This window comes from Allobosea sp. NPDC003192 (assembly GCF_050275675.1).
GTDB lineage: Bacteria > Pseudomonadota > Alphaproteobacteria > Rhizobiales > Beijerinckiaceae > Allobosea.
Window position 1 is genome coordinate 1 of sequence record NZ_JBNNPK010000031.1, and the last position, 54332, is coordinate 54332.

56 protein-coding genes, 3 tRNA genes and 1 pseudogene (1 of these 60 running past the window's edge) are annotated in these 54332 nt (G+C 66.7%); 25 read left to right on the top strand and 35 right to left on the bottom strand.

Going from position 1 to position 54332, the window contains the following annotated elements; genetic code table 11:
* Positions 1–82: 82 nt before the first annotated feature.
* From ACQKLX_RS27975 to ACQKLX_RS27990, 4 genes are all read right to left on the bottom strand, one after another.
* The gene (locus ACQKLX_RS27975) at positions 83–769 is read right to left on the bottom strand and encodes an alpha/beta hydrolase (RefSeq protein WP_427364827.1); all 687 of its coding nucleotides are present in this window, start codon (positions 767–769) and stop codon (positions 83–85) included.
* A gap of 591 nt (positions 770–1360) precedes the next feature.
* Positions 1361–2293, bottom strand: a complete 933-nt coding sequence (gene argC, locus ACQKLX_RS27980; RefSeq protein ID WP_427364828.1) for an N-acetyl-gamma-glutamyl-phosphate reductase — start codon at positions 2291–2293, stop codon at positions 1361–1363.
* Positions 2294–2771: 478 nt separating this feature from the next.
* Positions 2772–3728: an agmatinase gene (gene speB, locus ACQKLX_RS27985; protein WP_427364829.1), complete on the bottom strand. Its 957-nt coding sequence runs from the start codon at positions 3726–3728 to the stop codon at positions 2772–2774.
* A 19-nt stretch (positions 3729–3747) separates the two neighbouring features.
* Complete coding sequence (locus tag ACQKLX_RS27990; RefSeq protein WP_427364830.1) at positions 3748–4026, bottom strand: hypothetical protein; 279 nt, start codon at positions 4024–4026, stop codon at positions 3748–3750.
* A 281-nt stretch (positions 4027–4307) separates the two neighbouring features.
* Here ACQKLX_RS27990 and ACQKLX_RS27995 point away from each other — a divergent pair, with 281 nt between their 5' ends.
* Positions 4308–4616 (top strand): hypothetical protein, encoded by a 309-nt coding sequence (locus tag ACQKLX_RS27995; protein WP_427364831.1) that lies wholly within the window; start codon positions 4308–4310, stop codon positions 4614–4616.
* 11 nt (positions 4617–4627) lie between these two features.
* Here the strand turns inward: ACQKLX_RS27995 and ACQKLX_RS28000 are convergent, their stop codons facing one another.
* The 11 genes from ACQKLX_RS28000 to ACQKLX_RS28050 all read right to left on the bottom strand — a co-directional run bounded on the left by ACQKLX_RS28000 (position 4628) and on the right by ACQKLX_RS28050 (position 11287).
* The gene (locus tag ACQKLX_RS28000) at positions 4628–5383 is read right to left on the bottom strand and encodes an SDR family oxidoreductase (protein WP_427364832.1); all 756 of its coding nucleotides are present in this window, start codon (positions 5381–5383) and stop codon (positions 4628–4630) included.
* Positions 5384–5434: 51 nt separating this feature from the next.
* Complete coding sequence (locus ACQKLX_RS28005; protein WP_427364833.1) at positions 5435–6418, bottom strand: TRAP transporter substrate-binding protein; 984 nt, start codon at positions 6416–6418, stop codon at positions 5435–5437.
* A complete protein-coding gene (locus ACQKLX_RS28010) occupies positions 6409–8271 on the bottom strand; it encodes a TRAP transporter large permease (RefSeq protein ID WP_427364834.1) in 1863 nt (620 codons plus the stop codon). The genes ACQKLX_RS28005 and ACQKLX_RS28010 overlap by 10 nt, the downstream gene beginning before the upstream one ends.
* 19 nt (positions 8272–8290) lie before the next feature.
* Positions 8291–8605 (bottom strand): NIPSNAP family protein, encoded by a 315-nt coding sequence (locus ACQKLX_RS28015; RefSeq protein WP_092157056.1) that lies wholly within the window; start codon positions 8603–8605, stop codon positions 8291–8293.
* Positions 8606–8848: 243 nt separating this feature from the next.
* Positions 8849–9352: a GNAT family N-acetyltransferase gene (locus tag ACQKLX_RS28020; protein ID WP_427364835.1), complete on the bottom strand. Its 504-nt coding sequence runs from the start codon at positions 9350–9352 to the stop codon at positions 8849–8851.
* Positions 9353–9443: 91 nt separating this feature from the next.
* Positions 9444–9677 carry a hypothetical protein gene (locus ACQKLX_RS28025; RefSeq protein ID WP_427364836.1) on the bottom strand — a complete coding sequence of 78 codons (234 nt, stop codon included), beginning with the start codon at positions 9675–9677 and terminating at the stop codon, positions 9444–9446.
* Positions 9678–9760: 83 nt separating this feature from the next.
* Entirely contained in the window at positions 9761–9967 is a 207-nt protein-coding gene (locus ACQKLX_RS28030; protein WP_427364837.1) for a hypothetical protein, read from the bottom strand.
* Between the two features lie 191 nt (positions 9968–10158).
* Complete coding sequence (locus tag ACQKLX_RS28035; RefSeq protein WP_427364838.1) at positions 10159–10383, bottom strand: hypothetical protein; 225 nt, start codon at positions 10381–10383, stop codon at positions 10159–10161.
* 10 nt (positions 10384–10393) lie between these two features.
* Positions 10394–10645: a hypothetical protein gene (locus tag ACQKLX_RS28040; RefSeq protein ID WP_110492338.1), complete on the bottom strand. Its 252-nt coding sequence runs from the start codon at positions 10643–10645 to the stop codon at positions 10394–10396.
* A gap of 337 nt (positions 10646–10982) precedes the next feature.
* A tRNA-Gly gene (locus tag ACQKLX_RS28045) sits at positions 10983–11056 on the bottom strand.
* Positions 11057–11149: 93 nt separating this feature from the next.
* Positions 11150–11287, bottom strand: coding sequence for a hypothetical protein (locus ACQKLX_RS28050; protein WP_427364839.1), 138 nt, complete (start codon positions 11285–11287; stop codon positions 11150–11152).
* A 158-nt stretch (positions 11288–11445) separates the two neighbouring features.
* On the opposite strand from ACQKLX_RS28050, the gene ACQKLX_RS28055 reads away from it, so the two are divergent.
* Positions 11446–11568: a hypothetical protein gene (locus ACQKLX_RS28055; RefSeq protein ID WP_427364840.1), complete on the top strand. Its 123-nt coding sequence runs from the start codon at positions 11446–11448 to the stop codon at positions 11566–11568.
* A 99-nt stretch (positions 11569–11667) separates the two neighbouring features.
* On the opposite strand, the gene ACQKLX_RS28060 is transcribed toward ACQKLX_RS28055, so the two are convergent.
* From ACQKLX_RS28060 to ACQKLX_RS28075, 4 genes are all read right to left on the bottom strand, one after another.
* Positions 11668–12903: an MFS transporter gene (locus tag ACQKLX_RS28060; protein ID WP_427364841.1), complete on the bottom strand. Its 1236-nt coding sequence runs from the start codon at positions 12901–12903 to the stop codon at positions 11668–11670.
* A 159-nt stretch (positions 12904–13062) separates the two neighbouring features.
* Positions 13063–13147 (bottom strand) — tRNA-Tyr (locus ACQKLX_RS28065).
* Positions 13148–13299: 152 nt separating this feature from the next.
* Positions 13300–13878 (bottom strand): hypothetical protein, encoded by a 579-nt coding sequence (locus ACQKLX_RS28070; RefSeq protein WP_427364842.1) that lies wholly within the window; start codon positions 13876–13878, stop codon positions 13300–13302.
* Between the two features lie 47 nt (positions 13879–13925).
* Positions 13926–14489: an AAA family ATPase gene (locus ACQKLX_RS28075; protein ID WP_427364843.1), complete on the bottom strand. Its 564-nt coding sequence runs from the start codon at positions 14487–14489 to the stop codon at positions 13926–13928.
* A gap of 108 nt (positions 14490–14597) precedes the next feature.
* Between ACQKLX_RS28075 and rlmB the strand changes: the two genes are divergently transcribed.
* Positions 14598–15389: a 23S rRNA (guanosine(2251)-2'-O)-methyltransferase RlmB gene (rlmB, locus tag ACQKLX_RS28080; protein WP_427364844.1), complete on the top strand. Its 792-nt coding sequence runs from the start codon at positions 14598–14600 to the stop codon at positions 15387–15389.
* Positions 15390–15392: 3 nt separating this feature from the next.
* Here the strand turns inward: rlmB and ACQKLX_RS28085 are convergent, their stop codons facing one another.
* Positions 15393–15806 (bottom strand): hypothetical protein, encoded by a 414-nt coding sequence (locus tag ACQKLX_RS28085; RefSeq protein ID WP_427364845.1) that lies wholly within the window; start codon positions 15804–15806, stop codon positions 15393–15395.
* Between the two features lie 386 nt (positions 15807–16192).
* Here ACQKLX_RS28085 and ACQKLX_RS28090 point away from each other — a divergent pair, with 386 nt between their 5' ends.
* Positions 16193–17821 carry an MFS transporter gene (locus ACQKLX_RS28090; RefSeq protein WP_427364879.1) on the top strand — a complete coding sequence of 543 codons (1629 nt, stop codon included), beginning with the start codon at positions 16193–16195 and terminating at the stop codon, positions 17819–17821.
* 419 nt (positions 17822–18240) lie between these two features.
* The gene (locus tag ACQKLX_RS28095) at positions 18241–19410 is read left to right on the top strand and encodes a GGDEF domain-containing protein (protein ID WP_427364846.1); all 1170 of its coding nucleotides are present in this window, start codon (positions 18241–18243) and stop codon (positions 19408–19410) included.
* Between the two features lie 44 nt (positions 19411–19454).
* Here the strand turns inward: ACQKLX_RS28095 and ACQKLX_RS28100 are convergent, their stop codons facing one another.
* The 4 genes from ACQKLX_RS28100 to hchA form a co-directional block, all read right to left on the bottom strand.
* The gene (locus tag ACQKLX_RS28100; protein ID WP_427364847.1) at positions 19455–20162 is read right to left on the bottom strand and encodes a L,D-transpeptidase; all 708 of its coding nucleotides are present in this window, start codon (positions 20160–20162) and stop codon (positions 19455–19457) included.
* A 110-nt stretch (positions 20163–20272) separates the two neighbouring features.
* Positions 20273–21046: an SDR family oxidoreductase gene (locus ACQKLX_RS28105; RefSeq protein ID WP_427364848.1), complete on the bottom strand. Its 774-nt coding sequence runs from the start codon at positions 21044–21046 to the stop codon at positions 20273–20275.
* 23 nt (positions 21047–21069) lie between these two features.
* Positions 21070–21780 carry a PA1136 family autoinducer-binding transcriptional regulator gene (locus ACQKLX_RS28110; protein WP_427364849.1) on the bottom strand — a complete coding sequence of 237 codons (711 nt, stop codon included), beginning with the start codon at positions 21778–21780 and terminating at the stop codon, positions 21070–21072.
* Between the two features lie 5 nt (positions 21781–21785).
* A complete protein-coding gene (hchA, locus tag ACQKLX_RS28115) occupies positions 21786–22664 on the bottom strand; it encodes a glyoxalase III HchA (RefSeq protein WP_427364850.1) in 879 nt (292 codons plus the stop codon).
* A gap of 192 nt (positions 22665–22856) precedes the next feature.
* On the opposite strand from hchA, the gene ACQKLX_RS28120 reads away from it, so the two are divergent.
* The 4 genes from ACQKLX_RS28120 to ACQKLX_RS28135 all read left to right on the top strand — a co-directional run bounded on the left by ACQKLX_RS28120 (position 22857) and on the right by ACQKLX_RS28135 (position 25571).
* A tRNA-Thr gene (locus ACQKLX_RS28120) sits at positions 22857–22931 on the top strand.
* A gap of 72 nt (positions 22932–23003) precedes the next feature.
* Positions 23004–23429: a hypothetical protein gene (locus tag ACQKLX_RS28125; RefSeq protein WP_427364851.1), complete on the top strand. Its 426-nt coding sequence runs from the start codon at positions 23004–23006 to the stop codon at positions 23427–23429.
* Between the two features lie 243 nt (positions 23430–23672).
* Positions 23673–24659: an MBL fold metallo-hydrolase gene (locus tag ACQKLX_RS28130; RefSeq protein WP_427364852.1), complete on the top strand. Its 987-nt coding sequence runs from the start codon at positions 23673–23675 to the stop codon at positions 24657–24659.
* Between the two features lie 138 nt (positions 24660–24797).
* Positions 24798–25571 (top strand): NAD kinase, encoded by a 774-nt coding sequence (locus ACQKLX_RS28135; protein ID WP_427364853.1) that lies wholly within the window; start codon positions 24798–24800, stop codon positions 25569–25571.
* A 122-nt stretch (positions 25572–25693) separates the two neighbouring features.
* Here ACQKLX_RS28135 and ACQKLX_RS28140 read toward each other — a convergent pair whose 3' ends face one another.
* The 3 genes from ACQKLX_RS28140 to ACQKLX_RS28150 all read right to left on the bottom strand — a co-directional run bounded on the left by ACQKLX_RS28140 (position 25694) and on the right by ACQKLX_RS28150 (position 27338).
* Entirely contained in the window at positions 25694–26224 is a 531-nt protein-coding gene (locus tag ACQKLX_RS28140; protein WP_427364854.1) for a single-stranded DNA-binding protein, read from the bottom strand.
* 60 nt (positions 26225–26284) lie between these two features.
* Positions 26285–26491: a hypothetical protein gene (locus ACQKLX_RS28145; protein ID WP_427364856.1), complete on the bottom strand. Its 207-nt coding sequence runs from the start codon at positions 26489–26491 to the stop codon at positions 26285–26287.
* 70 nt (positions 26492–26561) lie between these two features.
* Entirely contained in the window at positions 26562–27338 is a 777-nt protein-coding gene (locus ACQKLX_RS28150) for an IclR family transcriptional regulator (protein ID WP_427364857.1), read from the bottom strand.
* Between the two features lie 193 nt (positions 27339–27531).
* On the opposite strand from ACQKLX_RS28150, the gene ACQKLX_RS28155 reads away from it, so the two are divergent.
* Genes ACQKLX_RS28155 through ACQKLX_RS28185 form a run of 7 tightly spaced genes read left to right on the top strand, consistent with a single transcriptional unit; the run spans position 27532 to position 34600 of the window.
* Complete coding sequence (locus ACQKLX_RS28155) at positions 27532–28512, top strand: Bug family tripartite tricarboxylate transporter substrate binding protein (RefSeq protein WP_427364858.1); 981 nt, start codon at positions 27532–27534, stop codon at positions 28510–28512.
* 48 nt (positions 28513–28560) lie between these two features.
* The gene (locus ACQKLX_RS28160) at positions 28561–29067 is read left to right on the top strand and encodes a tripartite tricarboxylate transporter TctB family protein (protein ID WP_427364859.1); all 507 of its coding nucleotides are present in this window, start codon (positions 28561–28563) and stop codon (positions 29065–29067) included.
* A 1-nt stretch (position 29068) separates the two neighbouring features.
* Complete coding sequence (locus ACQKLX_RS28165) at positions 29069–30592, top strand: tripartite tricarboxylate transporter permease (protein ID WP_427364860.1); 1524 nt, start codon at positions 29069–29071, stop codon at positions 30590–30592.
* A gap of 15 nt (positions 30593–30607) precedes the next feature.
* Positions 30608–31789: a CaiB/BaiF CoA transferase family protein gene (locus ACQKLX_RS28170; protein ID WP_427364861.1), complete on the top strand. Its 1182-nt coding sequence runs from the start codon at positions 30608–30610 to the stop codon at positions 31787–31789.
* Complete coding sequence (locus ACQKLX_RS28175; RefSeq protein ID WP_427364862.1) at positions 31786–32649, top strand: citryl-CoA lyase; 864 nt, start codon at positions 31786–31788, stop codon at positions 32647–32649. Before ACQKLX_RS28170 ends, ACQKLX_RS28175 begins: the two co-directional genes overlap by 4 nt.
* A 27-nt stretch (positions 32650–32676) precedes the next feature.
* Entirely contained in the window at positions 32677–33669 is a 993-nt protein-coding gene (locus ACQKLX_RS28180; protein WP_427364863.1) for a Bug family tripartite tricarboxylate transporter substrate binding protein, read from the top strand.
* Positions 33670–33706: 37 nt separating this feature from the next.
* Positions 33707–34600, top strand: coding sequence for an SMP-30/gluconolactonase/LRE family protein (locus ACQKLX_RS28185; RefSeq protein ID WP_427364864.1), 894 nt, complete (start codon positions 33707–33709; stop codon positions 34598–34600).
* 17 nt (positions 34601–34617) lie between these two features.
* Here the strand turns inward: ACQKLX_RS28185 and ACQKLX_RS28190 are convergent, their stop codons facing one another.
* Entirely contained in the window at positions 34618–35325 is a 708-nt protein-coding gene (locus ACQKLX_RS28190) for a L,D-transpeptidase (protein ID WP_427364865.1), read from the bottom strand.
* Positions 35326–35696: 371 nt separating this feature from the next.
* On the opposite strand from ACQKLX_RS28190, the gene ACQKLX_RS28195 reads away from it, so the two are divergent.
* From ACQKLX_RS28195 to ACQKLX_RS28215, 5 genes are all read left to right on the top strand, one after another.
* Positions 35697–37070: a glutamine synthetase family protein gene (locus ACQKLX_RS28195; protein WP_427364880.1), complete on the top strand. Its 1374-nt coding sequence runs from the start codon at positions 35697–35699 to the stop codon at positions 37068–37070.
* A gap of 16 nt (positions 37071–37086) precedes the next feature.
* Positions 37087–38478 carry an aldehyde dehydrogenase family protein gene (locus ACQKLX_RS28200; protein ID WP_427364866.1) on the top strand — a complete coding sequence of 464 codons (1392 nt, stop codon included), beginning with the start codon at positions 37087–37089 and terminating at the stop codon, positions 38476–38478.
* A 12-nt stretch (positions 38479–38490) separates the two neighbouring features.
* Positions 38491–39639, top strand: a complete 1149-nt coding sequence (locus tag ACQKLX_RS28205; RefSeq protein ID WP_427364867.1) for an iron-containing alcohol dehydrogenase — start codon at positions 38491–38493, stop codon at positions 39637–39639.
* 330 nt (positions 39640–39969) lie between these two features.
* On the top strand, positions 39970–41460 hold the full coding sequence (locus ACQKLX_RS28210; protein ID WP_427364868.1) for a C40 family peptidase: 1491 nt from the start codon (positions 39970–39972) through the stop codon (positions 41458–41460).
* Between the two features lie 64 nt (positions 41461–41524).
* Positions 41525–42733: a peptidoglycan-binding protein gene (locus tag ACQKLX_RS28215; protein WP_427364869.1), complete on the top strand. Its 1209-nt coding sequence runs from the start codon at positions 41525–41527 to the stop codon at positions 42731–42733.
* A 20-nt stretch (positions 42734–42753) separates the two neighbouring features.
* On the opposite strand, the gene ACQKLX_RS28220 is transcribed toward ACQKLX_RS28215, so the two are convergent.
* The 5 genes from ACQKLX_RS28220 to ACQKLX_RS28240 form a co-directional block, all read right to left on the bottom strand.
* Complete coding sequence (locus ACQKLX_RS28220) at positions 42754–44025, bottom strand: 3-phosphoshikimate 1-carboxyvinyltransferase (RefSeq protein ID WP_427364870.1); 1272 nt, start codon at positions 44023–44025, stop codon at positions 42754–42756.
* Positions 44026–44173: 148 nt separating this feature from the next.
* A complete protein-coding gene (locus ACQKLX_RS28225; protein WP_427364871.1) occupies positions 44174–44473 on the bottom strand; it encodes a putative quinol monooxygenase in 300 nt (99 codons plus the stop codon).
* An 87-nt stretch (positions 44474–44560) separates the two neighbouring features.
* The gene (locus ACQKLX_RS28230; protein WP_427364872.1) at positions 44561–45418 is read right to left on the bottom strand and encodes an ABC transporter permease; all 858 of its coding nucleotides are present in this window, start codon (positions 45416–45418) and stop codon (positions 44561–44563) included.
* Positions 45415–46407, bottom strand: a complete 993-nt coding sequence (locus ACQKLX_RS28235; RefSeq protein WP_427364873.1) for an ABC transporter substrate-binding protein — start codon at positions 46405–46407, stop codon at positions 45415–45417. The genes ACQKLX_RS28230 and ACQKLX_RS28235 overlap by 4 nt, the downstream gene beginning before the upstream one ends.
* Positions 46408–46601: 194 nt before the next feature.
* On the bottom strand, positions 46602–47486 hold the full coding sequence (locus tag ACQKLX_RS28240) for a LysR family transcriptional regulator (RefSeq protein ID WP_427364874.1): 885 nt from the start codon (positions 47484–47486) through the stop codon (positions 46602–46604).
* A 113-nt stretch (positions 47487–47599) separates the two neighbouring features.
* Here ACQKLX_RS28240 and ACQKLX_RS28245 point away from each other — a divergent pair.
* The 4 genes and pseudogenes from ACQKLX_RS28245 to uvrA all read left to right on the top strand — a co-directional run.
* Positions 47600–47740, top strand: a pseudogene (locus tag ACQKLX_RS28245) (hypothetical protein); the annotation flags it as partial.
* A 69-nt stretch (positions 47741–47809) separates the two neighbouring features.
* On the top strand, positions 47810–48391 hold the full coding sequence (locus ACQKLX_RS28250; RefSeq protein ID WP_427364881.1) for a GNAT family N-acetyltransferase: 582 nt from the start codon (positions 47810–47812) through the stop codon (positions 48389–48391).
* On the top strand, positions 48367–49566 hold the full coding sequence (locus tag ACQKLX_RS28255; protein ID WP_427364875.1) for an MFS transporter: 1200 nt from the start codon (positions 48367–48369) through the stop codon (positions 49564–49566). Before ACQKLX_RS28250 ends, ACQKLX_RS28255 begins: the two co-directional genes overlap by 25 nt.
* Before the next feature lie 191 nt (positions 49567–49757).
* Positions 49758–52673, top strand: a complete 2916-nt coding sequence (gene uvrA, locus ACQKLX_RS28260) for an excinuclease ABC subunit UvrA (RefSeq protein WP_427364882.1) — start codon at positions 49758–49760, stop codon at positions 52671–52673.
* Positions 52674–52679: 6 nt separating this feature from the next.
* Here uvrA and ACQKLX_RS28265 read toward each other — a convergent pair whose 3' ends face one another.
* Together ACQKLX_RS28265 and ACQKLX_RS28270 are read right to left on the bottom strand one after the other, a co-directional pair.
* The gene (locus ACQKLX_RS28265) at positions 52680–53141 is read right to left on the bottom strand and encodes a nucleoside 2-deoxyribosyltransferase (protein ID WP_427364876.1); all 462 of its coding nucleotides are present in this window, start codon (positions 53139–53141) and stop codon (positions 52680–52682) included.
* Positions 53134–54332, bottom strand: partial view of an SIR2 family protein gene (locus tag ACQKLX_RS28270; protein ID WP_427364877.1) — the 3' portion only. Its footprint extends 403 nt past the window's final position; 1199 of the gene's 1602 nt are visible here — the last part of the coding sequence; the start codon falls outside the window, past its right edge — the gene reads right to left on this strand; its stop codon occupies positions 53134–53136. Before ACQKLX_RS28270 ends, ACQKLX_RS28265 begins: the two co-directional genes overlap by 8 nt.

The window sequence follows — 54332 nt, forward strand, 5'->3', positions numbered from 1 at the left end:
CGGCGCCGGGCTGATCTCGGGCGGCCGGCTGAAGCGCCTGCTGGAGCGCGACCTTCTTTTTCAATCCCGGCAGGCCGCGCGCCTACTGCTTCTGCAGCCAGTCGATAACTTCGGCCACCGCGACGCGTGGTGTCGTCTGATGGTCGGCCTCGACGACGAGGCGCGTGCCGGAATAGGCGGCGCGATCGTTCATCGCGGGGCGATCGCCCGTGCCGATCACCCAGAGCGTCGGAACGCGGACCCCGCTCGCCTGCGCGGCCTGGGCTGCCGGGCCAGAGGGATCGAAGAAGTTGAGATAGGCTTCGGCCGTCGTGGTGATGGGAAAGGTCCGGCCCTGGTTGAAGTCGAGGAACTTCGCCTTCTGCGCCCCCTGCCCCGCGGCGACCATCGCCTTGGCCTGCCCCAAGCTCTCTCCGGTCTGGCTCGCGATGAAATCCGGGCGATGCCCTGGCGCCAGTGCCACCACCGCATCGACCCCACCGACGCGCGCGGCATAGCCCATGGAGATGTTCGCTCCGAGACTATGCCCGGCGAGCACGATCCGGGATGCCCCGCCGGCCTTCAGGCGCGAAACCGCCGCCTGCACTTCTCCCAAAGTCTGCTCATAGGTCCGGTAGCCGGATGTCCAGGACATGCGCGGCAGCACGACGGTCGCACCGCGCGCCTTCAGTGCCTGCGCCAATGGCTGAAGCGGACCCTGCCCACCGGCCTTGCCGTGAATGAGCACGACGCCGGCCCCGCGCAATTCGAACGCTCCGGCCGACGTCATTGCTCCGAGAACGACTGCGACCGAGAGCAATGGAACAAGCGTGCGGCGCCGACGTCCTCGCAATGCACGGCAGCTTTCCAGCATGATCATCCTTCCCCTTCCTGGAGCGAACCATCGCGGCGACAGGCAGTGGTCCGCACTCTGACCGAGACCGCGGGAACACGAGAAAAACGCTGCCGGGGGCTGTTCGACCTCACCCCCGGCAGCGCTAGCTGCCGTGCCCTGGCACGGCAGCCTCAGTCCCTGAGACGCCCGTTCGGGCTCGGAAACCTGATCACTTGCGCGGAGGTCGGTTTCGGCATGATGGCCGGGGCATCAGACACCCCTTCGCCGCGAACGGTGATATCGCGCCCGTCCTGAGCCGGTCGCTCGATATTCACCCCGGCGCGCTCGCGCTCAAACCTGCGCCGGCTGCGCGCAAGACGCGCGCCCAACGTGTCAAATCCCGGCATCGAATCGCCCCCGCTCTCCAGCCGCCACGATCAGCTATGAGCGCAAGCGAATGCGGCGGCATCCCCCATTTGGGGGGTACCGCCGCAATTTCTCCAAGGGGAGCCTAGCTCGCCCGAGGGCCGCGATTGTGAACGGCTGTCAACCTTGGGGCAAGCCGAGCATGAGCCGGATGTTCTGGACGGCGGCGCCCGACGCGCCCTTGCCGAGATTGTCGAGTCGGGCGACGAGCACGGCCTGGCCGAGATCGGCATTGCCGAAGACACGCAGTTCGAGCTTGTTGGTGTCGTTCAGCGCCTGCGGCTCGAGCTTGCCGCTCGCGTCCGCCGGCAGGACGCTGACATAGGTCGAGCCGGCATAGCGCTCGGCCAGCGCCGCCTCGAGATCAGCGGGCTTGGGCTTCCCCGGCAGCGTGTCGAGGTGCAGCGGCACCGAGACCAGCATGCCCTGCCGGAAATTGCCGACCGAGGGCACGAAGATCGGGCGCCGCTCCAGCCGCGAATAGACCTGTAGCTCAGGCAGATGCTTGTGCTTGAGGCCGAGGCCGTAGAGCTCGAAATCGGGCGCGGTGCCGGCCTCATAGGCCTCGATCATGCTCTTGCCGCCACCGGAATAACCGGAGACTGCGTTGACGGTGATCGGATAGTCGACCGGCAGCAGACCGGCATCGACGAGCGGGCGCAGCAGCGCGATGCCGCCGGTCGGATAGCAGCCGGGATTGGCAACCCGGTTGGCATTGGCGACCTTCGTGGCAAAACCCGGCTCCAGCTCGGCGAAGCCATAGATCCAGTCGGCTGCGACGCGATGGGCGGTCGACGCGTCGACGATCTTGGGGGCGTCATTGCCGAGCTCGTCGGCGAGCGCGACCGATTCCTTGGCGGCATCATCGGGCAGGCAGAGCACGACGAGATCGACGCCCGCCATCATCTCCTTGCGGGCGGCGGGATCCTTGCGCTTGTCGGGATCGATGCTCCTGACCACGACCTCCGGCACATCGGCGAGGCGTTCGCGGATGCCGAGCCCGGTGGTGCCGGCTTCGCCGTCGATGAAGATGGATTTCAGGTTCTGGCTCATCGGACCCTCGCAAGGCGTCTGGTGGAAGCGGACGGAACTGGTTGGCTGGCTCTGGAACTTGGCCTTGTCGCAAGACCGGACATCATTTTTGCGACGGGCATAAAAAAACCGCGCTCGGGGCGCGGTCGCGGGCGTTCGGGCTAGAAGCCGAGCGTCATCGCGGGCGCGCCGGGGCGGCCTGTTCTGTACGACGTCGGGTCGGGTTCGTGGTCATGTGGCGCTATATGTTCGGTGCTGGGGCGGCTGTCAATGATGGGAGCGTGGGAACCGCGAGCGAAACCCCTCCCCTGGAAGGAGAGGAGAGGGGTGAGGTGTTCGGACTGAAAACGTGAGCTTGAACCCGACTGCGCGGTGAGCGCGCGAGGAACTGGTCAAACGGCCTACACCTCACCCTGCCCTCTCCTTCCAGGAGAGGATTCCCCGCGCCTCAATACCGCAATGCTTGGAATCACATGGCAGCCGAAGCTGCCATCCCGATTCAACCTGCCCTCTTCAGCGCCAGCGCCTGCAGATAGTGCTGCGCTACAGCGGCCCCGGCGATCGCGGTCGCATCGGCATGATCGTAGGGCGGCGAGACCTCGACGATGTCCATGCCGCGGAAGTCGAGATCACGGATCGCCCAGACCAGGCGCAGCGCCTCAGCCGACGAGAAGCCGCCGGAGACAGGCGTGCCGGTGCCAGGCGCGAAGGCGGGATCGAGCGCGTCGATGTCGAAGGTGAGATAGGCCGGCCCCTGCCCCACGCGCTCCCTGATCGCGGCAGCGACGCCGTCGACGCCGAGCGCATGCGCCGCATAGGCGTCGAGCACCTTAATGCCGCAATCGCGGGGCGCGACCGTGCGGATGCCAACCTGGATCGAGCGCTCGGTGTCGATCAGCCCCTCGCGCACCGCCTCGAGCACGAAAGTGCCGTGGCTGATCGCGCCGACGCCGTCATCCCAGGTGTCCTGATGTGCGTCGAACTGGACGATGGCGAGCTTGCCGTGACGGGCGACATGGGCACGCAGCAGCGGCAGGGTGATGAAATGGTCGCCGCCGAGGGTGACGAGCTGGGCGCCGCTGGCGATGATCCCAGCCGCCTCGCTTTCGATCGCCCGGGCGCAGCCCTGCAGGTCGCTGCGCGGCAAGAGGCAATCGCCATAGTCGACCACGGCGAGCGTCTCGAACGGATCGATGCGCGAAGGATATTGCGCATCGCCGTCAAAGATCGCGCTGACGCGGCGCATCGCCTGCGGCCCGAAACGAGTGCCGGGCCGGTTCGAGACGGCGAGGTCGAAGGGCACGCCCCAGACCACGGCATCGCAGCCGGAGACATCCTTGCTGTAGCGGCGGCGCATGAAGGAGAGCGCGCCGGCATAGGTCGGGTCGTGGGCCGGGCCCTTGCGGTCGCCGGTGAAGGCGTGGTCGATCGTCGGGGTTTCAGCAGGTTCGGTCATGTCGAAAATCCGTCGGAAATCAGCGCCGGCCGTTGAGCCAGACATAGAGGCACCAGGGCAGGATCAAAGCGAGGCCGGTCAGGACGAGCCGTAGCGTCGTCCAGGCGACCGGGTATTGCAGCGCCCTGCCGTCGAGCTCCGGCACGCCATGGATCAGGCCGAGCGCGAAAGCCGGGGCCAGAAAGACGATCAGCGCGTTGACGATCCGCCGGCCGCGCGGCAGGTCGCTGCGCGCCAGCGCGAGCAAGGCCGGCACCGCGACCATGCCGAAGGCGATCAGGACGAGCAGGACGCGCATGGCGGCTTCCGTTGGCGGCTTCCGATTGAACAGGACGGCAGCCGATTTAGCACGGACGCAGTGCGGCTCCAGCCGTCTGCGGCTGTTCCTGCAGCCGATTCTGTCGTTTGAACCACCGGCGTTGCCTCACCGCCTCGTGAGTGTCGCGGCACGGCTTCGTGATTAGGGCCTCACAGCAAGGCCACAGCTTGGTCGATTTGGAGGCGGCAGAGTCAGTTGCCCCGCCCACCAGGCGCGGCCAATGGCCTTGATCACTTGCTATCGCGACTTTGGAGGCTGTCATGAACAAGACACTGATCGCAGCACTCACTTTGGCCGGCTCCCTCGGGAGCTTCGCGCTTCAATCGCCGGCATCGGCCGCCGTAAGCGACACAGGCACGCATGGCCTGATCACCACGGTCGCGAGCAACCGGACCATGCAGAACCAGCACATGACGCAACCGCAACCGGACCCGCAGACGCAGGCATATCCGGTCTATCACGACTCGCCGACGGCGACCTGGTACTCCCAGCCGATGAACCGCATGCCCTGCCATTTCACGCAGGCCTTCGTCGAAGGGCGCATGAGGCAGGTCGAAGTCTGCAACTGAGCCTAAGCCACTCAGCGGCCGCCGCCGACCCGGATGATCGAGCCGACCATGTAGGACGCGGCCTCGGAGAGCGCGAACAGCACGGCTTCGGCGATCTCCTCCGGTTCGGCGACGCGCCGCAGCGGGATAGTCGGCGCGATGCGGTCGACGCGGCCGGCATCGCCGGTCGAGAGCGCGTGGATATCGGTCTGCGTCATGCCGGGCGCCACCGCATTGACGCGGATGCCGGCGGGCGCGAGCTCGATCGCCAGGCCGATCGTCATGGAATCGACTGCCGCCTTCGAGGCCGCGTACCAGACATATTCGTTGGGCGAGCCGAGCCCGGCGGCGATCGACGAGATGTTGACGATGGCGCGATTCCTGGCGCCCTCGTTGGCGAGGAGGGCCTGCGCCGCCTCGCGCGCCACCAGGATCGCGCCGGTGACGTTGAGGTCGATGCAGGCACGGATGACCTGCGGGTCCGATTTGGCGAGCGGGCTGCTCTTGCCGGTGATGGCGGCGTTGTTGACGACCGCGGTGAGCGGCCCGAGCGCCGCCTTGGCCTCCGCGAAGACGCGGATGATATCGGCGAGGTTGCCCATGTCGCCCTGGATAGCGACCGCTCTAGCCCCAGCCCGGCCGCAAGCCGCCACGACATCAGCCGCGGCCTGCGCATTGCCCTGGTAGTTGACGGCGACGTCATAGCCGCGCTCGGCGGCGAAGCGGCAGATCGCAGCGCCGATGCCGCGGCTGCCGCCGGTGACGAGAAGGACGGGACGGTCTGACATGCGGACGGAGCTCCTGTGCAGTCGATACGATGTTGGATGTAGGCGAGCCGCTCAGGCGCCGCGGGCGATCGCCTCGATCTTCTCGATCCCGCCGAGCTTGGGCGCGAAGGAGGCCCAGACCTTCCGGGCGCCGGCTTCCCAGCCGGGCCGATCCTCCGGCTGGACGATCTTGCCGCCCTCGGCCTTCGCCTTGGCCATGGAAGCGTCCTCGTCGGCGACGATGAGCTCGTCGAAATAGCCTGTACCCTCGCCGGCCGCAGCGGCGAAGGCCGCCTTGTCCTCGGCCGAAAGGCTCTTCCAGAAGCTGGCCGAGACAGCGACGACGCCAGTCGCCCAGATATGGCCGGTCTCGATCAGATAGGGCACGACCTCGTGCAGCTTGAAGCCGACATAGGCCGACTTGGTCAGGTCCATGCAGTCGACCACGCCGGTCTTGAGCGCATTGTAGGTTTCGGGGATCGGGATCGGCGTCGGATAGGCGCCGAAGCCGGACCAGAGCTCGGTGTGGAGCGGGCTCTGGATGACGCGGATGCGCTTGCCCTTGACGCTGGCCGGCGTGGTCAGCGGCTCCTTGGCGAGGAGATGACGGGCGCCGTAATTGATGAAGCCGAGCACGACGAAGCCCTGCGCCTCGTATTTGCGCTTGAGCTCCTCGCCGAGCGGCCCGGCTAGCACGCGCTTCAGATGGGCGCGGTCGCGGAACAGGAAGGGCAGATCGAGGAGCTGCCCATCCGGCACCCAGGATGAGAGCGCCGAGATCGTGAACAGCGAGGCCTGGACCGAGCCGAGGCGCAAGCCCTCGGCAACCTCCTTCTCGCCGCCGAGTGCGGCATTGGGCACGACGCGCAGGTCGAAGCGACCGGGTGCACTCTGCGCGAGCTTCTCCGTGACGCGGCGCCAGATCTTCGTCTCCGGCTTGTCCTCGCCGAGCAGCGAGGCGACCGTGACCGGCCGGCTGGCGGCGAAGGCGCGACCCGGCAGAATGGCCGGTGCGGCGAGCGCGGCAGCGGCGAAGGCGCGGCGAGTCAAAGCCATCGGAACAACTCCTTGAAGGACAGAGGTAGCGACGGCCAGGCCGCCACCGCAAGGCAGAGGGCGAAGAGCGCGACGAGAAGGCTCGCCAACAAAGGCAGCACTGCGCGGAACACCGCGGCCGGCGACAAGCGCATGATGCCGCTGACGACATAGACGAGGATGCCGAGCGGCGGCGTCAACCCGTGGATCATCAGGTTGACGACCAGGACGACGCCGAACTGAATCGGGTCGAGCCCGGCGGCGATGGCGGCCGGCAGCAGCAGCGGCGCCAGCAGCAGGATCGCCGCACCGATGTCGAGGAAGAGGCCGGCGACCAGCAGGACGAGGTTGGAGAGCAGCATCACCGCGAGCGGGCCGCCGCCGAGCGCGGTCACCAGCCCGGCCATCTGCTCGGAGACGCGATCGACCGCTAGCAGGAAGGCGAAGGGCGCGGAGGCCCCGATCAGCAGACCGACCGCCGCCGCCTCGCCCGCGGCCTTGCGCAGGGATGCCAGTACGGTCACGCCATTCAGGCTGCGCAGCAGCAGGCAGGCGACGAGGGCATAAGCGACGGCGAGCGCCGAGGCCTCCGTCACCGTGACCACGCCGAAGCGGATGCCGACCACGACGACGATGCCGAGTCCGATCGCCGGCAACGCTCCGACGAAAGAGCGCGCCCGCTCCGCGCTGCTCGCGCGCGGGGCGGAATCGACGACGCCGCAGACACTGAGATGAATGCCGATGGCGAGCGCCGCCGTCAGCACCGCACCCGCGACGAAGCCACCGACCAGCAGCGAGCCGACCGAGAGATTGGTCGCTGCCGCGAGGATCAGGAAGGCGATCGAGGGCGGGATGATGTTGTCGAGCATCGAGACGCCGGCGACGATCGCGGCGGCATTGGCCGGTGGATAGCCGCGGGCGACCAGCGTCGGCGCCATCACCTTGGCGCCGAAGGCGGCGTTGGCAACCGAAGAGCCGGAAGCCCCGGAGAACAGCACGCTGGCGACCAGCGCAGTCTGTGCCAGCCCGGCCCGGACATGCCCGACCAGCGCCGCGGCGAAGCGCACCAGCCGCTCGGCGAGCCCGCCGGCGGTCAAGAGCTCACCGGCAAGCAGGAAAAACGGGATCGCCAGCAGCAGGAATTTCGAGACGCCCGCGACCGTGTTCTGGACGATGGCCGGCTCCGGCAGCAAGCCGCCGAAGGCGCCCGACAGCGAGACACCGGCGAGCAGCGTGAAGGGCAAAGGCGCGCCGAGCAGGAGCCCTGCCCCGGCAGCCAGCCCGGCGACCAGGCTCGGTGTCGCAACGAAGAGGCCTGTCGTGCTGTTCGCCAGTACATAGAGGCCCGCCCCGAGCACGAGCGCGGCGAGCGCCGCCAGCCTGGACTGCGCCAGCGCCGCACGCCAGAGCACGACGACGAGCGTCAGCCCGCCGCCGATGGCGAAGGTCGCAAAGCGCAGGCTTTCGGGGAGGCCGAGCACAGTCGAGGTGCCGCCGACAAGCGCCGCGACGCTGGCGCCACCGAGCGCCAGCACCAATGCGCCATGGACGGCGATCGCTTCCGCCAGGATGGCGGCGATCCGTCGGGCCGGCGCCGGCAGCAGGTTGACGACGACGTCGAGCCGCATGGCGAGAGCGCTCGTGGCCGCCAGCGGCGCACCGACCGCGACCAGAGCGACATTCAGCCAGATCGCGAGTTCGTCCGACCAGACCAGGCCGTCGCCGAAGAGGTAGCGGCGGGAGACAGCGGCCATGACGACGAAGAAGAGGACGGCAAGGATCGCAGCGCCCAGCCATTCGAGGCTGGCCTCGAGCAGAGCGAGCCCACGTCCGCGCAGTGGCCGGACGGACGGGCTGGTCGGCGCAGCGGCCATGGCGGCGCCCGGCACCAGCTCAGCGCAGCGGCGAGAAATGCGTCGGCCGCAGGATCCGGCTGCGCATTTCCAGGACGTAGGGGGCCGCCTTGGCGCGGAACACCTGCCAGCGCGGATCGGCTTCCATCGCGGCACGGCGACGCTCGCGGTCGCCGGCATCCTCGAAGCGCCACATATGCACGACCTCGTTGACAACGCCGCTATCGGTGGTGAACCAGCCGATCAGATGGCCGAGATGCGAGATCTGCAGCTCCATGCCCTCGGCGACATAAAGGTCGAGATAGTCGCGCACATGTGCGGGCTTGATGGCGTAAGTGCGCTCGTCGAGGATCATCGTCCTGCCGGTCCCTGATGGCGAAGCGGCCCAGCGGCCGAGCGATCAGTAGCCGCCTTCGTTGCAAAGCCCAACCGATGGCGCTCCAGTCGAACCTGCGATTGGCGCATGGCGACAGCATTTCACGGCCGCCGAGCACCCGCCAGCGAAGGGAGTTCGCGCAGGAACCGCGTGACAGAGAAGAATGAACCGCGATCCGGCAGAGTCGGAGCAACATCTTGCTTTTTTGGCTGATCAGTACGCTCAGCCGACATGCAGATAGAGGTCGGCCTTGGCATCGCCGCGATAGCTCGGCTCGGCGAGCGCGAATCCCGCCCACCGCAAGAGATGCACCGAGGCGCAATTATCCGGATCGACCGTCGCCCTCACCGGCGTGATGCCGCGTTCCGCGGCAAAGGCGACAAGACCAGCGAGCAGTTCCTTGCCAAATCCCTTGCCCCAGCTCGCTCGGCGCAAGCCGTAGATCACCTCCTCGGAGCCGTCGCCCGGCCGGGCAAAGCCGGCCCAGCCGATCAGCTCGCCGCCGACGCGCTCGACCACGGCGCCGGTGCCGTAGCCGAAGCGTTCGAGATTGGCGGCCGAGCGCTCGATCCAGAGCGCCGCGACATCGGGCGCCAGCGGCTGCCCGTCGTCGACGAAGCGATGGACCGCCGGGTCGGCGAAAAGGGCGGCCAGCAGCGACGCGTCGGCCAGCACGAAAGGCCTGACAACGAGCCGGGCCGTCTCAAGCTGCGAAGCATGGATCATGGGTCTGACTGAACAGTCTCAGGCTACCGGAAACGGACAGGAGCGGAAACCCGCGACCGTGCAAGCCGGATAGGAAACCCGAGACCGACGGCTACTCTTCGCCGGAGCCGTAAGATCGCTCGGCGCGATAGGAGCGTCGCTCGCCCTGGCGCTCATAGCGCCGCTCGCGATCGCGATCTTGCGTCATGACGCAGTTGGCATAGGCGTCGGTTCCGCGCTGGAAGCCATAGGCGTCGCAGCGTGAGCGGTCTTCGACGATCGGGTCCGGCGTGGTGGCGCAAGCGCCGAGAGCCAGGGCGAGAGCAGATGCGGCGATGATCCTCATGGCGCGAGGATGAAAGCGTCGCATGGCCGCTTTGCGGCGATAATCCGGCAGCGATGGGGAGACGACTGCGCCGGCTCAGCGCTTCAGCGTTCGGCGCCTCCGGCGGCGCTTTCGAGAATCCTGACAGTCTCTTCCAGGCTTTCCTTCACGCCGAGCTGGAAGTCCTTACGGAAGGCGATGATCGTGTCGGGCGGCTGGCCCTTGAAGGTGTAGACGACGCTGACCTGGTCGGGATTGACGTAGACGGGCTTGCCGTCGCTGGGCGAGGTGAATTTGCAGAGCTTGGGCACGGGTTCTCTCCGGGGCGACCGAGCGATTCACCGAAGCCTATGGCATCGGACCGAAAAGTGGAATCCACTTTTCGGAAGAATCCGATGCAATAACAATATGCTAGATCATCGTGATCGCGCCCGTTCGGACGCGCGATGATCTAGCAAAAAACGGAGGCCCCGCCTCCATCATGGAAGCGGGGCCTGCGGTATCAGCGCGCGATACGGGGACGCCCGCCGCAGAACTGCTGCTCGACCGCGCGCTCGTAGCCGAGCTCGCGGTCATAGACCATGACGGTGCGCGTCAGGCAGTCGCCGTCCTGCACCAGTCCGGTGTTGATGAGACGGCCATTGGGATCGGCGACGACGGTCGGGCCACAGGCCGCGGCGGCGGAAGCAAGCCCGAGGCCGACGATGAACTTCGCGATACGGTTCATGACCGCTCCCTCACATATAGAGGCCGCGGCCACAGCGGCGCACGCGCCGGTTCTCGTAGTAGCCGGTATAGCGGTTGAAGACGCGAACCGTCTTGTAGAGGCAGTATTTGCCGTCGTTGCGACCGTCGTAATAGGTCCGGCCGGTGTCGAGATCGACGCCGAGGAACTCGTCCTTGCCCTTCTTGCCGCCCTGGGCGAAGGCCGGGGCGGCGGCAAGGCTGAGAACAGCGAACCCCGCTGCGGCGATGGCTATCTTGAGCATGGCATTTCTCCTGTCTTGCGGCGGAAATATGTCCAGCACCGCGTGGCGGGCTTTGCGTCCGTCAGTCCGATTTTCGCGCGCTTCCGCGAGATTATCCATGGTGACCGGCCAGATCGGCAGGCAGATCACCGCTATTCCCCCCGCAAACCCATAGCAGATCAGCTTGTGCCTTTGCTACCCGATAGTGCCGCAATCTGGCCACGATTGTGACGAGAGCAAGAATCGACGCCCGGGCTCGCCCGATGCCGGACACGAACCGGAGCTGTTCTCCGACTCGTGGAGATGCCAATGACGGGCCAGGGAAGGATGCTTCGCGTTACGACAGTCGTGAGGCGATTGGAGCGGGTGAAGGGAATCGAACCCTCGTATTCAGCTTGGAAGGCTGCTGCTCTACCATTGAGCTACACCCGCGCCGGGCCGCCAAATTCCGCATCGGACCGGCCAGTGTCAACCCATCCCGGCAAAGAAGATCGCCTCATCCACCCGAGGTGTGTGGGCGCGAGCTCATATGTCGCTCAAGGCACGCTGGCCGAGCCAGATCGCCGCGCCGGTGAACAGGCCGAGCGCAGCCCCCCCGGCGATCGTGCCGAAGGCCAAGGCGCCGGCAGCAGCCACTGCCATGCTGAAAAGCGCGATCCCCATGATCCCTCTCCCCGGCAGCAAATCTAGCGAGGCGGCGCCGGTCGACTGCCCCCATTTGGGGGCGAAAGAACAAATTTCGAGTCATTGAGCTCCAAGCCCCCCAAATGGGGGGCGATTGCCCCCCTCAGCGCTGATACGGATTTGCTGGGGGAAATGACATGTCCGAACTCAGCGAGCTCTACTGTCCATTCAGGGCCGAGATCATCTCGGCCATTCCGATGCGGCTGGCGTTGCTGATTCACAGCGCCGGTATGCTAGCCCTGCTTTTGCTCGAGCCCTGATCAGATCTGTCGCCCGAATCGCGCCAACAACGGCGCATGCCCGCCGGTTTCGCACCGACGAGGCGATGACCACCTCCACCAGGTTCGGGAACTGAACAGCTAGCGCTTGGCCATCTCGATATCGGGAATCGTCGGCCCGGTGGCGCCGCGCTCGCTCTCGACCAATGGCGGCGATGGGTTTCGCGATATCCGCAGTGCTATGTAGATGGCGACGCCGACCGAAAGCGCGACGAGATAGATCAGCATGCCCTGCGGGCCCCGGAGCTGCATCAGCAAGGTCGCGGCCAGAGGCCCGATCGCCGACCCTGTTCCCCAGAGGAACAGCAATTGCGCCGAGAGCCCGACGGCCTGGTCGCGGCCCATGCGGAAATAGGCATGCGTGACGGCAACCGTATAGAGCGGGATGCTGCAGCCGCCGATCAGGGCGAACAGGCCAAAGAGCCAGATCCGGCCATGGGCGGCATCGACCTCCAGGAGCATCATCAGCCCGGCTGCAACCACCGCGACGATACTGGTGGCGACGAGCATGATCAGGCGGCTGGCGACGCGGTCCGCCAGCATGCTCATCGGCCATTGCAGCAGGAGGGCGCCGATCTGGATGCCGGCGGTGAGCAGGATCGTCGCCCGCTGGTCGAGACCCGAGAGGATGCCGTAAGCGGGGGCGACGCTGGTCAGCGGGCCGCCCACCATGCCGACATAGAGGCAGCCGACGACGGCGGCCGGCGCCTGTCGCCATAGCGTCCGCAGCCCGACCGAGACGATTTCGCTCGATTCGGGGCCCCTCGCCCGCGTCAGCGCGACCGGGATCAGCGCGATGGAGAAAGCCATGCTGGCGAAGAGGAAGATGTCCTGCGACTGGATCGCGACATAGCCGACCCCGATCTGCGAGCCGATCAGCGCGACGCGGTTGAGGATCTGGTAGATGCCGAAGATGCGGCCACGCTGGGCCCGGTTGGCCTGCCCGCTGATCCAGCTCTCGATGCAGATGCCGTGGCCGGCAGCCGCCAAGCCCATGACCAGCCGCGCCAGGCCCCACCAGGCCTCCGGCAACAGCGGAAAACTCAGCGTCGAGACGGCCTGAAGCGCGGCGAACACGGCAAAGCCGCGGATATGGCCGACCCGCCTGACAAGCGAGGGGTTGACGAAGCAGCCGATCAGGAAGCCGAGCGAATAGGCCGAGGCGACGAGGCCGATCAGCAGCGGCGGCTGGTTCGCGACCGCCATCTGCAGCGGTACGACCGTGTTCACGATCGTACCGGCGACCTGCAGGATCAAAGCGCCTGCAACGATGGCGCCGAGCGCGGCGACAGAACCGCCATGGGTCTTTGCTGTCACGGCGCTGTCATGCCCGAATAGCCATTTTTATGAAGCTAGCAGCTCGCACAGCCTCGGGAAAGGCAAAGCGTTCCATCGTCCGCGCCCATTTCCGCGCCGCGTCGCAGGCGCGGGCAACGAACCGGATCATCGTGGAAAAACAGCGCTCGAAGAGCAAGGTGGTGGGGGAAGCAGGACTCGAACCTGCGAAGGCATAGCCAGCGGATTTACAGTCCGCCCCCTTTGCCGCTCGGGACATTCCCCCGCCTTGCCGCAAGCCGCCCCGAAGGGCCGGCCGCAACCGCCTGTTTCACTTTTGTGAAGGGCGGCAGGCGCGGGCGGACTTATGAGGAGAGGGCCGCCGCCTGTCAACGCCTAAAAGCCAACTAGCGACAAGCAATCTTGCCGGCGGTCCGTTCAACCCTTCGACCAGGTGGCGGGGTGACGCTTGCGCCAGACCAATGCAGCAGGAACGAAAGCCTGGAACGGCGTCTCGTGCGGCCGCTCGATCGCGTCTGCCAGGTCGGGCGGGGGATGAATCAGGCTGCGCACCCCATGGCGATGGATCCAGACCGGCAGCTCCTCCTGCCTGGCGAACATGTCGACGACCCGCCTGACCAGCCCGCTGCGCAGCGCCCGCGAGCTCCCGACCGGCCGCGCCACCACGCAGAAGCGCGCGAACGGATTCGGATGGCCCTCCTCGCCCTCCAGGCAGAAGATCACGCCGCTCCGGTCTGGCCGCGCCTCGTCCGGCATGGCGTCGATGCGCCGCCACAGGCAGAACCAGCGCCGGCAGATATCCGGCCGCGTCGCATGAATGCCGCAGCCCTTGCCGGTGTTGTGGCGGCACATGATGCCGGCCGGCTTGCCGACCTCGGGATCGATGATGCGCAGCACCTCGCAGCAGGCGACGCAGTCGCCGCAATCGCGGCCAGGCACGAGATGGTTCAGCGTCCGGCCCGAACGCATCGTGCCGGTGTCGGAGCTGTCCGCCATGACGCGCCTCCCGGGGCTGCGGCGAAGCCTCAGGCTAGCGCGAATCCTTACCCATCGGAAGCGAGGCCCCGCACGCGCTCCAGCACGAAGGCGACCCGCGTCTCGACATCCGCACGCGGGAGCTCGACCAGTTCGTAGCCTTGATCGCAATAGGCCGCAGTGACCGCCTCATAGGTGCGCTCCGCCTCGGCGAAGTCCTGCTTGCGCTCGGCATCCTGCGCGTAGATCTCGCGCCAGGGTGGCGCAGCGAAGACAAGGGGAGAATAGCGGAAAGCGCGGGCCGCCCGGTCGAGATGCGCCGGCACCGGCAACCCGCAGAGCCGCAGATAACCGATGCTGTCGGGCACGCCGCGGTCGAAGAAGACCGGAGTCGAGCCCGTTTGTGCTTCACCGTGCGAGCGCAGATCGAAATTCAGCATCAGTTCGGCGAAGAGCGCCTGGTCGCGCCAGGGCAAGGCCGCCCCGTCGATCGCGAGCTGGTCGCGGATGATCGCCCGCCCCGCCTCGGGCATGACGGCATGGCCCAAAGCCGCCAGTGCGGCCAGCAGGGTCGTCTTGCCGGCGCCCGGCCCGCCCGTCACCACGAACAGGCATTCGTCTTTCTTCGTCATCTGCATTGCTCTCCTTGCGATGAATGAGGTGAAAATCTCGCTTCCGCGCCTTCGGGCTGGCCAAGCCGGCCGCGCCATGGCAGGGCATGGCGTCACCTTTCCGGAGCCATGATGTCCGCCCCGCCCCGCCCCCGTCCCCAGAGCCGCCACGGTCGCCCGCATCGGGACGGCCCGCCGCCACACCGGCCCGGCGAGATCGACGAGGCGATCCTCTATGGCGCTCATCCGGTGATCGAGGCGCTGCGCAATCCGCGCCGGCGCTTCCGCAAGCTGCTCGCCACCGAAAACGCGCTGAAGCGCCTGGCCGAGGAGGTCGGCGAATTGCCGCTCGTGCCGGAGATGGTGCGGCCCTCGCAGATCGACCGGCTGCTGACGCCCGATGCGGTGCATCAGGGGCTCTATCTGGTCTGCGATCCCCTGCCCTCGCCCGATCTCGACAGCCTTCCGGACGACGCGATCGTGCTGGCGCTCGACCAGATTACCGATCCGCACAATGTCGGGGCGATCCTGCGCTCGGCCGCGGCCTTCGCCGTCGCTGCCGTGATCGTCACCATCCGTCATTCACCGGCGGCGACCGGCGTGCTGGCGAAATCGGCTTCCGGCGCACTCGAGCACGTGCCGCTGGTCGCGGTAAAGAATCTGGGGGATGCGCTGGATAAGCTCGGCGAGCGCGGCTTCCTGCGTCTCGGCTTCGATTCGGAAGGGGACGTCTCGCTCGACGAGGTTCCGTTGCGCAAGCCGCTGGTCCTGGTGATGGGGGCCGAGGGCAAGGGCCTGCGCCAGCGTTCGCGTGAACTCTGCGACCATCTCGCCCGGCTCGACATGCCCGGCGCGATCAAGAGCCTCAATGTCTCCAACGCGACGGCGATCGCACTCTACGCCGCGACCCGGCGCCGATAAGGCTCAGCGTCGCGCCACCCGGCCGTCGCTGCCGAAGCGCATGACCCGCACCACCGGGCGACCCCTGTGCGTCTCGATCCGGTACAGGACGGGATCGGCCGCAGGCGGCCGCGGAATGCCGATCGCGACAGGGATCGAGGGCTCCTTCACCGAAGGCGGCTCGCTCGCCTCCGGCAGCACGACCACGACCCGCTGGTCGCCCGGCCAGCCATAGAGACCGGAATAGCCGCCGCCATAGAAGCCGCCCCGGCCATGGCGGACATGACCGGGCCGCGCGCCCGGCCGCATCGCGGCGAAACCCGGAGCCGAAGCGGAGAGGCCGGGCCGGGGCGCCGCGCCGAAACCCGCCGCCGCGGCCGGAAACGCCAGGAGCCCCGCAAGCGCGGCGAGAAGAGGCATTCCGGAGCGAACTTTCATGCGATCGTCCCCTTCCTCGACAGCCTGCCGGCCCGAGGACGGCATGGTTGGCGAAAGGTTAACAATTCGGATCGGGCAAGGCGAGTCACGCCGAGATGTCGAGGCCGCTCGGCTTCGAAAAAGCGCTCAGCCCTTCGTCTTACGCCTTTCGGTGCAAGACCAAGTGCTCGGTTGAAGATCGCCGGGTGTGGAAGCATTCCTAGCCCATCAAACTTGGCTTTTCAAAGGCCTTTGCCCTGAGTCGGTCTAGCGCCGGCTCCAAGCGAAGAACCGCCGACAAGGCGGCGTGAGGGCGCAGCGGATGGTCCGCAGCGCCCGGGGGAACGCAAAAGCGGGAGCGCTTCATGAGCATGGCACAAGCATCCGGGGTGGCTCAGCCACGCCCGATGACCAGGGAGGAAAGGAAGGTCATTCTGGCCTCCTCCCTGGGCACGGTCTTCGAATGGTACGATTTCTATCTCTATGGCGCGCTCGCCACGATGATCGGCGCGCATTTCTTCTCGGCCTTCGACGCCAATACGCGCGCCATCTTCGCCCTGCTCGCCTTCGCCGCGGGCTTCCTCGTGCGCCCGTTCGGCGCGCTGTTCTTCGGCCGCCTCGGTGACCTGATCGGCCGCAAGTACACCTTCCTCGTCACAATCCTGATCATGGGCGCATCGACCTTCCTGGTCGGCCTGCTGCCGAGCTACAACAGCATCGGCTGGATCGCCCCGGTGATCCTGATCGCGCTGCGCATGCTCCAGGGCCTGGCGCTCGGCGGCGAGTATGGCGGCGCGGCGGTCTATGTCGCAGAGCACGCTCCCCCGGGACGGCGCGGCTTCTACACCTCGTGGATTCAGACCACGGCGACGCTCGGCCTCCTGCTCTCGCTGATCGTCATCCTCGGCATCCGCACCACCATGGGCGAGGCCGACTTCGCCGCCTGGGGCTGGCGCATCCCGTTCCTGGCCTCGATCATCCTGCTCGCCATCTCGGTCTGGATTCGCCTCCAGATGCAGGAATCGCCGGCCTTCCAGAAGATGAAGGCGGAGGGCACGGGCTCGAAGGCGCCGCTGTCGGAAGCCTTCGGCCAGTGGAAGAATGCCAAGATCGCGCTGCTGGCGCTGTTCGGCCTTACCGCCGGCCAAGCCGTCGTCTGGTACACCGGCCAGTTCTACGCGCTGTTCTTCATCCAGAGCATCCTCAAGGTCGACCTCTACACCTCGAACGTGCTGATCGCCTGGTCGCTCATCATCGGCACCGGTGGCTTCATCGTCTTCGGCTCGCTGTCCGACAAGATCGGCCGCAAGCCGATCATTCTGGCTGGCTGCCTGATCGCGGCGCTGACCTATTTCCCGCTGTTCGGCGCGCTCACCAAGGCTGCAAACCCCGGCCTCGCCGCGGCGCATGAGAACGTCAAGGTCCAGGTCGTCGCCGATCCCGCCACCTGCGGCTCGGTGTTCGATCCGGTCGGCGTGCGCACCTTCACCCAGCCTTGCGACATCGCTCGCCGGACGTTGGCTGCGCAGGCGATCCAGTACACCCAGGCCCCGGCCCCGGCCGGCACGCCTGCCAAGGTCACGGTCAACGGCAAGGATGTCGCGATCGATGCCAGCTTCGCCGCGAACATCGGCAAGGAAGCGGTCGCGGCCGGCTATCCGGCGGCGGGCGATGCGCGCATCGTCAAGACCGGCTTCCTCGGTGCATTGTTCAGCGCGCAGTCGCTGACGATCATCGCGATCCTGACCGTGCTCGTGATCTACGTGACCATGGTCTACGGCCCGATCGCCGCCGCGCTGGTCGAACTCTTCCCGACCCGCATCCGCTACACCGGCATGTCGCTGCCCTACCATATCGGCAACGGCTGGTTCGGCGGCCTGCTCCCGGCGACCTCGTTCGCCATGGTGGCCGGCACCGGCGACATCTTCTACGGCCTCTGGTACCCGATCGTGATCGCGATGATGACCTTCGTCATCGGCATGCTCTTCGTGCCCGAGACCAAGGATCGCGACATCCTGACCCACGACAACGGCTGATCCGTCAGCCAGGACCGGCCAAGGCCGAGTCGAGAGCCCCGCCCGAAAGGGCGGGGCTTTTTTGTCGAGTAGCGCGAGCCGAGGGATATCGTCACGAAGCGGGCACAAGCGGAATATTGGCAGATCCATTGACCTGATACTTAGAACTGCCGCAACTGGAGGAGATCGACATCGAGATAGCAATTCATGAAGTCGAGTCCCGTTCTTCCTATTCTTCAAAAACTGGCGCAGAGCATAGCCGCCAATATTGATTCGATAGACCTTGACGATGGACCGCTTTGGTCCCTGTGCTGCCTGCAAAGACTGCTCGTCACAAGCAGATATTAACTCATCTTGGCTAGTTTTCACTGCAGCCGGGCAAGCTGGGAGCGCTTGATCATGCCTGACGCCGAACGCAGCTACCGCTGACAACGATCGCGATGGACCTTGCAACCCTCTGGTATCTCACGATCGGAACGCTGCTCGTCGCCGCGGCCATGACCCTTTGGGAGCGGCAGGCGCACGCCCAGCGATCGCGGGAACTCGGCCTCTGGGCCGCCGCCTATGGCGTGTTCGCCCTGGGCTGCATCCTCGCGATGAACCGGAACCTGCTTCCTGGCGTGTCCGGTCCCGCCCTCACCAATGTCGTGATGGTGCTCGGCTACTTCCTGGTCCTGCAAGGGGTCATGGCGCTGGACGGCCGGCCCTTGCGTCCCGCCTTCATCGCGGGACTCCTCGTTGGGATCGGCACCGCCTGGTTCGTCTTGGGCACCGGCTGGGCGAGCCTGCTCTGGAACCACGCGAGCGCGTTTCCAATTGCAGCCATCTGCGCGTTGACCGTTTTCGCGCTGTTCCGCAGCCGCACAGCGAAAGGTTCGCGCTCTCGCTCGATCGCGATCGCTGTCTTCGCCTGCCACAGCCTGACCTATGCCGTCCGCACATTCGTCGTGCCGATGGTCGTCTCGGCCTATGGCGAGAGCGTCTTGCCAGTTGTCGCCAAGCTGACGATGTACGAAGCCGTGCTGTTCACGGTCGCGATGCCGATGTCCCTGATCGCTCTGGTGCGCGAGGAGGATCGGGCGCGACTGCTGGCGAGCGCGCGCACCGACTTCCTGACCGGCCTCAACAATCGCCAGGGCTTCTTCGAGCTCAGTCCCGAACGACTGCGGCAAAGCGGAAAAAATGCTTCGCATGCACTGCTCGCCTGCGACCTCGATCACTTCAAGGCGATCAACGACACCTATGGCCACGAAGCGGGCGACAGCGTCCTGAAGCTCTTCGCGCAGGTCGCCGGGAATGTGGTGGGTCCGAGCGCCCTGAGCGCGCGCCTCGGCGGCGAGGAGTTCGCGATCCTGCTGCCGGGCATGGGCGCGCAGGAAGCGCGCAAGGTCGGCGAGGATATCGCCCGGCACTTCACCGAGGCGGCGGCCCGCGGCAACGGCCTCGCCATCGTGGCTACCGTCAGCATCGGCCTGGCGGTGGAGGATGGCAGCAAGTCCGACCTGGCCGAGTTGCTGGCCGCAGCCGATGGCGCGCTTTATCGAGCGAAGCTGCTCGGACGCAATCGTATCGAGGTCGCTGAATCGCGTGGCATCGCCGCTGCGGCTTGAGCCTTCGGCGCGCCCTCGGCCCGCTACCCCGACATCACAGCGCCTCAGACCGGCAGCACGGTCACCGGCGTGCCCAGCGCGACTCGTGCGTAGAGGTGGATGATGTCCTGGTTGATCATCCGGATGCAGCCCGAGGAGACGTTGGTGCCGACGGTATAAGGCTCGGTCGTGCCGTGGATTCGGTAGCCGAGATCGCGTCCCTCGCCGAAAAGATAGAGGGTACGGGCGCCCAGTGGGCTCTTCGGCCCGCCGCGCACGCCGGGGCCACGCGGCGTCGGCTCGAGCTGAGCCCTGATCTGCGGATCGCGCTCGATCATCTCCTGCGGGGGCACCCAGTCGGGCCAGTCGCGCTTCATGTTGATCTTCGCCTGGCCCGTCCAGCCGAAGCCCTCGCGACCGACGCCGACGCCGTAGCGCGTCGCGACGCCCTGCGATTCGACGAAATAGAGATGATAGGAGCCGGGATCGACCACGATGGAGCCCGGCGGCTCGACGCCGCGAAACTCGACCGTCTGGCGCAGATAGCGCGGCTCGATACTCTGGTACTCGATCGCCGGCACCGCAAAGCGCTCGCCCGGATACTCGATGTAGACCTGCGCATAATTCGGGCGCGTCAGCGTGCGTGTCAGGCTGCGCCCGCTGGGCGCGGCGATCTCCGGCAGCGCCACGATGCTGCCGCCCCCGCCGCAACCGGCAAGGCCGGGGGCGAGGAGCGAGAGGGAGGACATGGTAAAGGAACGACGGCTCAGCATGGACACATCTCAGGCAAGGCTTTCGCAAAAGCATCGACTTAGATGGTTACGGCCAGGTGAATGCCGCCGCCTCCCCTTTCATTTGGTCAGCTCGATAAGCACGTCCGCCGTCAGACCTGCCGCTCCCAGACCTCCTGCTGCTCCTTCCTGACCATCTCCTCGGCGCTGACGGGCCTGACGGTGCGATAGCGCGGCGCCTCGGCTTCGATGACCTCGATGATCGCCGCGATCATCTCCGCCGGATCGTGCTGACGGTTGAGCTCACGCACGGGCCAATGCGCGACGACGCGCTCCTCCTGCCCCCACCACTGATCCATGCTCTCCATGCCGGTGTCGTTGAAGCCCGTCCGGAAGGCACCGGGATTCACCGTCACGACCTCGACCCCATAGGACCTGAGTTCCTCGTGCATTGCCGAACAGATGGCTTCGACCGCATGCTTGGAGGCCGCATAGGCGCCGTCGAAGGGAACCTTGACCAGCCCCGCCACCGAGGACGTCCAGACGACCCGGCCCGAGCCGCGCTTCACCATGATGCGCGCGAAGCCCTGGGCGAGTTCCAGGGCCGCGAAGACGTTCGTCTCGAAGACCGAACGGAACACCGACATCGGAATCTCGACCATCGGCCCCGATTCCATGATGCCGGCATTGTTGAACAGGACATCGATCTCGATGCCGAGCGCATGCTTGCGATCGATCTCGTTGAGCACGTCGAGCTTGATCACACGGAGGTCGATACCCTCGGCCTTGGCCGCGTTGCGCAACTCCCATACCTGCGGCCAGATCTGGCAACCGGCGATCACGGCATGGCCGCGGGCGGCGAGCCCGAAGGCGACACCGCGGCCGAAGCCGGATGCCGCTCCCGTTACGAGAACCGTCTTGCTCATGCTGCTCGTCCTTCCGGTTGCTATCACCCCTCGATGTCGCCGGTGCGGATCGCGGCACGGACGGCCTGCGCCGTCGTCGCGACCCCGAGGCGCCGGCGTGCCCGGCGCAGATGATTCTCGACCGTGCGCTCCGACAGGCCGAGCGTCGCGGCGATCTCGGCCTGCCGCCGGCCGGCCGCCGTCCAGGCGAGAACCTCGCGCTCGCGTGCCGAGAGCGTGCTGGCCGTCTCGCCGGCCGGAGCCTCCAGCAATCTGCGCGCGGCCGTGAAGGCAGCAGCGGCAACGACCGACGCTGCCAGGCGCGCCAAGAGCGATGCGTCGATGCGTTCGCCGCCCAGGCTCATCGCTCCCTCGAGACCGAGCGGACCGAACACCGGCACCTGCAGGCCATGAAGGCCGTGGCCGCGAGGCACACGGACGATGCGATAGAATTCCCCGGCCTTGCTATGCGTCTTGGTCCAGAAGAACGGCTCGCGTGCCTGCAGGACGTGGCGCGTCATCGGGCAGCGCCGGACATAGGTCTCGGCATCGACGCCTTCTCCAGTGCCGAACCAGTCGCCTTCGACCCAGTAGATGCGCTCGACCTGTTCATCCTGCACCGCCGACGCCGAAAACAGCACGAAGCGATCATAACCAAGCGGCCGCGCAAAAGCGCGGACCGCATCCTGGATCGCCGGCAAGGCGACACTCCCTTCGATCGCCAGAGCGGCGCGAAAGGCCGTCTCGGCCTGCACCGCGCTCACCCGGCGCCGACCGCGTCAAGCAAGGTGGAAGCCGCGAGCTTGCCCAGCGCATTGCCGGCAAGCGGGCTGTCCCCGGTCAGCAGCTTGCGGTCGCGATGGACCATCCCGGAAATGTCCATGTTCAGGATCTCGATCCCGAGCCCCTTCAGCCTCTCGCCAAAGGCCCAGGTCAGATGGCCGGGCATATAGCCGATATCGGGAGTCTTGGCATCGAGCGCGTCGGGGAAGGCGCAGATCTTGTAGCCGTCATAGATGCTGGCGCCTTTCGCTCCTTCGATTCCAACTGCCAGCAGAGCCGCCGGCCCGTGGCAAAGCGTAATCACGAACTTGTCCTTGGCCGCCGCCCATTCGAGCACGGTCTTCACATCCCGGCTCTCGGGCAGCCCGATCAGGGCGCCATGCCCGCCGGGAATGAACACGCCGATATAATCGGAGTCCTCGCCGAGAGCCTTCTCGATCACGTCCGAGAGCTTGAGCGGCTGCTTGAACTGGTCGCGATACCTGTCGAACAGGCCTTTCACCTCCGCGTCCTCCCGCGGCATCGCCCAGTACTCGAACTTGACCGGGTTGCCCGACAGCGTCGCGACGTCGAAGGTGAAGCCGGCCTTGTCGAGATGATACATCGGCAACAGGGTCTCGACCGGATGGTTCCCGGTCGAGAACATCGTGCCGTTGTCGGTCAGGAGATAGCGCTCGTCGGCGCCGATCATCAGGATCTTCCAGCGTCCGCCCTTATAGGCGTTGGGATAGTCGGCGCCGCTCAGATTCGATTTCGGCGCAGTGAACTGGCTGAGCGAATAGGGCGAGGGAAAGAACGCATTGTCTTCGGCGTGGTCGGGAGCCGGGCGCTTGTCGTCGGATTTCGGATCGGCCATCGCATCCTCCGTCGTTGGGTGACAGTCAGCCTCAGCCTAAGGAGCCAGGATCGCGCGGCAATGAGGGATTCCCCTCAAGCGAGCCATCATAGCCGAGACGAACGGCTCGGCCATTGCGCTCCTTCCGGCGACCCGAAGCAGCCGCCATCGGCCTTGCCCTCGCCGCAGCAGCCTGATACCGCAGCGCACAGGGCCGGCGTAGCACAGCGGTAGTGCAGCGGTTTTGTAAACCGAAGGTCGGGAGTTCGATCCTCTCCGCCGGCACCACTCGACCTCGGCGGCCTGTCGCTTGCATGCCAGACCGCCGCGACGACGGAGACGAGCGGAGCCGACCGAGCGATGACCTCTGCCGACCAACGCGACCAACTGCTCGCCCTCGCGGAGCGCTGCGAGCGCACCGGCCGCCCCGACCGCAATCTCGACGCCGACATCTACGAGGCGCTTGGCTTCACCGTCCGGCGCAAGCCGACCACCCTGCTCGCGCCGCGCACGCCGCCGGGCGGCATCTATCAGCAGGGCTCGCTCTGGAAGGCGATCGGCCGGATCAGCGCCGAGATCGACGTCGCGGTCAACGTCATCCGCGAGAAGGCGCCCGACTGGAACTGGAGCTTGCAATCGGTCGCTACCGAGCAGCAGACCTATGAGGCGCTGGTCGCCGGCTGCTCCGGCCAGGGCGCGCTCGCCTCGCTGGCACTCTGCGCCGCCCTGCTCAAAGCCTTCGCCAGGCGCCGCACCGATCAGCCACCGGCACAGGCCGAGCGCTAAAACGGTTTCCATTTCAACAGCGAAGCCGATTCACCGGACAAATTGATTCAGCCGGCGTCGATCGGCGCGGCGCGGTATCGTCGCCTCACGGACAATTGACCCAAGGCAACCAAACGGCGGTTGAAGGCGTTGTTCGCCCAGCTAGTTTGGCGCTCGGGCTGAACCAATGCCCAGGTTGCGATTCTGGCTGGCGGGGCGCCATTCGGGAGAGGTCGTGCCCTTCTCGTTGTTGGAGCCTGATCGATGGCCCATGTCGAACCCTCACGCCGCACCATGATGGCAGGCGCCGGTGTGCTCGCTGCCGCAGCCGCGCTCGACCTGCCTACCGGTATCGCGCCGGCCCATGCGCAAGGAGCTTCCGTGAACCAGAACCCGGGTTTCTATCGCTACAAGGTCGGCGACATCACCGTCACGGCCCTGAACGACGGCTTCGCCAAGCGCCCGCTCGAAGGCTTCGTGCGCAATGCCGAGCTCGCCGACGTCAAGAAGGCGATGGAGCAGGCCTATCTGCCGAGCGATGCGCTCTCGATCACCTTCACCACGCTGGCGCTGCAGGTCGGCGACAAGCTGACCCTGATCGACACAGGCAACGGCGATTCCGGCGCGCCGACCTCGGGCGCCTGGATGAAGAACTTCCAGGCCGCCGGGCTCGACCCGAAGAACGTCACGAGCGTGATCTTCAGCCATTTCCACGGCGACCACATCAACGGTTTCCGACTCAAGGACGGCACCGCCGTCTTCCCGAACGCCGAGGTGATGGTGCCGGCGGCCGAATGGGCGTTCTGGATGGACGACGCCAAGATGAACGCCGCACCCGAGGCGATGAAGGGGGCTTTCGGCGGCGTGCGCCGCGTCTTCGGCCCGGTCGCCAAGGACGTGAAACAATATGAGGCCGGCAAGGAGATCGTGCCGGGCGTGACTGCCATCGCGGCGCCCGGCCATACGCCCGGCCATACCGTCTTCGCCGTCTCCTCCGGCAGCGGCAAGCTGCTGGTGCTGTCGGACACGACCAACCATCCGGCGCTGTTCGTGCGCAACCCCGACTGGTCGGCGGTGTTCGACATGGACGGACCGCAGGCCGCCGCCACCCGCCGCAAGCTGCTCGACATGGCCGCCACGGAAAAGATGCAGGTCTGCTTCTATCATGCGCCCTTCCCGGCGACCGGCCATATCGCCAAGGCCGGCAGCGGTTTCGAGCTCGTCCCGGTGCAGTGGAGCAGCGCGATCTGAGACCCTCGCGCACTCCGCTGGAGAAAGGCCGGGGCAAGCGCCTCGGCCTTTCTTTTTCCAGCCCTTGCGCAAGCGGCTCGCGATCCCGTCGGCGACCGTGCTAGACCGGCGGAAGTTACCGCCGACCGGATACCAGCGATGACCGAGCGCTTCGCCGCCATCTCCTTCGTCGCCAGCGACACGCCCGAGGCCCAGGCCGCGCGGGTCAAGCTGGTCGAGCGCTATGGCGACGCCGACCCGGCGCAAGCCGAGGTGATCGTCGCGCTCGGCGGTGACGGGCTGATGCTGCAGACGCTGCACCGCTTCATGGGGACCGCCAAGCCGATCTACGGGATGAACCGCGGCTCGGTCGGCTTCCTGATGAACGAGTTCCGTGAGCGCGGCCTGCGCCAGCGACTCGAGGCGGCGCAACGCAGCGTCGTCCACCCGCTGGTGATGACGGCGGTCGACTGCAATGGCAAGCGCGTTGAGGCACGCGCGATCAACGAGGTTTCACTGCTGCGTCGCTCCTATCAGGCTGCAAAGCTGCGCATCTCGGTGGATGGCCAGGTGCGCCTGTCCGAGCTCGTCGCCGATGGCGTGCTACTGGCGACCCCGGCCGGCTCGACCGCCTACAACCTCTCGGCCAATGGCCCGATCCTGCCGCTCGATGCGCCGCTGCTGGCCCTGACCCCGCTCTCACCTTTCCGGCCGCGGCGCTGGCGCGGCGCGCTCCTGCCCGACCATGCCAGGGTGACGATCGCCGTGCTGGAAGCCGAGAAGCGCCCGGTCAGCGCCGTCGCCGACCATACCCAGATCGACAAAGTCATCTCGGTCCAGATCGCGATCGACCGCTCGCTCGACCTCGTGATGCTGCACGATCCCGGCCACAGCCTGGACGAACGCATCCTGCGCGAGCAGTTCGGCTATTGAACAGACGATGCGCGGCGCCTTGCCGGAGCAGCGGGCCGAATCGCGGCGCCCGCTGACCGATTAGCTCTCGTCCGGCAGCCGCTTGGCCGATCAGCTTGCGCTGCAAGCCGATCGAATGAGGCCTAGAACGGGATGTCGTCGTCGAGATGGCTCGACGAGCGCGAGCCGCCGCCACTCGCCATGGCCGGCTGGCGCGAGCCGCCGCCCACCGGGCTCGAACGGCCGAAGGAGCCGCCGCCCGACGACCCCTCGTCGCCATAGCCGCCGCCGCTGCCGCCACCGAACTCGTCGCCGCCCTGGCCGCGACTGTCGAGAATGGTGAGCTCGCCACGGAAACGCTGCAGCACGATCTCGGTCGTGTACTTCTCGACGCCCTGCTGGTCCTGCCATTTGCGGGTCTGCAGCTGGCCTTCGATGTAAACCTTCGAGCCCTTCTTCAGATACTGCTCGGCGACCTTGGCGAGGTTCTCGTTGAAGATCACCACGGAGTGCCACTCGGTGCGCTCCTTGCGCTCGCCCGACTGCTTGTCGCGCCAGGTCTCCGACGTGGCGATCCTGAGATTGACCACCGGCTCACCGCTGCCCAGGCGCCGCACCTCGGGATCGCGCCCGAGATTGCCGACCAGAATGACCTTGTTGACGCTACCAGCCATGACAGGCTCCACTTCCTGCGCACTTCACCACAAATCCGGCCGGACGACCGGAGCCGGACCCTAGCGGGCCATGCCGGCACTATCAACGATGTTCCTGTTTTGTTCAAGAGCGTTTCGAGGCTTGTCCCCGACAAAAAATGCGCGCCGCCCGAAGGCCGCGAAGCAGCGAGCCTCGCAGTGCGGCGCGGCCGTCGTGTCATGGCCTGAAACACCGAACTGCGCGTGCAGGATGCGTTCGCTCAGGCGGTAGCCGGCGTCGTGCAGCATCACGAGGTCTAGCGCGGTCTGGACCGAAATGACATCGTCGACCTGGGTATGGTCGGCGACGGCGCTGGCCTCAGGCCCGGGCGGCGGCGCGCTCCAGGGCGGCGGCTTCTCCGCCGAAAGCGCGCGTCGCACGCGCTGCCGCGGCCAGCAGAGGCTGCCTCATCCGTCCGATGAAGACCTCGTCGATCCGCATCCGCGGCCCTGCGAGCGTGATCGCGCCGACCAGGGTGGCGCCAGGGCCGAACACCGGTGCCGACAGGCCGGCCGTGTCCGGATCGCGATCACCGAGCGAGACATAGTGATAGCTCCGCCGGATCGTCTCATAGGGCTCGCCCGACTCGCCGGCAAATGCAGCCAACACTCGCCCGCCGGAGCCCAGATGCAGGGGCAGCACGTCGCCCTCACGGACATGATAGCGGATGGGGTGCCTGGACTCGATGCGGTAGAGGCAGGTCCGCAGATTCCCCGCAGGGGCGTAGAACGCCACGCTCTCGCCGCTCTCCTCGGCGAGGTCGCGCATGATCGGCAGCAGGATGTCGGCGGCAGCGACCGAGCGCTGATAGATCGCGCCGAGCCGAAACGCTCCCGAGCCGATCCGGTAGAGGCCGTCGGGCAGGCGTTCGAGCAGGTGCCCGCGGATCAATGAGCCTGCCAACCGCATGATCGTGCTCTTGTAGAGCCCCGTCCTAGCCGCGATCTCGGCCAGCGACAGCGTCCGGTCCTGCGGCGTGAAGGCATTGAGGATCGCGATGGCACGGTCGAGGGCCGCGACCCCGTCCGACGATGCCGGCAGGGCCGCCGTTCCGTCCTGTTTCGCCTTGCCCGCCACGTCGACCATCCTCGCCATGCCGGATCGATATCGGATCGAGCGGGCCTCGTCCAGATCGTTCTGTTAGACAGAATAATATTCTGATTGACAGAACGACCATGCGCTGGCAAAAGCGCACTCGGTCAGGCCGCACGATGAGAACGAGCGATCAGCTCGCCGGCCCGAACCTCGAAGATGCCGGCAACGCGGCATCGAGCCATGGAGGAAACCGATGCTGACTCGCCGTCATGCCCTGCTGGGCTCGTTCGCCGCCGGAGCTGCCGTCCAAGCGCAATGGTCGATCGGTGCCGCGCTCGCGCAGAGCCCCACCCAGCTCCAGATGTTCGTGCCGGCCGCGCCCGGCGGCGGCTGGGATCAGACCGCCCGCACGATGGAGCAGGTGCTCCGGACGGAGAAGCTGATCTCCGGGGCCCAGATCACCAATGTCGGCGGCGCCGGCGGCACGGTCGGCCTGCCGCAGTTCACCAATCAGTGGAAGGGCCGGCCCAATGCCCTGATGGTCTCCGGCATGGTCATGGTCGGCGCCATCATCGCCAACAAGGCGCCGGTGAAGCTCTCCCAGACCACGCCGATCGCCCGCCTGACTGGCGAGTTCCTTGCTCTCGTCGTGCCGGCAAGCTCGCCGTTCAGGACGGCGAAGGATTTCGTCGCGGCACTCAAGGCCGATCCGGCCAAGGTCCCGGTCTGCGGCGGCTCGGCCGGCGGCTCCGACCACATCCTGCTCGGGCTGATGGCGAAGTCGGTCGGCGTCGCGCCGGCCAAGCTCGCCTATGTCCCCTATGCCGGCGGCGGCCAGGCGGTGGCGTCGCTGCTCGGCAACCAGGTCGCGGCCGGCATCTCCGGCTATGGCGAGTTCTCGGAGCAGGTGAAGGCCGGCAAGCTGCGCCTGCTCGCCATCTCGGCCGACAAGCGCCAGCCCGGCATCGATGCGCCGACGCTGAAGGAACAGGGCATCGACGTCGAGCTCTTCAACTGGCGCGGCGTCTTCGCCCCGCCGAACGTCAGCGCCGACCAGCGGGCGGCGATGATCACGCTGATCGAGAAGATGGCCGGCAGCCCGGCCTGGCTCGACGAGGTCAGGAAGCGCGACTGGACCCCGATCCTGCTCACCGGCGAAGCCTATGCCGGCTTCCTCCAGGAAGAGACGGCGCGCATCGAGGCGATCCTCAGAGATCTCGGCCTGGCCGCCTGATCGCGCCGGGGCCCACCTCCCCGACAATCTCACTCAAGGACATCCGTGATGACTGACGCTTATTCGCGGCAGCCCCCGCACGCGCGCCTTGCCCCGGCAGAAGCCCTGATCGGGCTCGGGCTGCTGCTCTTTTCCGGGCTCACCCTCTGGCAGACGCTCTCGATCCCGGTCTCGCCGATGTATGCCCAGGTCGGCCCGCGGGTCTTCCCCTACATCACCAGCGCGGGCCTTGCGGTCTTCGCTGTCCTGCTCCTGGTGCAGGCGGCCCGTGGCGGCTGGCAGCCGGCCGATGAGAAGGAGGTCGAGCTCGACTGGAAGGCGGTCGCCTTCGTCGCCGCGGGGCTCGTCGCCAATGTCGCGCTGATTGGCCCGCTCGGCTTCTCGGCCGCCTCAATAGTGATGTTCGTGCTCGTCGCCCATGGCTTCGGCAGCCGGCGGCCGCTGCGGGATGCAGTGATCGGGCTCGTCCTCGCGCTCGCCGCCTATTTCGGCTTCGCCAGGGCACTCGGCGTCAATATCGGCGCCGGCCTCATCGAAAACCTGCTGGGGGGCTGAGATGGACACGCTCGCCCAGCTCGGACACGGCTTTGCGGTCGCCTTCTCGCCGAACAACCTGCTCTGGTGCCTCGTCGGCACCACGCTCGGCACCGCCATCGGCGTGCTGCCGGGCCTAGGACCGGCGCTGACCATCGCGCTGCTGCTGCCGATCACCTTCCAGGTTGCCCCGGAGGCGGCCTTCATCCTCTTCGCCGGCATCTATTACGGCGCGATGTATGGCGGCTCGACCACCTCGATCCTGCTCAACACGCCGGGCGAGAGCGCGACGATCGTCACTGCCCTCGAAGGCAACAAGATGGCTCGCTCCGGCCGGGCCGGCGCGGCGCTCGCGACCTCGGCGATCGGCTCCTTCGTCGCCGGCACGATCGGCACCATGGGCGTCACCTTCCTGGCGCCGGTCGTTGTCAGCCTGGCCCTGCTGTTCGGCCCGGCCGAATATTTTTCGCTGATGGTGCTCGCCTTCGTCACGGTCTCTGCCGTGCTCGGCTCCTCCGCCGTCCGCGGCCTCGCCAGCCTGTTCCTCGGCTTCTATCTCGGCATGATCGGCATCGACCTGCAGACCGGGCAGCCGCGCTTCACCTTCGGCCTGACCGAACTGCTGGACGGCACCAATGTCATCGTCGTCGCAGTCGGCCTGTTCGCGGTCGGCGAGACGCTCTACGTCGCCGCCCGCCGCCATGCCGGCAAGGACGAGATCGTGCCCCTGCGCGGCTCGCTCTACATGACCCGCGAGGAATGGTCGCGCTCCTGGAAGCCCTGGCTGCGCGGCACCGCGATCGGCTTCCCGATCGGGGCCATGCCGGCCGGCGGGGCGGAAATCCCGACCTTCCTGTCCTATGTCCTGGAGAGGCGGCTGTCGAAGAAGCCGGAGGAGTTCGGCACGGTCGGCGCCATCGAGGGCGTCGCCGGCCCCGAAGCCGCCAACAACGCCTCCGCCGCCGGCGTCCTCGTGCCGATGCTGACGCTCGGCCTGCCGACCTCGGCGACCGCCGCGATCATGCTCTCGGCCTTCCAGAGCTACGGCATCCAGCCCGGCCCGCTGCTGCTCGACACCCAGCCGGCGCTGGTCTGGGGCCTGATCGCCAGCCTCTACGTCGCCAATGTCCTGCTCGTCGTCCTCAACCTGCCGCTGGTCGGGCTCTGGGTCCGCATCCTGAAGATCCCGGCGCCGCTGCTCTATGCCGGCATCCTGGTCTTCGCGACGGTCGGCACCTACGGCATCTCGCAATCGCCGATCGACCTCATCCTGCTCTACGTCCTCGGCGGCGTCGGCTTCCTGATGCGCCGCTTCGACTTCCCGACTGCGCCGGTCGTGATCGGGATGATCCTCGGGCCGATGGCCGAGACCGAATTCCGCCGGGCGATGACGATCTCGGGCGGCGACTGGACGGTGCTGTTCACCCAGCCGCTCTCCGCTGCGCTGCTGGCGCTCGCCTTCGCGGCGCTGTTCGGCCCGCGCCTCTACCAGCTGATCCAGGCCTGGCGCGGGCCGCGTCCCGAGCATGTCCCCGGCGACGCCTGACAAGCGAGACAGAAGATGACCCAACTCCTTCAAGGCCTGCGTATCCTCGATCTCACCAATGTGCTGGCCGGCCCCTACTGCGGCTATCAGCTCGCTCTGCTCGGGGCCGACGTGATCAAGGTCGAGGCGCCCAATGGCGGCGACCTCGCCCGCCAGCTCGGCGGCTCGCCGGAACTCAACAAGGCAGCGATGGGTGCCTCCTTCCTGGCCCAGAACGCCGGCAAGCGCTCCGTCGTCGTCGACCTCAAGAGCGAGGACGGCCGGGCACAGTTCCGCGATCTCCTCGCCACGGCCGACGCGCTCGTCGAGAACTTCCGGCCGGGCGTGATGGATCGCCTCGGGCTCGGCTACGAGAGCCTGCGCTCCATCCGGCCGGGCCTGGTCTATTGCGCCATCTCAGGCTTCGGCCAGACCGGGCCGATGCGGGACAACCCCGCCTATGACCAGATCATCCAGGGCCTTTCCGGGGTGATGAGCATTACCGGCACGCCCGAGACCGCCCCCTTGCGGGTCGGCTACCCCGTCTGCGACACGCTCGGCGGCCTGTTCGGCGCCTTCGCGGTGGTCTCCGCGCTGCTGCGCCGCGCCAGCACCGGCGAAGGCGCCTTCCTCGACGTCTCCATGCTCGAATGCACGCTCAGCGCCCTCGGCTGGCCGGTGTCGAACTATCTGACGGCCGGCGTCGAGCCGAAGGCGATGGGCAACGAGAACATGACGGCGGCCCCCTCCGGCGCCTTTGAGACCGGCGAAGGGCTGCTCAACATCGCCGCCAACAAGCAGGAACAGTTCGTCACGCTCTGCGGCGTCATCGGGCGGCCCGAGCTCGCGGGCGATGCGCGCTTCAGCGAGCGCGAGGCCCGCAAGCGCCATCGCAGCGAGCTGAAGGGGCTGATCGAGGCGGCGCTCGCCGCGGCGCCGGCCGCGGACTGGGAGGATCGCCTCAACCGGGCCGGCGTGCCGGCCGGGCGTGTCCTGACGATCCCCCAGGTCCTGCAGGAGACGCAGGTGACCTCCCGCAACATGACCACCCGCTTCGAGACCGGCGCGGGAACCGGCCCGCTGACGGTGATCCGCGGCGGCTTCCTGGTCGACGGCGAAGCGCCTCGGCCGACGCAGCCGCCGCCCAAGCTGGGCGAGCACAGCGAAGAAATCCTGGCGGAAGCGCGCCGGCAGCGCGGCACGAGGAGGCAGGCATGAGCGAGGGCGAGCGCAAGCAGGGCCGCGAGCGCGGCGAGGAGTGGTGGTCGACCGGGATCATCGAGATGCGGCCCGGCCTGATCCGCCTGCGCGGGTACCCGATCGAGGACCTGATCGGCCGGATCAGCTTCCCGGCGATGATCTGGCTGATGCTGCGTGGCGAACTGCCGAGCGAAGCCCAGGCCGAGCTGCTCGGCGCGGCGCTCGGAGCGGCGGTCGATCACGGCCCGCAGGCGCCCTCGATCGCGATCGCCCGCATGGCCGCCACCTGCGGCGTCGGCATCAACAGCGCCATGGCCTCGGCCATCAACGTGCTCGGCGATGTTCATGGCGGCGCCGGCGAGCAGGCGGTGGAATTTTTCGGCGACATCGCCGCAGCGATGGATGCGGGCCAATCGCTCGAAGAGGCTGTCGAGGACCGCGTCACTCGATTCTTCGCCGAGAGCGGCTATGTGCCGGGCCTCGGCCACCGCTTCCACCCGCTCGACCCGCGCGCGCCGCGACTGCTGGCGCTGGTGCGCGAAGCGGCCCGTGCGGGCACCGTGGGAGGACGGTTTGCGGATATCGCCGAGGCGGTCGAGGCCGCCGTTGCGCGAGCCAAGGGCAAGCGCATCCCGCTCAACATCGATGGCGCCACTGCCGTCATCTATGGCGAGCTCGGCTTCCCGCCGCCGCTGACGCGCGGCCTGTTCGTGCTCTCGCGCTCGGTCGGCATCCTCGCTCATGCCTGGGAGCAGTTGCAGCAGCCCGACCGCAACAAGGGGCCGCTGCCGCGCGAATGGCTCTGGGCCTATCGCGGCGCGCCGGAGCGCCGGCTGCCCGAAGCGCAAGCCGCGCAATCATCACCATCAGACCAATAGCCAAGATCGATCTCGGGGGAGACAATCATGACGCATCTCGATCGCCGCTCGTTCCTGTACGTTTCGCTCGGGGCTTCCGCCGCCTCGCTCGGGCTCGGCCGGCTGTCCGGCCCGGCGCTGGCACAGACCTATCCGTCGGCCAATATCCGGATGGTGGTGCCCTACGCTGCTGGCGGCACCACCGATTTCGTCGGGAGGCTTATCGCCGAGGCGATGGGCGAGCAGACTGGCGGCCATCGCTTCTTCGTCGAGAACAAGACCGGCGCGGCGGGCGGCATCGGCATGAAGGACGTCGCGGCGGCCAAGCCCGACGGCTACACGGTGCTGCTCGGCGATTCCACCATGGCGGTGACGCCGACGCTGACGCCAGCGGCCGGGATCGATCCCCTCAGGATGTTCAGGCCGGTCTGCCTGATCGCGACCTTCCCCTCGGTCCTCGTCGTGCATCCGAGCGTACCGGCCAAGACCGTCGCCGAACTGATCGCCTATGCCAAGGGCAACCCCGGCAAGCTGAATTTCGGCTCGGGCGGCGTCGGCACCGTCCCGCATCTCCAGGGCGAGCAGTTCCGGCTGAAGACCGGCGCGAGCCTGCAGCATGTGCCCTATCGCGGCGCCGCCGCCGCACTCCAGGACGTCGTCGCCGGGCAGATCCAGATGCTGTTCACGGCCGCGCCGACCGCGCTCTCCTTCATCGAGGGCGGGCAGCTCAGGCTGATCGCGACAACGGGGGCCGAGCGCCTGCCGATCGCGGCGCAGGTGCCGACCCTGATCGAGGCCGGCGTCAAGGACTTCGTCTCCTCGCAATGGTTCGGCCTGCTCGCCCCGGCCGGGACTCCCGAGCCGATCGTCGCCCGGCTCAACGAGCTCGCCGTCCAGGCGACGCGCAACCCCGCCGTCGCCAAGCGCATCACCGAGCAGGGCGGCTTCCTGCAGCCGGGCTCGCCCGATGATTTCACCCGGTTCATCGCGAGCGAACTCAAGAGCTGGGGCGATGTCGTCCGCGCGGCGCAGGTGCAATAGCTCTCTGATGCCTCGCCGATTTCCAGGGAGTTGACCGATGAGCTGGTTCGCACCGCCGCAGCCGATCGAGACGGAGGTCTTTACCAGTCTGCCCGAGGCGTTCCGGGATCGGCGCGCGAGCGCCTGGAGCATCGCCAACAAGGGCGGGCAAGCGATCGATTCCTTCCTGGAGGGGCCGTGCCTGGGTCCCGACGGCACGCTCCATGTCGTCGATATCCCGTTCGGGCGGATCTTCGCGATCGACCCGGCCGGGCAATGGCGTCTGGTCGTCACCTATGACGGCTGGCCGAACGGCATGAAGGTCGCGCCGCACGGGCGGCTGATCGTGGCCGATTACCGCCGCGGCCTGCTCTCGATCGATCCCGTGAGCGGCGCGGTCGAGACCATCCTCGGGGCGGTCAACAGCGAAGGCTTCAAGGGACTGAACGACCTCCAGCTCCTGCCCGATGGCTCGATCCTGTTCACCGACCAGGGCCAGACCGGCATGCAGGACCCCAGCGGCCGGCTGTACCGGCTCTGGCCGGATGGCCGGCTCGACCGGATCATCGGCAACGCAGCGAGCCCGAACGGCGTCGCCGTTTCGCGGGAGGGAACCCACGCCTTCCTGGCGCTGACCCGCGCCGCCCAGATCTGGCGGGTGCCGCTCGACCCCAACGCCCAGGCCGGCAAGACCCAGGTCTTCGCCCAACTACCCGGCGGTCTGTCCGGACCTGACGGGCTAGTCGTCGATGGCCAGGGCCGCCTGATCGTCTGCGATCCCGGCCATGGCTGCGCCTGGATCCTATCGCCGCTCGGCGTGCCGCTCTACCGCGTGCTCTCCTGCGCCGGGCGGACGGTGACGAATGCGGTGCTCCTGCCCGATGATAAGACTCTGCTGCTGACCGAATCCGAGACCGGACAGGTCCTCAGGGCGCGCCTCCCGCAAACCTAGCGGCGGCCCTCAGATCGCTATGCCGGCAGCACGACCACCTTCGTCTTGACCGGCGTATTGTTGTACAGGTGGATCATATCCTGCGTGAGCAGGCCGATGCAGCCGCTGGTGATGCCGTTTCCGATCGATTCCGCGTCGAGCGAGGCGTAGATCGTGTAGAGCGTGTAGGCGCCGTTCTGATAGAGATGGAGCGTGCGCGCGCCGAGCGGATTGTCGAGACCGCCGGGCATGCCGCGGGCGTATTTGGCCGCCTCGGGCTGGCGCTTGATCATCTCCTTGGGCGGCGTCCAGGTCGCCCATTCGGACTTGCGCCCGACATAGGCGTCGCCATTCCAGCGGAAGCCGTCGCGGCCGACATTGGCGCCGTAGCGTGTCGCGCTCCCGTCCCCTTCGACGCGGTAGACATAGTAATTGCCGGGATCGACGATGATCGTGCCCGCTGCTTCCTTGGTGTTGTAGGCGACCGTCTTGCGGAAATATTTCGGATCGACATGGGTGACGTCGATCGCCGGGATCGGGAACTTCTCCTCCGGCACCGGGCCGTAGAGCTTCTGCGCCTCGGCGAGGCTCATGCCGTCAGTGGTGCAACCGCCGAGCGCGAGCGCGCCCAGACCGGCGGCCGAGCCGGCCAGAAAGGAGCGGCGGTTGAGAAGGCCCGCCGGGCGCCCGAGCAGGGCGATCTCGTGCTTCTTGCGGGCATCGGCATTGCTGTCGTCGATGATCATGTTCCTGGACTTCCCATGTCCTGCTGCCCGACGAGTGATGGCTCCGGCATACATCTGCTGAACGTCTTGGCTGGGCGGAGATTGCCGTCACAGGGCTCGCCTGGCAAGCTCGGGCCTTCGCTGCAAGCCGCACCATATACCAGAACCGGCAACGGCCACGTAGCCCTGTTGCTATGAGCCGGCTTCGACAGCCCGGCATCACCGGCGCCGCAACAATGGGGATGGGTTTGTCGGTCCTTCTGCTCCCGGTCGCGAATCTGCTCTCGCGCCGGTCCAAGTGCTTGGCGGGGCAGTTGCAAGACTAGGCCAACTGGCATTCTCTTGCTCGCTCGACACTCGTCGATCAGCCACTTGAGCCCTCAGGGATGTCCATGCCTGAAGCCTTCTCCTTCGAGGCCCTGAAGACCGCGGTGGCGGCCGGGGAGATCGATACCGTGATCATCGCCATGGTCGACATGGCCGGGCAATTGATCGGCAAGCGCTTCCATGCCGAGCATTTCGTCGCGACCGCCCATGACGAAACCCATGCCTGCAATTATTTGCTGGCAAACGACATCGATATGGAACCGGTGCCCGGTTACGCCGCCGCCAACTGGTCGAAGGGCTATGGCGATTTCGTCCTGAAGCCGGACATGGCGACGCTGCGGCGGATCTCCTGGTTGCCCGGCACGGCGCTGGTCATCGCCGATGTGCTCGACCATCACAGCCATGAGGACGTGCCGCACGCGCCGCGCGGCTTGCTGAAGAAGCAGCTAGCCCGCCTGCAGGCCATGGGCATGAAGGCCTATTTCGCCACGGAGCTCGAATTCTATCTGTTCGACGAGAGCTATGAGGCGATCCACGCCAAGGGCTATCGCGAGCCGAAAACGGCCGGCTACTACATCGAGGACTACCACATCTTCCAGACCACCAAGGAAGAGCCGGTGATGCGGGCGATCCGCAACGGGCTGCACGACAGCGGCATACCGGTCGAGAACTCCAAGGGCGAATGGGGGCCGGGCCAGGCCGAGATCAATGTCCGCTATGCCGACGCGCTCGACATGGCCGACCGCCATGTCGTGATCAAGAACGGCATCAAGGAGATCGCCCATGCCCAGGGCAAGGCCGTCACCTTCATGTCGAAATGGCGCTACGACCTTGCCGGCTCCTCCAGCCATGTCCACGCCTCGCTCTGGGACGCGCAGGGAGAGAGATCGCTCTTCGCCGACCCGAATGGCGAGCGCGGCATGTCGGAGCTGATGCGCCAGTACGTGGCCGGACAGCTCGCCCATGCGCGCGAGATCACCTATTTCCTCGCGCCCTACATCAACTCCTACAAGCGCTTCCAGCAGGTCGGCACCTTCGCGCCGACGCGCGCCGTCTGGAGCGACGATAACCGCACCGCGGGCTTCCGCCTCTGCGGCGCCGGCAGCAAGGCCATCCGCATCGAGTGCCGGATCGGCGGCTCCGACCTCAACCCCTATCTCGCCTTTGCCGCGCTGATCGCCGCCGGCCTCTCCGGCATCGAGCAGAAGCTGGAGCTGGAGCCGGCCTTCGTCGGCGACGCCTATGGCGGGGCGGAATTGCGCCAGATTCCGAACACCCTGCGCGAGGCGACGGAAACCCTCAACGGCTCAGCGATGCTGCGGGCTGCTCTGGGCGATCACGTGGTCGACCACTACGTCCACACCGCACGCTGGGAGCAGCTCGAATACGACCGCCGCATCACCGACTGGGAACTGAAGCGCGGCTTCGAACGCTACTGAGACGGATAGCCCGACAATGACTGACGTATTGCGCTGCGTGTCGCCCGTGGATGGGCGTGTCTATGCCGAGAGGGAGGTCGCGAGCGAAGCCGCGATCACAGCGGCGCTGGCAGCGGCCCGCGACGCCCAGCGCGCTTGGCGCCGGCTCGACATCGCCCGCCGCGCCGAATTTTGCTCCGCCTTCGTCGATGCGATGCTGGCGATGAAGGACGAGATCGTTCCCGAGCTCGCCTGGCAGATGGGCCGGCCGGTGCGTTACGGCGCCGGCGAGTTGCGCGGCTTCGAGGAGCGCGCCCGCCATATGATCGGGATCGCCGAGAGCGCGCTCGCGCCATTGCGGCCCGAGCCCAAGGACAAGTTCGAGCGCTGGATCGCGCGCGAGCCGCTCGGCGTGGTCATGGTCGTCGCGCCCTGGAACTACCCTTACCTCACCGCGGTCAACACGGTCGTACCGGCGCTGATGGCGGGCAATGCCGTCATCCTCAAGCACGCCGCCCAGACGCTGCTCGTCGGCGAGCGCTTCCAGAAGGCTGCTGCCGCCGCCGGGCTCCCGGCCGGGCTGTTCCAGAACCTCGGGCTCAGCCATGCGCAAACCGGCCGGATCATTGCCGGCCGCCATGTCGACCAAGTCAACTTCACCGGCTCGGTCGCCGGCGGCAAGGCGATGGAGGCGGCGGCGAGCGGCACGTTCGTCGGCCTCGGGCTCGAGCTTGGCGGCAAGGACCCCGCCTATGTCCGGGCCGATGCCGACCTCGCGCAGACGGTCGAGAACCTCGTCGACGGCGCCTTCTTCAACTCCGGCCAGTCCTGCTGCGGCATCGAGCGCATCTATGTCCATCGCGACCTCTACCCGAAATTCGTCGAGGGCTTCGTCGAATTGACGAAGAGCTATGTCCTCGGCGACCCGCTCGACGAAGCCACGACCTTGGGCCCGATGGTGAAGGCGGAGGCTGCCGCGTTCGCCCGAGGCCAGGTCGCGGAGGCCGTACGCGCCGGCGCCAAAGCGCTGGTCGACCCCGGCCTGTTCCCGCGCGATCGCTCGGGCACGCCCTATATGGCGCCGCAGGTCGTGGTCGACGTGAATCACCAGATGGGCCTGATGCGCGAGGAAAGCTTCGCGCCGACCGTCGGCATCATGGCGATCGCCGACGATGCTGAAGCCGTCGCGCTGATGAACGACAGCCCCTATGGGCTGACCGCCTCGCTCTGGACGCAAGATCCGGCCGCAGCCGCGCGCCTCGGCGCCGAGATCGAGACCGGCACGGTCTTCATGAACCGCTGCGACTATCTCGACCCAGCCTTGGCCTGGACCGGCGTCAAGGATACCGGCCGCGGCGCGAGCCTCTCCCGCATCGGCTACGAGACGCTGACCCGTCCGAAATCCTTCCATCTCCGCACTGCATTCTGAACGAGGCGACCCGTGACGCTGAAGGCCAACTGGAATTATCCCACCGCGGTCCGCTTCGGCCCCGGGCGCATCGGCGAGCTCGCTCAGGCCTGCGCCGCCGCCGGCATCGAGCGTCCGCTGCTCGTCACCGATTCCGGCCTGTCCGGCTTGCCGATGATCAAAGACGCCATGGCGCTCCTCAACGCCGCAGGGCTGAAGGTCACGTTGTTCGACCGCGTCCGGGCCAATCCGGTCGCCGCGAATGTCGAGGACGGGCTGAAGGTGTTCCGGGACAGCGACAGCGACGGCGTCATCGCCTTCGGCGGCGGCTCGGCGCTGGATTGCGGCAAGGTCGTCGCCTTCATGGCCGGGCAAAGCCGGCCGATGTGGGATTTCGAGGATATCGGCGACTGGTGGACGCGGGCCGACCCGGCCGGCATCGCTCCGATCATCGCCGTCCCGACCACGGCCGGCACCGGCTCCGAGGTCGGTCGCGCCGGCGTCATCACCGACGAGACGACGCAGACCAAGAAGGTGATCTTCCACCCCAGGATGATGCCGCAGATCGTGATCTGCGATCCCGAGCTTACCGTCGGGCTGCCGGCCAAGGTCACGGTCGGCGCCGGCATGGATGCGCTGGCGCATTGCCTCGAAGCCTATTGCGCGCCGGGCTTCCACCCCCTGGCGGACGGGATCGCGGTCGAAGGCATCCGGCTCTGCAAGGTCTTCCTGCCCCGCGCGGTCGCCGACGGCGCCGATATCGAAGCGCGGGCCCAGATGATGGCCGCCGCCGCCATGGGCGCGACCGCCTTCCAGAAGGGGCTCGGCGCTATCCACGCGCTGTCGCACCCGATCGGCTCGGTGCACCACACCCATCACGGCATGACCAACGCCGTGTTCATGCCCTATGTCCTCGCCTTCAACCGTCCGGCGATCGAGGAAAAGATCGCAAGGCTCGCCGCCTATCTCGGGCTGGAGCCGAGCTTCGACTCCTTCTTCGACTGGATCATTGCCTTGCGCCGCGATCTCGGCGTGCCGGATACGCTCGCAGCCTTCGGCGTAAGCGGGCTCGACTATGGCAGGCTGGCGAAGATGGCGATCGTCGATCCGACCGCTGGCGGCAATCCAGTCCCCCTCACCGAGGCGGCGGCCGATGCCTTGTTCCGGGAAGCTACGGGGTGACGCCGGACGCGATAGCCGGCGTGGCGAGGATGGCTCTCAGGCCTGTCGACCTCGACCCAGGGTTCTGTAACGAGCGCTTCACGCGCCGCCAGAACCATGCTGTTGCTGAAGGAGCAGCAGGCACGAGGGACGAGGCATGTGTGTCTTTCCGGGCTGCCGTCGACGCGATACCGGCAACGATGCGTGTAAGGCGGGCGCAACTCGCAATGATGATCGCACGCCCGTCGCGCCACAACCCACAGGCGAAACATACACGTAATTTTACTTGTATTCCCCAACGGCATGATCAATTCTTCCTCGCTATGCCCTTGCGTAATGCGAGAGATTGCCATGAACACTCCCTGGATGGCGGTCGCCGAATATTTCGTAGCCGAGCGCCTTGCCGAGGTTCCTGGCGCTGCCAGCGATCCGCGCATCAGCGAAATGTACCGCCTCGTCACCGGGACGGCCCGTAGCGACGATGTGCCCTGGTGCGCCGCCTTCGTCGGAGCCTGCCTCGAATTATCGGGCTATGCGCCGACCAGCAGTCTGCTCGCCTCCAGCTACAAGACCTTCGGGGAAAAGCTGTCCACGCCCACCCCGGGCTGCGTCATCGTGCTGAAGCCGCAGACGGCGGGTGCGTCGGGGCATGTCGGCTTCTTCGTCTCCATGGCGAACGGCCGCGTCCGTCTCCTCGGCGGCAATCAGGACGATGCCGCAAAGGAGCAGAACTACGCGGCGGGCGACATCGTCGCCATCCGCTGGCCGGTCAAGACCGCGCCGCTGCCCAGCTCCACCTCCCTGCCGACGATCCTCGACATCGCGCCCGATCAGGCGCCACTCCATCTCTCCGGCGGCTTGCCGGACAGCTTCGATCCGCTGGACTGGCCCGAACCCGAGCCCATGCCCGCCGACGCCATGATCGGGATGGGCGCGCGCGGCGCCAATGTCGAGGCGCTCCAGACCCAACTCACGAAGCTGAACTACCATTTGGGCGCGACCGACGGCATCTTCGGGCCGCTGACCTTCGCTGCCGTCCTGGCCTTCCAGGCCGAGAATGGCCTGCCCGCGACAGGTCAGGTCGGCAGCGCGGAATGGGCGAAGCTCTCGACGGCCACGGCCAGGCCGCTCGGGCCGCAACGCAATGGCGCGGATCTCGACAAGCTGCGCGAAACCGGCTCGCGAACCGTCGCCACGGCCGACTGGCTGCGGAAAGTGGGCATCGGGACCGGCCTGCTCGGTGCGCTCGGCTTCACCGACAGGCAGACCGACATCGTCGAACGCATGGTCGGCGGGCTGAAGGTCGCCACCGGCGTCGCCTCTCCGTCCCAGTTCGTCGACAACGCGATCAGATTGCAGCGAGAGGTCGAGGCCACGCTCCAGGAGGGATTGAAGGGTGTGAACAACATCGCACCCAATGTCCTGAACCTGACATCGGAGAAGCTCGTCGCCCTCGTCCAGAAAACCGTCCTGCCGCTGCAGACCGGCGACGCCAACCTGGCCCCGACCAGGCTCTTCGAGTTGCAGAACGAGGTCCGCGCTCTGCTGGGCAGGGACCTGCCTGCCGCCGCGACCCAGATCCCGAAGCTCACATTCGATCTGATGGACAAGCTGACGCCGCTGGCGAAGCCGATTTCGATGGTGCCGGGTCCGGCGGGCACTGCGCCCTCGCCCGGCCTCGTCGGCCCGCTGCTTGACCTGATCCCGGCGCTGATCGGCGGCCAGGGTTCCGCGACCTGGCTGCTGGTCGCGCTGGGCGGCTTGCTCGCCTATCGCAGCGGCGGCCAGATCAACGAGTATCGCCTGCAGGACTACCGTAACGCCGCCAATCTGGGCCGGTGAGCAGCCGCCACCGGTCATCCGTTCCACGATGCCCCCGCCTGCCGCGTCCGGAGGAGACTTCGTCATGCTGGATCGCAGCATTTTTCTGGCCGAAGCGCGCCGGGCGCCGTTCGGCGGACGCCTGCAGACGAGCCAGGAACGGGGCCTGCGCGCCATCCTCGACGAGTGGGAACAGCGCATGCCGACCGGCGATCCGCGCTGGCTCGCCTATATGCTGGCGACGGCCTATCACGAGACGGCCTTCACCATGCAGCCGATCCGCGAATTCGGGCGTGGCCGCGGCCGCAGCTATGGCAGCCCCGATCCCCAGTCCGGCCAGACCTATTACGGTCGCGGCTATGTCCAGCTCACCTGGAAGAACAATTACGCCAAGGCGACGCAACTGTTCGGCCGCGATTTCGTCAACCAGCCCGATCTCGCATTGGATCCCGGGCTCGCGGCGGCGATCATGTTCAGCGGCATGAGCGGAGGCTGGTTCACCGGCAAGAAGCTCGGCGATTATTTCGGACCGGGCGTCGAGGACTGGTTCAATGCGCGGCGCATCGTCAACGGCACCGATCGCGCCAACCAGATCGCGGCCTATGGCCGCCAGTTCCTGGCTGCGATCCGCGCCGCTTCGCAGGCGGTCGCCAGCACCGGCGCGGCGATGACCGGTCCGATCTCGACCGGCGCCCTGTTCCGTGGTGGCCCCCAGGGCGCCGCTGTCCTGGCGCTGCAGGAGGCGCTGGCGCAGAAGGGCTATCCCCCCGGCCCGCTCGATGGCGAGTTCGGGCCGCTGACGGAACAGGCGTTGCTGGCCTTCCAGAAGGATGCGGGCCTGCTTCCCACCGGCGTATTCGATGCCGCCCAGTGGCCGACGCTGACGGCCGCGGCGCCACGAGCGCTGCCGGTCGAGCGGATCACCGCCACCCAGCAGACGCTTCGCGAGCTTGGCTCGGTCACCATCGGCGAGACCGATCGCTCGAAGCGCGTCGCGATCGGCAGCGGCATACTGGCGGCACTCGGTCTCGGCGAGAGCCAGATGGAGGTGCTGCCGAAGCTGCTGGCCAAGCTCCCCGAGATGCTCGGGACGAGCCCCGGCGCGGCGACGGGCCCTGCCGTCATCGACCCGCTGATCCGCCTGGCTCTCGGCGTGATCAGCCCGGGCGGCGCCGGCATCTGGCTCGGCCTTGCCGGCGCAGCCGCCTATCTCTGGCGTTCGGCCGATGCCGTCGCCGAGCGACGCGTCGCGGACCATCGCAGCGGAGCCAATATCAAGGACCTCCACCGCTGATCGGCAGCCGGTGAAGGCCGTTACGGAACCTCGCCTTCGAAGCGCACGCCGAGCGAGCCGAGCGCACGCCAGTAGTCGGGATAGGTCTTCGCTACGCAGGCGGGATCGAGGATGGTGACGCCGCCGATCTTCAAGCCCGCCAGCGCGAAGCTCATGGCGATGCGGTGATCGGCGAAGGTGTCGATCTCGGCCGCCAACGTCTGGCCGGCCAGCGCCGGATCGGAGGCAACCAGCAGATCGTCGCCCTCCTCCACGCCGAGCCCCGGCCTGATCCGCGACAGGCCCTGCGACAGCGCCGCGACACGGTCGCATTCCTTGACGCGCAGATTGGCGATGCCGGTGAAGCGCACCGGCGTCCGGTTGAAGGCGGCGAGCAGGGCGAGCGTCGGCACCGCGTCCTGCATCTGCGAGCCGTCGATCTCAGCCGGAAGGTTCGGGAATGCGGCGATCAGCTCATGTGCCTTGGCGTCAGGCTGGGTGAAGGCGGACGCCGGCACGCCGAGATCGATCGCGCCGCCGGTCAGCACCTCCGCCGCCCAGAGATAGGTCGCGGCAGAGGCGTCCGGCTCGATCAGGTAGTCGGTCGCGACATAGCCAGTCGGCGCGATCCGCCAGCCGCCGCTCGCCGGCTCGGAGACCTCGGCGCCGAAGGCGCGCATCGTCGCCAGCGTCAGGTCGACATAGCCACGCGCGCCGATCTCCTGGCCGGTCAATACAACATCGACCGGATTGCGTGCGCAGGCGCCGGCCATGAGCAGGGCCGAGACGTACTGACTGGAGAGCCCGCCATCGACTTCGACCAGCCCGCCCTCGAAACCGCCCTGCCCCTGGATGATCACCGGCGGGCAGCCGCTCGGCGCGTTGATCGCAACGCCGAGCCGGGTGAGCGCCTCGACCAGCGGCAGGATCGGCCGCTTGCGCATGTGCTCGTCGCCGTCGACGACGACCGTGCCGTCGACCAGCGCTGCCGCCGCAGTCAGGAAGCGGGTCGCGGTACCGGCATTGCCGAGGAAAAGCGGCTTGGCCGGCGCCTTGAGCCGGCCATCGCTGGTGACGATGAAGCTGGTCGCGTCGGGCTCTTCGATCGCGACGCCCATGTCGCGCAACGCCTGCGCCATATAGCGGGTGTCGTCGCTCTTCAGGGCGCCGCTGAGCCGGCTGGTGCCCTTCGCCAGCGCCGCGACCAGCAGCGCCCGGTTGGTGATCGACTTCGAGCCGGGCGGCATCACCCGGCCGGTCAGGGCCGCCGTCGTCGGCAGGATGGTGAGTTTGCTCAGGGCGGATTGGGTCATGGCAGGCTCGCGGCTCGGTCGCGAGGGTCTTAGACGCTAGGCCCCGGGAGCGAAAGGCATACCGTCATTGCGAACGCAAGCCGTCATGCTCGCCCTTGTGGCGAGCATTCGCGTCTTGAACACCAAGCCCGACCATGACGGGAATAGTTCAGCCCTTCGCCAACCCAAACCCGCCAACCGGCTGCGTGACGACGTGGCTGTCGAAGCCGGCGATGATCGGCCTGGCCTTGGCTATCGCCGCCTGCACCGCCGGCAGAGCGAGCGAGGCCTTGTGGCTCTCCTCCTTGTCCCAGACCTCGGTCACCCAGATCGCGTCGGCATCGTCGGGATCACGGGCGACGATGTAGCTCAGGCAGCCCGGCATCTCGCCGCTGCTCCCGAGGATATAGCCGATCAGTGCCTCGCGCTCGCCGGGCTTGGCCCGCATTTTCCCGATCAGTCCGTACATGGCAGGCCCTCCATCGATGTCGGGCGGCACCCTGCCCAAGCGGCGGATGCGGCGCAACCGACCGCCCTGACCGAATCCGTCAGCAGCTCATTCCGGCGGCCGCCGCTGCCTGAGGATCGCCTGGGCCATGCGGTCGAGCAGGATCGCCAGCGCCACGACCGCGAGCCCGCCGACAAAGCCGAGGCCCGGATCAGCGCGCTGCAAGCCGAGCAGTACGACCTCGCCCAAGCCCTTCGCGCCGATCATGGAGGCGACGACGACCATGGCGAGCGAGAGCATGATCGCCTGGTTGAGGCCCTGCAGGATCACCGGACGCGCCAGCGGCAACTCGATGAGCCGGAGCGTCTGCCACGGCCCGAGCCCAAGCGCTCGGGCAGCGTGGACCATGCCGATATCGATGCCGCGCAGGCCGAGCTCGGTCAGCCGAGCAAAGGGCGGCAGGGCGTAGATCAGGGTCGCGAGCAGCGCCGGCGCGCGCCCGAGCCCGAGCAGCATCGCCACCGGGATCAGGTAGACGAAGTTGGGAATGGTCTGCATCAGGTCGTAGATCGGCGCGAGCACCCGCCCCAGCCGCGGCAGGCGTGCGGCTGCGATGCCAAGCGGCAGGCCGATAATCACGACCAGCACCACCGCGACGATGACGAGCGCCAGCGTCTGCATCGCCTCGGTCCAGACGCCAAGGCCGGCGAGCACCAGCGGCAGCACCGCCATGGCGAGCGCAAAGCCGACACTGCGCCGCGCCAGCCAAGCACTCGCAGCGACCGCCAGGACGAAGGCCGGCACGGGGATGAGCAGCAGCGCAGCCTCGACGCCGCGCACCGGCGCGGTCAGCGACCTGCTGAAACCGTCGAGATCGTTGCCATAGCCGGTGACGACGGCATCGACGCCCTGGTTGACCAGCTTCTGCAGAGCCTTGCCGAAATCCGGCAATCCATCGAGTGTCACAGGCCGGACGCGACCTTGCTGGCGATCTCGGCCGGCAGCCAGGCCTTCCAGACGTCAGGCTGCGTCTTCAGGAAGACCAGCGCCTGCTGCTCGGGCGAGACGCCCTTCTCGCGGGCTTCGGCCAGCATCTTCGAGGTCAGCTCGCTCGTCGTGGTGTACTTCCTGAAGAAGCCGGCGAGCTGCGGCGCCTTCTTCGCCAGTTCGACATTGGCGCCGATGACGACCCGGCTGACCGGATAGGCGCTGGCGCGCTTGGGCGCATCGCTCGCCTTGAGCTCGTCCCAGATCGCCTGGTCGAAGGCCGGCTCCTCGAGCTTGACCAGATCATAGGCGCCGAGCAGCCAGCTCGGCCCCCAATAATAGAACACGACCGGCCGCTTGCGCTTCAGGGCGGATTCGATGGCAGCGACGATCGCCTCGCCGGAGCCGCCGCGCAGATTGGTGAAATCCCCGGACAGCCCATAGGCGACGAGCTTCTTGCTGTTGATACCCTCGCAGACCCAGCCGGCGACGCAATTGTAGAAGCGCCCCTTGCCCGGCTCGTCCGGGTCGGTGAACAGCTCCTTGTAGCGCTTGAGATCCTGCACCGATTTCAGCTCGGGCGCCTTGGCGTCGGCGCCGGAGACCAGATAGCGCGGCACGAACCAGCCTTCGGTCGCATCGGGGAAGGTCGTGCCCAGCGGCTCGACCTTGCCGGCAGCCGACTCCTTGAGCCAAGCCTCGACCGGATTGGCCAGCCAGATCTCCATGACGATGTCGACATCGCCGCGGCCGAGGCCGGTGACCAGCGGCGCGATCACGCCCGGCACGCGCTCGACCTTGCAGCCGAAGCCCTTCTCGGCAATGGCGCTGGCGACGGCGCCGTGGAAGGCGGCGGAGTCATAATCGAGCCCCGCCATCTTCAGCGGCCGGTCCAGCTCGCAGGCGAAGCCGGGAGCGGTGAGACCGAGGCCGAGCAGCAGCGCGGCTCCTCGCAGAACGGCTTTCATCATGACGATCCCCCGCTGATGGCAGTGCCCGATCATGGCACCTGACGACCCGGCATCTCCACGAAGCGCGACAGCAGGCGAAATGTTCCGCCGCGACAGGCGAAAAGCTTAGCGCCGCTCGCAGATCATGGACACTGCGCGAACGGCGGATGGGATGGACCGCGCGCCTGACCGGACCTGTCAGCAGTGCAGGCTCAGCCGAGCGTTCCCAGCGACCGCAACGCCTTCAGCGTCTCGCGCAGGCCGCGATGCAGCGGCTTGTCCTTGCGCAGGACGAGGCCGAGCGTGCGATGCACCCGCGGCGACAAAGAGCGGACAACCAATCCATCGCTCTCGCCGCGCACCGCCATGCCGGGCAATACAGCGCAGCCGAGGCCGGCGCCGACCAGCCGCTTGATCGCCTCGACACTGCCGAGCGACATAACCGGTTTCAGCGTCACGCCGGCGCGGGCGAACCATTCATCGGCGATGCGTCTGGTGATGCCGCCCGGTTCGAACAGCAGCACCGGCAGGCGCGCCAGCGCTTCCGGCGTCAATCGCGCCGGCAGATCCATGCCCGGCGGGGCGATCACGGCGAATTCGTCTTCCAGCAGCGGCGTCACATCGAGGCTGCGGCCAGCGGCCGGCAGCGAGACCAGGCCGATATCAATCTGGTTGTCCTCGATCGCCTTGACGATGTCGGAGGTGTTGCCGGTGCTGACAGTGATCTCCAGCGTCGGATGGCGCTGGCGCAAATCGCGCAGCAGCGGCGGCAGCAGGAAGATGCAGGCAGTGGCGCCGGTGCCGATCCGCACGCGGCCCATCGCACCGGTGGCATGGCGCGCCATCGCCTCTTGCGCCGCCGCGGCCGCCGCCTCGATCCGGCCGGCATGATCGAGCAGCTCGGTGCCCGCTGCGGTCGGCTGCGCCCGACGCCCCACACGTTCGATCAGAACCACGCCGAGCCGGCGTTCGAGCTCGCGGATCTGCAGGCTGACCGCCGGCTGGCTCAGGCCCAGCCGCTCGGCCGCCGCCGAGAAGCTGCCGAGCGCGATCACCTGGCGGAAGCTGTCGAGCTGGTCGAGGCGAAGGTCGCGCATCTCAAAGAATTTCTCATGCTCTGCATAACTTCGAGAAGCTTCATTTATGAGACGGCAAAGCGCAAGGTGCCTTGGCGGTTCGGGAAGAGCCTGGCCGTGACAGGGCGCGAGCGATGAACGGGATCTGGGATGCGGGACGACAGCTGCTGCGCGAGGCGGCAAACTATCTCGGCGCCTCCCAGCATTCGCGCTATCAGCAATCGCGGACCCTGCGCGAACTCGACGAGCACCGTCTCGCCGACATCGGTGTAACGCGGCAGGAGGCGCTGACCGGGCGCCCCGACAGGACGGAAAGGCGGCCCGGCCGGGCCGGAACGATAGTGATGACGACTTCCGTGACCGCCGGCAACGCGGCATCCCCCATCCTCGTCCGCGATGCGCAGGAGGCGGACATGGCCGCGATCCAGGCGATCTATACCCATCATGTCCTGCACGGCCTCGCCAGCTTCGAGGAGACGCCGCCGAGCGTCGAGGAGATGCTGGCGCGCCGGCAGGCGGTGCTCGGCCTCGGCCTGCCCTATCTCGCCGCCGAGTTGGGCGGCCAAATCGTCGGCTACAGCTATGCCAGCAGCTATCGCCCCCGCCCGGCCTATCGCCACACGATCGAGGATTCGGTCTATGTCGCGCAGGGCCAGGCCGGCCGCGGCATCGGCGGGGCGCTGCTCTCGGGCTTGATCGGCCGCTGCGAGGCGGGGCCCTGGCGACAGATGCTGGCGGTGATCGGCGATAGCGGCAATACCGGTTCGATCGGCCTGCATCGCCGCTTCGGCTTCGAGCCGGTCGGCACTCTGCGCTCGGCCGGCTTCAAGCTCGGCCGCTGGGTCGACACCGTGCTGATGCAGCGCAGCCTCGGTCCGGGCGACCAGACGTTGCCACAGCCATGGACGGCCGGATCGGCAAGGTGATCTCCCGCAGCACCGTCTTCTGCCTCGGGTTGGCGCAGCTCATCTCCTGGGGCATCTCCTATTATCTGGTCGGCGCCTTCGGTGAGCTGATCGCGGGCGAGCTCGGCTGGTCGCAGGCGATCATCCATGGCGGGCTCTCGGCCGGGCTCCTGGTTATGGGGCTGACCTCGGGAGCTGTCGGCCGGCTGATCGACCGCCATGGCGGCCGCGCCGTGATGTGCGTGGGCTCGCTGCTGACGGCCGCCGGCTGCCTTGGCCTCGCCTTCGCCCACACGATCGCGGCCTATTACGCCGCCTGGCTTTGCCTCGGCCTCGCCATGCGGCTCAGTCTATACGACGCCGCCTTCGCGGCCCTGGCCCGCATCGGCGGCAGCGCCGCGCGCCGGCCGATCGCCCAGATCACTCTGCTCGGCGGCCTGGCCTCGACCGTGTTCTGGCCGCTCGGCCATGCCCTCGCCGAGCAGTTCGGCTGGCGCGGTGCGCTCATCGCCTATGCCGGCTTCGCGCTGCTCACCTTGCCGCTGCATCTGACTCTGCCAGCCGTCTTGGCGCGGCCCCCGTCCGACGCGGCTGCGGCGAAACCCGTCGTCACTCTCAGCCCGGCCGATACGCGCTTCGCCGGTCTGCTCTATGCGCTGATCGTCACCTTTGCCGGCGTTCTCAATGCCGGCATGTCCGCCCATATGATCGGCATCCTCGCCGGGCTCGGCCTGCCCGCTGCGGTCGCGGTCTGGATCGGCTCGACCCGCGGCATCGGCCAGTCGCTGGCGCGGCTCGGCGAAGTCTTGTTCGGCGCGAAGACCAGCCCGTTCGATCTCAACCTGATCGCCTGCCTGGTGCTGCCGTTCTGCTTCGCGGTCGGCCTCTTTGGTGGCGCGAGCGCCATGGCAGCGCTGGCCTTCGCCTTCTGCTACGGCGCCGGCAATGGCGTGCTGACGATCACGCGCGGCACGCTGCCGCTGATGCTGTTCGATCCGCGGACCTACGGCGCCTATGTCGGCCGGCTGCTGGCGCCGGGCTTCTTCCTCTCGGCCGCCTCGCCGCTCGTCTATGCCCTGCTGATCGAGCGCTACGGCGCGTCGGCAGCGTTGATCCTGTCCGGGACGCTGGCGCTGGCCATGCTGGTCTCGGCGATCCTGCTCCGGCGCCGCTTCCGCGGCCTGCCACGCTCCTGACAATCGCTGTCAGCACACCCCACAAGAACAATGCGGCAACATCCGCGGCTGCGTGTTACTCATGCCCGCCTCTCGCCCGGCCGCACTGGCACGGCCCGGCGATTGCCCTATCTGTACGGCTTAAGCTCAATTCGGACACCACCATGGCCCGCAAGACCACGCTCGCCGAACAGGCCGCGACGCTGGAAGACATGTTCGACCGCAACCGTGCGGCCGATCCGAATGCCCGCGTCATCTCGGTGCGCGGCGCGCGCGAGCACAATCTCAAGAACGTCGACCTCGCCATTCCGCGCGACAAGCTCGTGGTGTTCACCGGGCTGTCCGGCTCGGGCAAGTCCTCGCTCGCCTTCGACACGATCTATGCGGAGGGCCAGCGCCGCTATGTCGAGTCGCTCTCGGCCTATGCCCGCCAGTTCCTCGAGATGATGCAGAAGCCCGATGTCGACCAGATCGACGGGCTCTCGCCGGCGATCTCGATCGAGCAGAAGACGACCTCGAAGAACCCGCGCTCGACGGTCGGCACCGTCACCGAGATCCACGACTATATGCGCCTGCTCTGGGCGCGCGCCGGCATCCCCTATTCGCCGGCGACCGGCCTGCCGATCGAGAGCCAGACCGTGCAGCAGATGGTCGATCGCCTGGTCGAGCTGCCGGAGAAGACGCGCGGCTATCTGCTCGCGCCGGTGGTGCGCGGCCGCAAGGGCGAGTTCCGCAAGGAGATGGCCGACTGGCTGAAGCGCGGCTTCCAGCGCGTCAAGGTCAATGGCGAGTTCTACGAGATCCCCGACGCCCCGGCGCTCGACAAGAAGTTCAAGCACGACATCGACGTGGTGGTCGACCGCATCGTGATCCGGCCCGATCTCGGCGCCCGCCTCGCCGACTCGCTGGAGCAGGCGCTCGACCTCGCCGAGGGCATCGCTGTCTTCGAATATGCCGACGAGAAGGAGGAGAACGGCGAAGCCAAGCGCGTCACCTTCTCCTCGAAATTCGCCTGCCCGGTCTCCGGCTTCACCATCCCCGAGATCGAGCCGCGGCTGTTCTCGTTCAACAACCCGTTCGGCGCCTGCCCGGCCTGCGACGGCCTCGGCCACGAGATGCGGATCGATCCGGAGATGATCGTCCCGGATCATTCGCTCTCGCTGAAGAAGGGCGCGATCGCGCCCTGGGCCAAGTCGACCTCGCCCTATTACGGCCAGACGCTCGATGCGCTCGCCAAGCATTTCGGCTTCTCGACCACCAAGCCCTGGAGCGAGCTGCCAACGAGCGCCCGCGACGCCATCCTGTTCGGCACCGGTACGGAAGCCGTGCGCATGGCCTATAATGACGGCCTGCGCGCCTATGAGGTGAAGAAGCCCTTCGAGGGTGTGATCACCAATATGGAGCGGCGCTGGAAGGAGACCGAGAGCGACTGGGCCCGCGAGGAGATCGGCCGCTTCATGTCGGAGACGCCCTGCGCCGCCTGCAACGGCTTCCGGCTCAAGCCCGAGGCGCTGGCGGTCAAGATCGACATGCGCCATATCGGCGAGATCTCGCAGCTCTCGGTCAAGGACGCGCTCGCCTGGGTCAGCGCCCTGCCCTCGCGCCTGTCGCAGAAGCAGAACGAGATCGCCCCGCGCATCCTCAAGGAGATCCGCGACCGCCTGACCTTCCTGCTCGATGTGGGCCTCGAATACCTGACGCTGGCCCGCGGCTCGCGCACGCTCTCGGGCGGCGAGAGCCAGCGCATCCGCCTCGCCAGCCAGATCGGTTCGGGCCTCACCGGCGTGCTCTATGTGCTGGACGAGCCCTCGATCGGCCTGCACCAGCGCGACAATGAGCGCCTGCTCGGCACGCTGCGCCGCCTGCGCGACCTCGGCAACACCGTGATCGTGGTCGAGCATGACGAGGACGCGATCCTGACCGCCGACTATGTCGTCGATGTCGGCCCCGGCGCCGGCATCCATGGCGGCGAGATCGTCTCGAAGGGCACGCCGCAGGACATTCTGGCCGACCCGAACTCGCTCACCGGCAAATACCTCACCGGCGAGATGAGCGTGCCGGTGCCGTTGAAGCGCCGCAAGCCGCAGAAGGGCCGGAGCCTGAAGATCGTCGGCGCCCGCGGCAACAACCTCAAGGACGTCACGGTCGACATTCCGCTCGGCCTGTTCACCTGCATCACCGGCGTCTCCGGCGGCGGCAAGTCGACGCTGATCATCGACACGCTCTACAAGGCGATCGCGCGCAAGCTCAACGGCTCGATCGAGCACCCTGCCCCGCATGAGCGCATCGAGGGCATGGAGCATCTCGACAAGGTCATCGACATCGACCAGTCGCCGATCGGCCGCACCCCGCGCTCGAACCCGGCGACCTATACCGGCGCCTTCACGCCGATCCGCGAATGGTTCGCCGGCCTGCCCGAGGCCAAGGCGCGCGGCTATCAGGCAGGCAGGTTCAGCTTCAACGTCAAAGGGGGCCGCTGCGAGGCCTGCCAGGGCGACGGCGTCATCAAGATCGAGATGCACTTCCTGCCCGACGTCTACGTCACCTGCGACGTCTGCAAGGGCAAGCGCTATGACCGCGAGACGCTCGAGGTGAAATACCGCGAGCGCTCGATCGCCGACGTGCTCGACATGACGGTCGAGGAGGCCAAGGACCTGTTCAAGGCCGTGCCCTCGATCCGCGACAAGATGGTGACGCTCGCCCGCGTCGGGCTCGACTATGTCAAGGTCGGCCAGCAGGCGACGACGCTCTCGGGCGGCGAGGCGCAGCGCGTCAAGCTCTCCAAGGAGCTCAGCAAGCGCGCCACCGGCCGCACCCTCTACATCCTGGACGAGCCGACCACCGGCCTGCATTTCCACGACGTCGCCAAGCTGATGGAGGTGCTGCACGAGCTGGTCGAGCAGGGCAATTCCGTGGTGGTGATCGAGCATAATCTCGAAGTGATCAAGACCGCCGACTGGATCATCGACATGGGCCCCGAAGGCGGCGACGGCGGCGGCGAGGTCGTGGCGCAGGGCACGCCGGAGGATGTCGTCCGCATCGGCAAGGGCCACACCGCGCGCTTCCTCAAGGAGGTGCTGGAGCGGCGGCCGTTGAAGGGCAAGGGGGCGAGGGAAGCGGCGGAGTAGAGGGTGTCAGCTCACGCCCCGGACCACCGAGAGCTTGCTGTAGAGTGCGTGCACTAGCTCAGCTCTACTAGTAAAAATCTCAGTACAGCTTGCTACGATCATTGGGTTATCACCCGAAGCAAGCAAAGCTCGATCGTCCGTCTTAAGCCCCAAACAGAGCTTGTCGAGCGCCCGCGCAAAGCCAATTTCGAAGGCAACGCCTTCGTCAACAGTTCGGCCGTCCAGCACCGCTACTATGCAGTCACACCGCCGTATTGCACAAATATCGGCCTGAAAGACAATCTGCCTTGCTACCGAAAGTGGAGTGCCATCGCGAACTAGATCTCTCATTAATTTTCCGTCGCGCTGCGGAAGGAAGACTTCCGCCATTGGCTCTAATTCCTCTGTCAATTTTACATTGAAAGACCGCTCCATATCATTGAACAGAGGCGCAGCGAGATAGATTCTGTAAAAATTTTTTCTATTCATAGCGATTGACTATCGCTTCAAGATTTACCGGGCAATAATCGTTGAACAAAACGTGACGCGCCACACGCCTAGCAGCCTCCCCTGCCCCACAAAGCTCAGTTGAGAGTTTAAATTTTGGCTTATAAATCTCTTCAAGAATCTTAGCCTGACCAGCAAGGTAATCTTCTTTACCCGCATCTTCCGGAGAGCGCCCCCTTGCCATGTTACGACGAACCAACGTGCCTGGCGTCGCAGTTATAAAAATAACCTCGCCCTGCTGCAAGGAGTGATCACGTGTTACTTTTTCTCGCAAACTACGCGTCTTCTCCTTATTTTCAGCAGCGGTGTTTGAGAATGCATATAGGTCAAGGGGAGCCCTATCCATAAAATGAAACCCGACCGGCGCAACATGCATTCGCCGATTTTTCTCTTTGAGCTCAGAATATATAAATTGATCAACTTTTACCTGCTGGGCCTCGTTGATCTTATTGGAAGCAAGATACATTTCGCTCGGGGGTGGGCGGGTCCATTCCTCATGCGTTTGAAAGCAGCGAAGATGCTCAAGCAATGTGGACTTACCCGCAGCAACAGGCCCTGCGATATAATAATGATACCGGGACCGCTTGTCTAAACCAAGTTCTGCAACCAGCTCGCTAAACTCGCGCTCCTCATTGTTAAGTATATGCAGGAATTCTCCGATTTCTGTAGAAGTAAGAAAAATTGTAATTAGGTTATATAATTCCAAATTTGCCTCAAAAATATCATCTCTTCTGCTCTGTGAAATCGACTCGTTATCTTTAATCCAGAACAACATATAATGATGATTAGCCGGACTCTTGTCCCGATTCAAGCGAAGGTAATTCTTTAGAGAACTGTCAGCCAAAGAATGGCCAATCAACAGCATCGTGTTTTGAACAAATCTAAGAAATAGATATTCAGCACTAACACCCGGAGCGCGCGCTCGCGCATCAGCAAAAGAATCTTCAGTAAAAATAAGCTGAGGACTACGCTTTTTTAAACTAACTCTCGGAAGAATACCATTAACATGATAGATTGTCGTTAAATCCTGGCGATCAGTCAACGGCGGCTGCCAAGAAACACTCAAAGCATTTCCAGGCACATTCCCAACCTTTATCTGATTGCCAATTACTTCAGCCAAAATATCATCAAAATTAAAATTAATAACAAGCGGCACTTTTCGCGCCACATCCC

Bases quoted from the DNA above. Each gene is read 5' to 3' on its own strand.
- ACQKLX_RS27975 (WP_427364827.1), bottom strand. From the start codon at position 769: ATGACGTCGGCCGGAGCGTTCGAATTGCGCGGGGCCGGCGTCGTGCTC.
- argC (WP_427364828.1), bottom strand. From the start codon at position 2,293: ATGAGCCAGAACCTGAAATCCATCTTCATCGACGGCGAAGCCGGCACC.
- speB (WP_427364829.1), bottom strand. From the start codon at position 3,728: ATGACCGAACCTGCTGAAACCCCGACGATCGACCACGCCTTCACCGGC.
- ACQKLX_RS27990 (WP_427364830.1), bottom strand. From the start codon at position 4,026: ATGCGCGTCCTGCTCGTCCTGATCGCCTTCGGCATGGTCGCGGTGCCG.
- ACQKLX_RS27995 (WP_427364831.1), top strand. From the start codon at position 4,308: ATGAACAAGACACTGATCGCAGCACTCACTTTGGCCGGCTCCCTCGGG.
- ACQKLX_RS28000 (WP_427364832.1), bottom strand. From the start codon at position 5,383: ATGTCAGACCGTCCCGTCCTTCTCGTCACCGGCGGCAGCCGCGGCATC.
- ACQKLX_RS28005 (WP_427364833.1), bottom strand. From the start codon at position 6,418: ATGGCTTTGACTCGCCGCGCCTTCGCCGCTGCCGCGCTCGCCGCACCG.
- ACQKLX_RS28010 (WP_427364834.1), bottom strand. From the start codon at position 8,271: ATGGCCGCTGCGCCGACCAGCCCGTCCGTCCGGCCACTGCGCGGACGT.
- ACQKLX_RS28015 (WP_092157056.1), bottom strand. From the start codon at position 8,605: ATGATCCTCGACGAGCGCACTTACGCCATCAAGCCCGCACATGTGCGC.
- ACQKLX_RS28020 (WP_427364835.1), bottom strand. From the start codon at position 9,352: ATGATCCATGCTTCGCAGCTTGAGACGGCCCGGCTCGTTGTCAGGCCT.
- ACQKLX_RS28025 (WP_427364836.1), bottom strand. From the start codon at position 9,677: ATGAGGATCATCGCCGCATCTGCTCTCGCCCTGGCTCTCGGCGCTTGC.
- ACQKLX_RS28035 (WP_427364838.1), bottom strand. From the start codon at position 10,383: ATGAACCGTATCGCGAAGTTCATCGTCGGCCTCGGGCTTGCTTCCGCC.
- ACQKLX_RS28040 (WP_110492338.1), bottom strand. From the start codon at position 10,645: ATGCTCAAGATAGCCATCGCCGCAGCGGGGTTCGCTGTTCTCAGCCTT.
- ACQKLX_RS28050 (WP_427364839.1), bottom strand. From the start codon at position 11,287: ATGGGGATCGCGCTTTTCAGCATGGCAGTGGCTGCTGCCGGCGCCTTG.
- ACQKLX_RS28055 (WP_427364840.1), top strand. From the start codon at position 11,446: ATGTCCGAACTCAGCGAGCTCTACTGTCCATTCAGGGCCGAGATCATC.
- ACQKLX_RS28070 (WP_427364842.1), bottom strand. From the start codon at position 13,878: ATGGCGGACAGCTCCGACACCGGCACGATGCGTTCGGGCCGGACGCTG.
- ACQKLX_RS28075 (WP_427364843.1), bottom strand. From the start codon at position 14,489: ATGACGAAGAAAGACGAATGCCTGTTCGTGGTGACGGGCGGGCCGGGC.
- rlmB (WP_427364844.1), top strand. From the start codon at position 14,598: ATGATGTCCGCCCCGCCCCGCCCCCGTCCCCAGAGCCGCCACGGTCGC.
- ACQKLX_RS28085 (WP_427364845.1), bottom strand. From the start codon at position 15,806: ATGAAAGTTCGCTCCGGAATGCCTCTTCTCGCCGCGCTTGCGGGGCTC.
- ACQKLX_RS28090 (WP_427364879.1), top strand. From the start codon at position 16,193: ATGACCAGGGAGGAAAGGAAGGTCATTCTGGCCTCCTCCCTGGGCACG.
- ACQKLX_RS28095 (WP_427364846.1), top strand. From the start codon at position 18,241: ATGGACCTTGCAACCCTCTGGTATCTCACGATCGGAACGCTGCTCGTC.
- ACQKLX_RS28100 (WP_427364847.1), bottom strand. From the start codon at position 20,162: ATGCTGAGCCGTCGTTCCTTTACCATGTCCTCCCTCTCGCTCCTCGCC.
- ACQKLX_RS28105 (WP_427364848.1), bottom strand. From the start codon at position 21,046: ATGAGCAAGACGGTTCTCGTAACGGGAGCGGCATCCGGCTTCGGCCGC.
- hchA (WP_427364850.1), bottom strand. From the start codon at position 22,664: ATGGCCGATCCGAAATCCGACGACAAGCGCCCGGCTCCCGACCACGCC.
- ACQKLX_RS28125 (WP_427364851.1), top strand. From the start codon at position 23,004: ATGACCTCTGCCGACCAACGCGACCAACTGCTCGCCCTCGCGGAGCGC.
- ACQKLX_RS28130 (WP_427364852.1), top strand. From the start codon at position 23,673: ATGGCCCATGTCGAACCCTCACGCCGCACCATGATGGCAGGCGCCGGT.
- ACQKLX_RS28135 (WP_427364853.1), top strand. From the start codon at position 24,798: ATGACCGAGCGCTTCGCCGCCATCTCCTTCGTCGCCAGCGACACGCCC.
- ACQKLX_RS28140 (WP_427364854.1), bottom strand. From the start codon at position 26,224: ATGGCTGGTAGCGTCAACAAGGTCATTCTGGTCGGCAATCTCGGGCGC.
- ACQKLX_RS28145 (WP_427364856.1), bottom strand. From the start codon at position 26,491: ATGCTGCACGACGCCGGCTACCGCCTGAGCGAACGCATCCTGCACGCG.
- ACQKLX_RS28150 (WP_427364857.1), bottom strand. From the start codon at position 27,338: ATGGCGAGGATGGTCGACGTGGCGGGCAAGGCGAAACAGGACGGAACG.
- ACQKLX_RS28155 (WP_427364858.1), top strand. From the start codon at position 27,532: ATGCTGACTCGCCGTCATGCCCTGCTGGGCTCGTTCGCCGCCGGAGCT.
- ACQKLX_RS28160 (WP_427364859.1), top strand. From the start codon at position 28,561: ATGACTGACGCTTATTCGCGGCAGCCCCCGCACGCGCGCCTTGCCCCG.
- ACQKLX_RS28165 (WP_427364860.1), top strand. From the start codon at position 29,069: ATGGACACGCTCGCCCAGCTCGGACACGGCTTTGCGGTCGCCTTCTCG.
- ACQKLX_RS28170 (WP_427364861.1), top strand. From the start codon at position 30,608: ATGACCCAACTCCTTCAAGGCCTGCGTATCCTCGATCTCACCAATGTG.
- ACQKLX_RS28175 (WP_427364862.1), top strand. From the start codon at position 31,786: ATGAGCGAGGGCGAGCGCAAGCAGGGCCGCGAGCGCGGCGAGGAGTGG.
- ACQKLX_RS28180 (WP_427364863.1), top strand. From the start codon at position 32,677: ATGACGCATCTCGATCGCCGCTCGTTCCTGTACGTTTCGCTCGGGGCT.
- ACQKLX_RS28185 (WP_427364864.1), top strand. From the start codon at position 33,707: ATGAGCTGGTTCGCACCGCCGCAGCCGATCGAGACGGAGGTCTTTACC.
- ACQKLX_RS28190 (WP_427364865.1), bottom strand. From the start codon at position 35,325: ATGATCATCGACGACAGCAATGCCGATGCCCGCAAGAAGCACGAGATC.
- ACQKLX_RS28195 (WP_427364880.1), top strand. From the start codon at position 35,697: ATGCCTGAAGCCTTCTCCTTCGAGGCCCTGAAGACCGCGGTGGCGGCC.
- ACQKLX_RS28200 (WP_427364866.1), top strand. From the start codon at position 37,087: ATGACTGACGTATTGCGCTGCGTGTCGCCCGTGGATGGGCGTGTCTAT.
- ACQKLX_RS28210 (WP_427364868.1), top strand. From the start codon at position 39,970: ATGAACACTCCCTGGATGGCGGTCGCCGAATATTTCGTAGCCGAGCGC.
- ACQKLX_RS28215 (WP_427364869.1), top strand. From the start codon at position 41,525: ATGCTGGATCGCAGCATTTTTCTGGCCGAAGCGCGCCGGGCGCCGTTC.
- ACQKLX_RS28220 (WP_427364870.1), bottom strand. From the start codon at position 44,025: ATGACCCAATCCGCCCTGAGCAAACTCACCATCCTGCCGACGACGGCG.
- ACQKLX_RS28225 (WP_427364871.1), bottom strand. From the start codon at position 44,473: ATGTACGGACTGATCGGGAAAATGCGGGCCAAGCCCGGCGAGCGCGAG.
- ACQKLX_RS28235 (WP_427364873.1), bottom strand. From the start codon at position 46,407: ATGAAAGCCGTTCTGCGAGGAGCCGCGCTGCTGCTCGGCCTCGGTCTC.
- ACQKLX_RS28240 (WP_427364874.1), bottom strand. From the start codon at position 47,486: ATGCGCGACCTTCGCCTCGACCAGCTCGACAGCTTCCGCCAGGTGATC.
- ACQKLX_RS28250 (WP_427364881.1), top strand. From the start codon at position 47,810: ATGACGACTTCCGTGACCGCCGGCAACGCGGCATCCCCCATCCTCGTC.
- ACQKLX_RS28255 (WP_427364875.1), top strand. From the start codon at position 48,367: ATGGACGGCCGGATCGGCAAGGTGATCTCCCGCAGCACCGTCTTCTGC.
- uvrA (WP_427364882.1), top strand. From the start codon at position 49,758: ATGTTCGACCGCAACCGTGCGGCCGATCCGAATGCCCGCGTCATCTCG.
- ACQKLX_RS28265 (WP_427364876.1), bottom strand. From the start codon at position 53,141: ATGAATAGAAAAAATTTTTACAGAATCTATCTCGCTGCGCCTCTGTTC.